This window comes from Streptomyces sp. NRRL B-24484 (assembly GCF_000717715.1).
Classification (GTDB): Bacteria; Actinomycetota; Actinomycetes; order Streptomycetales; family Streptomycetaceae; genus Kitasatospora.
Genome location: NZ_JOAI01000033.1, coordinates 55,170 through 97,637, shown reverse-complemented (window position 1 = coordinate 97,637; position 42,468 = coordinate 55,170). Strand labels below are relative to the sequence as shown.

Genomic DNA, 42,468 nt, shown 5'->3' with positions numbered 1-42,468 from the left:
CGTCCGAGTAGTCCTTCATCGCCATCGGCGCTGTTCTCGCTTCCTCCGGATCAAGCAGATCCAGTATCAGCGTGTCCACCTCTCAGGGCGAAGGCCCTCTCTCGGTTCGCAGTACGTTCAGCAGGCCCAGACGTGGTCGACAGCGTGTGGTCCACGATTGCTTACGAGCGTCAGCCGTGACTACGGATTCCCGATCGCTCACTGATGTTCTCCGGCCAGCCAGGCACATTCTGCTCGATTTCAACGGTCCACTCTGATCGATCTTCGCTGGATTTCCCGCCCCGGAAGTGGCCCGACGCCTATTCAATGACCTACTTGCCGAAGGCGAGCTGCTGCCCAGCAGACTCGAAACCGAGACCGATCCGCTAGCCCTATTTGCTCAAATCGCCAGCGCCCGGCCTGAAATCACTGCAAAAGTTGACGCCACATTGGCCAACCTTGAAAAGCAAGCTGCACTCATGGGCAAGCCGAACCCCCACGGAGATATGCTCATTCATGCCTGCATCCGAACAGGGCGCCAGGTCTCGATTGTTAGCAATAATTCCGGCATCGCAATCGAGGCATACCTATCAGCCCGGGGCCTCACCCGGCAGGTAGATGGCGTATTCGGCCGCGTGCCGGGTGAGCCCTCTTCCATGAAGCCTAGTCCGCGCCTCCTACTTGACGCCATGGAGGCCGCACCCAGCATTCCCGCTGACTCCATTTTTATTGGTGACTCTGCGCGCGATGTCGAGGCTGGCCGTGCCGCAGGGGTCGAAACTATCAGTTACGCCAACAAGCCGGGCAAGGAAAATAGATTGGCCGATGCCGGCGCAGTCATCGTAGCGCATTCCATGAAGCAGATAACTACAGCACTTGAATAAGAGGTGACAGGTTTATAATTTCTATCCTTCGCTACTGGGAGGCGTGACATACCCTCCCACTTTTTCTACGAATTCGGGCGCGTCGTACCATGCAACCGGAGGGTCGGCATGATTTTCCGGAAGCACAAACCTATGCGCCTCTAGATTCTGATGTTCATATCCTTGGTAGACGTTTTGGAACGCGTCGCGAATCTGCTGAATATTAGCACTCGCCCTATCGCGAGGCATTTTGTGATGGAAGGATGAGTTTGGCTGCAAGAGGACAAATATCCAGTCATTAATGCCGTGAGTATAGCGACTGTGCGTGTATCCATAGCAGGGCGAGAATACGTTAATAAAGAAATCTTCATTGTCAAACGAGAAATGCCAGCCTTCACTAGTGGCCTCGTCGCGAGAGAAGGGGCGAGGGCCGGCCGGATCGTTTGCCATCAAGAATACCACTAGCGTCTTGATCAACCTGGACAGTGAAGGTATGTCGCCCAGAAATACACCTACTGGAAAGGCGAAAAGGAATCCATCCAAGTGCTCCCTTTGCGCAACCCGGACAAAAGATGTAAGGAATGGGAGAGACGAGCTTAGGTTTTCCTGGAGAGACTCAGTCGGCACGTAGGTCGGCGCACCCCAGATGCGCGACTGGGATGCAAAAATGCATTGAGACCTGTCCTTAATTCTCAGGAAAGCGTCGAGGCAGGGAGCCGTACCCGGGTCGAAGTAGCGATCGAACCTCTGAGAATCAGTTGCATTATCTAGCTTCTTAAAAAAAGCCTGCTCGAATGGCATATCAATCTTGGTGAATGACTGTATTATTGCGGCGTGGAGCACCGGGATCGCATCGGCCAGGGAGCGGAATTTACCTGGATTTGTCGGAAGTCTGTCAAGTTCATAGAAAGTGATAATTCGAGCCACTTCCGACGTGAGTCGCTTAACTTCCTTGATGGCTCCGGCAAGATCAATATCGGGTCCATTTTTGCGCTGCTCGAACTCTGCTTCAATGCTTGCATTCATCCCCGAGGCCCTGTATGCGCCATTTAGCGCAACGCTGTATTGATCTGCAATGCAGATGCTTGTGACGAAGATCTCGATTAAATGCTCGGCGAGATCATCGCCGTCTGGCGAATCACCCGATATGTCGTCAAGTTCCACCGCATGCTCATAGAGATAGAAAGCGGCAGATGTCGGCTTCCAGTATCCCTGAGATATAGCCTGAACCATTCGCCGGACGGTGACTTGAGCGTGGCCAATATTCATTTCACACGCCCTATCTTATGGGGCCTTGCGGGTTCAATTTTCGTTCCGCTGCCGCAGGTCTGCAACCGCGCAGGGAGCTAGCCGGGGGAGGGGCACCACATGTTCTGGTGACATGGGGTTATGGGTGACCAGTCTTCTAGCGTGGCAGTCCTGAAAGATAGCCACAACTCCTGCCACGTGCCGAATCGGTTTGTACTGTGCGTGACGATAGGAGGCTGGTTCAATAATTGGCAAAGACTCCACGAGGAGATTAGCCTTCCCGTGTCTGCTCGGGTGATCGATCCACTCTCCGCTGGGGAACGCCAGCTCGATCTCCGTGGCGCGTTCGTCCCGCCTACCTGCAGCCTCATCTGCTGGAGATAGCCCAGGAGATCATTCTGACTGCCGCTCGCCGATTCACCTAGATGGGTAGCCGCGACGGTCGGCAGGCTGCGTGGAAGAATAGATCCCGGAGTTCGAGCGATGAGGAGTCCGACTGTGCCCGTTGACTCCGGTGCTGACAAGCAGGCTCGTGCGATCGAGTCGCAGATGACGAACGCTGAGCGACTGTCCTTAGTAGTCAGCGTGATCGGCGTGACGACGGAGATGCCCACGCATGACAAGCGCATCCCGCCGGACATGGCGATGAGCGTGGGCTATGTGCCCGGCGTTCCGCGCTTGGGGGTGCCAGCGTTGCGGATGTCGGACGCAAGCCTAGGCATCACCAATCCCGGCTACCGCCCGGGGGACACAGCCACCGCGTTGCCTGCGGCTTTGGCTACCGGTGCGAGCTTCAATCCTGTCCTGGCACGCGAGGCCGGCAGGATGCTGGGACGCGAGGCCCGAGAACGCGGCTTCAACGTGCTCCTGGGCGGCGGCATGAACCTGGTGCGCGACCCGCGCAACGGCCGCAACTTCGAGTACCTGTCCGAGGATCCCTGGCACAGCGCCGTCCTCGCCGCCGAGGCCGTGGCGGGTACACAGGCCGAAGGCGTGATCTCGACGGTCAAGCACTTCTCGCTCAACTGCAACGAGACCAACCGGCACTGGCTGGACGCAGTCATCGACCCGGACGCTCACCGCGAGTCGGACCTGCTCGCCTTCCAGATCGCGATCGAGCGCGCGCAGCCGGGGGCGGTCATGTCCGGCTACAACAAGATCAACGGTGTCTACGCCGGCGACAACCAACTCCTGCTCAACGACATCCTCAAGGACGCCTGGGGGTATGCGGGCTGGGTGATGTCCGACTGGGGCGGCACCACCGGCTGGGAATGCGCGCTGCACGGCCTGGACCAGGAGTCCGGAGCCCAGATCGACACCATGATGTGGGGGCAGGAGTGGTTCACCCATACCCTCCAGACCGCCTACCAGGAGGGCCGACTTCCCAGGGAACGGCTGTCGGACATGGTCCGCCGCATTCTGCGCTCGATCTACGCGGTCGGCGCCGACACCTGGGGGCCGACGCCCGCAGTCGACATGGACCTCCACCATCACATCGCCCTGGAGACCGCCCGCCAGGGCATCGTCCTGCTCAAGAACAACGGCATCCTGCCGATTCCCGCCGAATCCGCCGCGCGCATCGCCGTGATCGGCGGCTACGCCCACCTCGGTGTGCTCACCGGCACCGGCTCCAGCGCCGTCGTCCCACCCGGCGGCTACGCAGCCAGCATCAACCTCGGCGGCCCCGGCATCATGGGCAGCGCCCGCAGCCTGTTCCTGCTGCCGTCCTCCCCGCTGGACGAACTGCGCAAGCTGCTGCCCGACGCGACCATCGAATATGACCCCGGCACGAACCCCGCCGACGCCGCCGCCCTGGCCCGCCGTAGTGACATCGTCGTCGTCTTCGGCATCCGCGTCGAGAGCGAAGGCTTCGACCTACCCGACCTCGCCCTACCGTGGGGGCAGGACTCAGTCATCGAGGCGATTGCCGCGGCCAACCCCGAGACTGTCGTCGTACTGGAGAATGGCTCACCCATTGCGATGCCGTGGCTGGATGAGGTCGCGGGCGTCGTCGAAGCGTGGTACCCGGGCCAAGCCGGCGGCCTAGCCATAGCAGAAATGCTCACTGGCGTGATCAACCCCTCGGGTCGCCTTCCGATCACTTTCCCCGCCGACCTGAGAGACACCCCCCGCCCTGACCTTTCTGGCCTGGGAGCTCCTTGGGGCACGCCCACCACCATCAGCTACCGCGAGGGATCCGATGTCGGCTACCGCTGGTACGCCAAGACCGGCGCCAAGCCGCTGTTCCCCTTTGGATATGGCCTGACATACACCAGCTTCGCCTACACCGATGCCGAGGTCAGCGGCGGCGACACCGTCACCATGAACGTCACCGTCACCAACACTGGTGCCAGGGAGGGCGCGGACGTTCCCCAGCTCTACCTCACCGGCGTCGCCGAGAAGGCTCTGTTTCGGCTGATGGGCTTCGCACGGGTCCAGCTCGCCCCCGGGCAGTCGCAGCGCGTAGAGCTGACGGCGGACCCCCGTCTGCTCGCTCACTTCGACGGTGGCGCCGGCCAGTGGCGCATCGCTGACGGCGCTTACCGTGTCGCCCTCGGTCGAAGCACGACCGACCTGGAAGCCCACGCCCAAGTTCAGGTCAGAGGAAGGTTATTCGGCGACTGACCGATCCCATCGGCACAGCCGGCCATGTGATCGTGTTAGGAGAGCTGCGTGCAATGAACCGGTGTCAACGAACCTAACCCCCATGGACCAGCTGTGGGCCAGACCCATTGGGACTGGCTGCAGCTTTGACACCTGGATGGCCAACAACGACACGGCTCGCGACCAGCAGGAGGAGGGGAAGGTGTACCTCTAGCCGTGTCTCAGCAGGTACGACAGCGCCACCACGGCGCCCTGCGCCTTACGCATATCCGTCGATTCGGCCTCAAGAACCCATTGGATCAAGATGCCCTTAGCCTGCTCCGGGTCGAACACCAGAACCGTACGGTTCTGGTCGGCGGGAATCGTGGACGGTAGGTGCCGCAGGCCATACCTGTGGAGGAGGTTGGAGATCTTCTCGGCGACCTGCCGGCTGGTACGCCCAGCACCGACCAGGTCCCGCAGCTCCCCCACGGTGTAGGAGGCAGATCCCCCCTCTGCGGCCACCTCGCGAACAACCTGCTCCACGTCTCACCCCTTCGCTCCGCAGCAGGCTACCGGCAGCACCGACGCCACCTCTCGTGTGGTTGACAACCACCAAGGGACCGGCCTCCAATGCGGATCGGCCGTCTCACTGGGCGTTTCGTCCCTGACTTTGGACGTCAGGTGCCGCGCCAGGTCGGGGTGGTCTCGCCGGTGAGGCGGCGGGTCATGAGGTTGATCATGGCGACGTGGACCATGGCTTCGGAGCGGGCCGGGAGTGCTTCGTAGTCGCGGGCGAGGCGGCGGTGGTTCATGAGCCAGCCGAAGGTGCGCTCGACGACCCAGTGGCGGGGTTGGACGACGAATCCCCTGGTCGTGGGGTCGCGGCGGACGATCTCGAGGTCGATGCCCAGGGTGGCGGCGTGTTCGACGACGGCGTTCTTGTAGCCCATGTCGGCCCAGGCCTTGCCGATGGTGGAGTGCTCGGCCGCGACCGCGGTCAGCAGCTGTCGGCCGGCGGCGTTGTCCTGGACGCTCGCGGCGGTGACCAGCACCACGAGCAGCAGGCCGATCGTGTCGACCACGATGTTGCGTTTCCTGCCGACGATCCGCTTCCCGACATCGGCGCCCTGGCCTGCGAGGGGGACGTTCGTGGAGGTCTTGATGCTCTGCGAGTCGATGATGCAGGCCGTCGGCTCGGGATCGCGGCCCTCGGCGGTGCGGACAAGGCGTCGGAGTAGGCCGTTGAGCTGCTCGAATACTCCCTCCTTCTGCCATCGGGCGAAGTAGGCGTAGACGGTTTCCCAGGGCGGGTAGTCGTGCGGGAGGTAGCGCCAGGGGATGCCGGTGCGGTCGACGTAGAGGATGGCGTCCAGCAGGTCGCGCAGGTCGTGCTCGGGTGGTCGGCCGAACGCGAGGGCGCGTTCGGTCCGGGCCCGGCGCCAGGCGGTGAGGGTGGGCTCGACCAGGGCCCAGCGGGCATCGGACAGGTCGCTCGGATACGGTCGACGTTCCGTCATGACGACGGCATACTGCGGGATCGTCGCTCTGCCCAGGGCTCGCGGTAATCGAGAGACAACACACTCAGGCCCGGCATCCAGGGATGAGACAGGAGGAAGCGCACAGTTCCGGCGGACATTCGTGCAACGGCGCCCCTCCCGCCACACAGAGCCCCAAGCGTCACCGAACGCCAGCAGCCCAGGAGCCCCGGAAACCGGGATCAATTGACCCGCCTACGGGTGAAACACCCAGTCAGTTTCCGTCTCGTTCGTCGCTGTCCACCCACGGTCGAGTCGGCGGGGAGAACGCTCCGAACACCGCAGGTCAGGGCGCGAATGGACAGGTGCAGACACCGCACCGGAGAATTGGAAAGCGTGTTGGGGGCAACCCCTCACGAGTTCGAATCTCGTATCCTCCGCCTTCTCGAAGGCCCGGACCGCACCATGCGGTCCGGGCCTTCGTCGTCCCGTGACCACAGCTTCACGGAGTCGAGAACGGGTACCGGAACACGGGGTGGCCCGGATGAACTCCGGGGCCGCTCCCGTGGCGGGCGGCCCCGGGGAAGAGCGCCGCGGAGTACGGTGGAAGCCAACCAAGGACATTCCGCACACCGGCATCAGCGCCGACGTCGCCCTGGGTCAAGAATTGGTCCTTCGCGGACCGGACGGGCGGCCCCTCGTGATGCCGATCCCCCTCCCTGTGTCCCCCGAGCCGTGGTCGGTGCCCGATGCCCCGCTGCTGCCGCGCCTGGCACTGGAACCGACCATGTCGCGGGAGGGTGTCTTCGACGGGGCCTGGTGGCCCCGCTCGGACAACGTCCTCGCCGAGCTGCCGGACCTGATCACCGCGCTCGGCGCCCACCTCGGACGCATCGTCCGGGTCGGCCTCGACATCTCCGCCTGGAACGGCGTGCCCGGGTCTGTCACGGTGAACGGCCTGGCGATCAGGATCAACTGGTTCACCGGCAGCGACGCGACGATCAGCGTCACGCGGGGCTTCCAGGACCACTTCCTGCTCCTGGTGGTGCCGCCCGGCTCCCTTCCGGCCATGGCCACCTCGGCGATGGCCAGAGCCTCAGCGACCGGAAACCACACCCCGGCAGTCGAACTCCTGATCGGATGAGAGCGGCCCGGCACCTCGAAAGCCGCGGTGGGGTGCCGGTGTCTCAGCGCCACTCGATCAGGAACAGGGTGGCGTCATCACTCGTGAACCCGCCCCGCTTCTCCTTCAGAACATGGGAGAGTGCCCGCACCACGGCCCGCACCCCGTCCTGCGAACGCTCGACGCGGTTGACCCACTCGATGAGCTGTTCCTCCCCGAACTGCTCCCCGCCGGCCTCACGCTCCTCGACCAGGCCGTCGGTGAAGCACAGGACCCGGTCACCGTGCCGCAGCAGCCGCTCGCTGATCACCGGTTCCTCGCCGCCGAACCCCACCGGCAGGGTGGTCGCGCTCTCCAGCCGCTCGACGACGACGTGATCGCGGATCAGCAACGGCATGGGATGGCCGGCGTTGACCCACTGCAGGTGGCCGGTGGCGGTGTCCAGCCGCATCATCTGCGCGGTGACGAAGTGGTCCGGCCCGAACTGCTCGGCGATGGCCCGGTCCATGAACGCGTAGATCTCGGCCAGCCCGATGTCGGCGCGTCTGGCGTGCCGGTACGCACCGATGGCAACAGTCGCCATCGTGGCGGCGTCCAGCCCGTGACCCATGGCATCGATCGTGGCCACGTGCAGGAGGTCGTCGTTGAGCGCGTAGTCGAAGCTGTCCCCGGCCACCTGGTACGCAGGTTCGAGGATGCCCGCCACCGCGACCCGGGGAACGGTCATCGCCAGCGGCGGCAGCAAGGACCACTGGATCTCCGCCGCCACACTCATCGGTTCCAGACGCCGGGCCTGGAAGATCCGGTCGGTGTAGCCGCTCTTGGTGATCAGCAGATCCGCGACCAGGGCAGCGAAACGCCGCAGCAGCCGCCGGTCGTCCTCATCGACGGTGTCCAGCGTGAGGGCCAGCACCCCGACCTCGTCACCGCCGTCCAGCAACGGCAGGCACATCCGCACCCCGTCGGCCCGCGGCTCCTCGACCGGGACACCGCGCAGGAAAGCCGCCCCTTCAGGAGAGCCGTCGATCGGCACCGGCTCCCCGACGGCCAGCCCCGGCAGCGGCACCAGCACCAGCTGGCCGTAGTCCTGCAGCAGGATCGCCGGACCACGGCCACCGAACCCGTTCACCGCATCGGCGACCAGCGGTGCGATCGACCGGGGCGGAAGCTCGCGGGCCTGATCGAGCAGCGCGCCCAGCGCACGCGCGCCGAACCCCGCCGACCGCTCCGGCCTTGCCATGGCGGGCCTCCGCTCACCGTCCCTGCCCACCGCCGTCGCGTGCAACCGCACGGGCTGGATCACCCCTGGCACTCCGGTCCGATTCACCGGTCCGGTCCTTCCATTACGCCCGACCGCGGCGCTTTACGCCTCCGGTCACGTACCTCCCTGCAAGTCGACATCACCAAGAAGTCGGCCCTGCAGAGCGTCGGCGCATCCCAGCCGCCGCGGAGCACGGTCGGGCCCGGTCTCGGTCCTGGTCTCATTCACCCCGGTTCAACCACGTCCGACACCCTGGCCGCGAACCGCACTGCCCCAGGTCAGAACCTGTACGGACCTCGTCGGACAACGTCCGGGAGAATTGGAAAGCGTGTTGGGGGCAGCCCCTCACGAGTTCGAATCTCGTATCCTCCGCCTCTGCCCGCCAGGGCGGACGAAAGGCCCCGACCGGTTCCCGGTCGGGGCCTTCGTCGTTGTGGGCGCTCAGCCGGTGGATCGGCTGCGGGTGCGGGTGGCGGCGGGTGGGACGAGGTAGCCGGCGAGTGCGGCGGCGGTGATCAGGCCGGCGGTCGCGGCGGTGAGGGACGCCCAGGGGACGACGAGGGCGGTGCCCTTCGGCCAGAGCTGGGCGCCGGCCAGGACGAGGCCGGTGAGGAGTCCGCAGCCGAGCGAGAGCGAGGTGATCGCGGTGGCCTGCGTCGCGGAGACCAGCCGCTGGGTGCGGCCACCGAAGCCGATGACGTGGAGCAGTCGCAGCCGGGGCCGCAGTTCCTGGGTGGAGGCGGAGACCGCGAGCAGGGTCGCGACCAGGACGGCCGCACCCGCGATCGCCGTCATGACGTTCCACCGGGCCGGGACGGACCGGGTGTGCGGCGGTTCGATCCGGAGGGCGGTGGCGGGGATCCCGAGGGGTTCGAGGGCCGTGCCGAGCCGGCGCTCGATGCCCGGGGGCAGCGCCTCCTCCGGGGTGACCAGGTAGGTCGTCGTGACGGGGAACAGGCCGAGGCCCCGGGCGGCCGCGCCGGTGAGGACACCCGCGGCACGGTTGCGCGTGGTCCGGTCCACGGCCGCGCCCGGGCGGGCCGCGACGGTGAGCGGCGGCCGGCCCGCCGCACCCGGCGTCGGTTCGAAGGCCAGCACGGCGCTCCCGTCCCGGACGAAGCCGGGGTCGAACACCACGACCTTCCCCGCCGTCAGGGCGGCCGCCTCGTCGGCCGTCCGGTCCCGCAGGGCGAGCGCACGGAAGTCGGCCTCCGTCTCCACGATCTGCAGGGTGCCGTGGGGATTCGCGGCCTGCGCCGACCGCGCGAGGAGGGCGACCTTCGGCAGGGCGAGTCGTGACGGCGCGTCGGCGGCGGGTCGGTCCGCGGCGTACACGCCCCGGACCTGGACGACGGAGGCCCGGGCGCCGACGGTCCGGCGCACCGCGGCCTCGACGGCGTCGGACGGCGGGGCGTCCCGCAGCACCACCTCGATCTGCCCGGGGTGCCGCGAACCGGCGTACTCGCGGGCGTCCCTGGCCGTGTTGCTGCCGACGAAGACGGCGGTGGAGGCGGCGAAGGCGACGGTGACCACGCCGAAGACGACCGCCGCGGCCGGGCGCCGCCGGTCCCTGGCGAGGTCGCGGAGGCCGAACCGCGGGCCCGGTCCGAGCGGTGCGGCGGCCCGGCCGAGCAGCACCAGGAGGTCGGGCACCACCAGCAGGGTCGCCGCGAGGAGGGCGAGGCCGCCGGCCACGCCGGGGGTGCTGGACCCGGCGACCGCCCCGCCGGTGATCGCGACTGCCGCCAGCGCGCCGCAGACCGCCGCAGACCGCCGGCGGCGCCGGCCCGCGGTGTCGACGGGGACACGGCTGAGCCGGCGGCGGACGGTGTGCCCGGCCGCGAGCCGCGCGGGCAGCCAGACGCCGAGCGCACCGCACAGCACGGTCGCCACCAGCAGGAGCAGCGGGCGCAGTGACGTGAGGTCGACCGGTGCCAGGTCGCGGTGGACGGCCGCGCGGACCGTCGGTCGGAGGGCCGCGCCGAGGGCCGTTCCGAGGAGGACGCCGAGGGATCCCCCGACGGCGGCCGCCAGCAGGCCCGCGGCCCGGGCCAGCCGGACGAGCCGCGCACCGTCGAAGCCGACGGCGGACAGCAGGCCGAACTGCCGCTGGAGGCGGCGCATCCGGATGCCGAAGGCCGCGGCGGAGCCGGCCAGCACGAGGAGGAGCCCGGGGAGGGCGACGAGTCCGGGCTGGGCCGCGAGCAGGGTCCGGGCGGCCGAGGCGACCTGCGGCCTGGTCCGGACGGCGAGGTGCAGCTGCGCCGCCCGCGGGCCGATCAGGCGTGCCGCGTCGGGGCCGGTCACCAGCCAGCCGCGGGTGACGCCGGATTCCGCGGGGTGGGCCGGGTCGGACCAGGTCTCGAACAGGCCGGGCCCGCCCGCGACGAACTCGGCGTCGTGGGCGGTCGGGTCCTCGACCAGGCCGACCACGACGGCCGGGGTGGCCGAGCCGCGGAAGCGCAGGGTGTCGCCGATGCCCAGGTGGTGCCCGGCGGCGAGACGGCCGGAGAGGGCGGCCTCGGCCGGGCCGGCCGGCAGCCGCCCGGCCGTGGCCCGCAGCCAGCCGCGCGTGGCCGCCGCCGTCCAGTCGCTCTCCCGGTAGGCGGCGTACCCGGTGAGACCGCCGAGGACGACCGGGACCTCGGGTGCCCGGTAGTAGGGGACGGCGGCGGTGCCGGTGGGCAGCGGCCCGACGAGGGCGGCCAGGTCGGCGGGGGCCGGGCCCGGCTCCGTCCGGTCGACCTGGAGGTCGGCCCGGGCCATGGCCGCGGTCGCGAGCTGCTGCGGCGAGAGGTTGAGCGTGTCCACCACGGACGCGGCGGCGGTGGCGAGCAGGACGGGGACGGCGAAGAGCAGGAGGAGCATCGCGCGCCGGCGGCCCGTGCCGATGACGACCGACCGGGCGAGCCGGAGGTCGACCGGGAGGTGACGGTGGTTCACCGGGCGTCCTCGCGGCCCGTGGGCGCGGCCCGTTCCTCGATCCGGTCGAGCGCACCGTCCCGCAGGTGCACGACGCGGTCCGCGAAGTCGGCGTTGGCCGGGTTGTGCGTGCTGAGCAGGACGGTGGTGCCGTTGTCGCAGAGCTCCCGCAGGAGTTTCATGATCTCGACGCCGGTCTCCGAGTCCAGCGACCCGGTGGGCTCGTCCGCCAGCACGAGGCGCCGGTCGCCGACGACGGCGCGGGCGATCGCCACCCGCTGCTGCTGGCCGCCGGAGACCTGGTCGGGGAACCGTCCGCCGGTGCCGTCGAGGCCGACCCGGGCCAGGGCCGCCCGGGCGGCGGAGCGGGCGGCCTGCCGGCCGGCCCCCGCGCCCTCCAGCGGGAGCGCGACGTTCTCCTCCAGCGTCAGCTCGGCCAGCAGGTTGAGCTCCTGGAAGACGAAGCCGACGGCGGTCAGCCGCATCCGGGCCAACTGCCGTTCGGAGCACCGTGTCAGGTCCTGGCCGAGGACGCGGACGGTGCCGCTGTCGGCGCGGTCGAGACCGCCGGCGATGCTCAGCAGCGTCGTCTTGCCGGAGCCGCTGGCACCCATGACGGCGACCAGTTCGCCCCGCGCCGCCCGCAGGTCGACGCCGGCGAGGGCGCGGACCTCGGCGCCGCCCGAGCGGAAGGTCCGGCCGACGGCCTCGAACTGCACTACGGACACGCTGTGTTCCCCTCGGGGTTCAGTCGGCCGCGGTCCGGATCCCGCGGCGGTGCAGGATCCGGACCGCCAGGTGCGGGCAGGTCAGCAGGCGAGGTCGTCGGTGTAGACGCGGACGGAACTGGCCTCGTCGTTGTTGTACCAACCGACGTATCCGTTACTGGAGTTGGGGTTCATGCACTCGCTGCCGCCGGTGGCGTTCGCACCCCAGAACCACTTGGCGTCCCTGGTCCAGGAGTTGTTGATCCACGAGGAGGTGCGGTCGTTGAAGCCGGTGAGGTTGTACGTCCCCGCGTTGGCGCCGTGGATCCAGCTGCCGCCGTTGAAGTACGAGTCGTCGTAGAGGCAGACGTTGCCGACGTCGCAGCTGGTCGACACGGCTGCCGCCGGGCCGGCGAAGCCGACGAGGCCGACACCGGCCGCCATGACCGCCGCGGCGGTCAGGCCGGCCACCCGCTGTCCTGCGCCCATTTCCACTCCCCCTTGCACACGAACCGATGAACCGGCGGGCGCCGGTACCGGGCGGACACTAACCAGGGTGCGGGCGCCGTGGCGGCGGAAACCGGAGGACGCCCCTCAACACCTGACGCGTTCACGCCGAATTTGGCGGGGTGCACGGTGGTGGGCCGCCGACGCGGCGCACGACTCCGGACGGACTGCGGTGCACCCGTTCCGCCGGAGCCGGGACGGCCGAGTCGCCCGGCAGGTCGTCGGCGGTGGACGTGGATCGGCCATGGGGGCCGCACCGCGCGACGGGCGGACGTTCGCGCCCGTCGTCACGGCCGTCGGCCGGGATCCCCGGGGCCGCCACCGGGCGGTTCCGGGCCGCCCGGACGCCGGACCGGCACCGGTCCCGCATCGGGAATCTCCGGCCCCGGGTCTCCGGCGGCCGGCCCGGCGCCGCATTCCCGCCGGTGGGAGCCGTGGGCCGGTCCGATCGGCCGCGGCCGCTCCCGAACGGGCTGGGCCGGCTGTGATTGGCCGGAAAGCAGTGGTTCAGGCGACGGCCGGGGCAGGGGTGGCGGCCGGGGCGAAGCCGCGCGTCACCAGGCAGGTGGCGAGGGAGAGCTCCCAGGCGAAGACCGGGACGGCGGCGAGGGCGCCCCAGGTGGAGACCTGGGTGTAGGCGCCGAAGAGCACGGCGACGGCGGAGGCGAAGATCAGCGGGCCGCCGATCAGGCCGAGCACGGCGACGAAGCGCGGCACCAGGCGGGAGCGGTACATGAGGTACGCCGCCAGCAGGGTGTTGGCGCCGCAGACGAAGTTGGGGCCCAGCAGGAACGTCCAGTCGTGGACGGCCACCAGGGCCCGGGCGGTGGTGGCGAGTGCGGCCGGGTCGGCGCCGTCCGCACCGTGCCGGCGCAGGGTCACCACGGCGAGCAGGCCGACGATGCCGACCGCGATGACGGCGGCCTCCAGGACGCGCAGGCCCACGTAGCCGGCGGCGACGGCCTCGTTGTGGCGCCGGGTCACCGGGTACAGCGTGACGGCGGTGCCGACGATGCCGAGGGCCAGCAGCACTTCGAGCAGGGCGCCGAGCAGCACCCGGCCGTCCGGGCCCGCGCCGAGGACGTAGCCGGGGTCGTTCAGGACGGGCCCGTAGAGGGCGAGTGCGCCGATCGAGGTGATGTGGGTGGCGAAGTAGCAGAGGCCTGCCGCCCTCGCGAGCGTTCTCGACGGTTCCACCGGGGCTCCTTGGTCGACGAACGGCCGGGTCCGCGGCAGCGCGGCACCGACGGAGGTGTACGGCGTACACCTCTGCTGGGAACGGTAGGGTGTACGCCGTACACCGGTCAAGGGGTGTCCGGCCCCGGACGCCCGGAGGAGAGGCGGTCGGAGATGAGCCGGCAGACGGACGGCGGTCGGCGGACCCCGCTCAACAGGGACCGGGTGCTGCGCACCGCCGTCGCGCTGGCGGACCGGGCCGGCATCGAGGCGCTGAGCATGCGCAGCCTCGCCCAGGAGCTCGGGGTCGTCCCGATGGCGCTCTACAAGCACGTGGCCAACAAGGAGCAGCTGCTCGACGGCATGGTCGACGTCGTCGTCGGCGAGGTCGGGGCCCCGGCCGAGGACGCCGACTGGAAGTCCGCCGTCCGCGGGCGGGTCCTCGCCACCCGGCAGGCGCTGCTGCGCCACCCGTGGGCCGCGCGGGTGGTGGAGTCACGGCCCGGGCCGACGCCCGGCACGCTCGGCCACCTCGACTCGGTCATCGGGATGTTCCTGGCCGGCGGCCTCTCGGCCGACCTCACCCACCACGCGATGCACGCCCTGGGCGGCCGGGTGTGGGGCTTCACCCAGGAGCTGTTCCCCGCTCCCCCGCCCTCGGCCGACCCGGAGGTGCAGGCGGCGGTGCTGCGCGAGGCGGCCGCCCGCTACCCGCACGTCGTGGCGATCGCCACGGCGGGCGCCGCGCACGACGGGGGGTCGGTGGTCGGCGCCGGCTGCGACGACCTCTTCGAGTTCGAGTTCGCCCTCGACCTGCTGCTGGACGGCATCGAGCGGCTGCACCGGCGGGGTTGGACCTCCGTCCGGCCCGGCTGACGATCCCCGGGCCGGACGCCGGGGGTCATCAGGCCGGGGTGCCGACGTCCAGGGTCCACAGCAGGCCGCCGGCCGGGTCGGGGGCGGTGCCGACGCCGGCGTCGAGGTAGCGGCAGTCGAGCATGTTCTGCTGGTGGTAGTCGTCGTCCATCCAGTCGTCGAAGACGTCGGCGGGGGCCTTGCGCCGCTGGTCGATGTTCTCGCCCCAGGCCCGCCACTGGTAGCCGGCCGCGTCGATCCGGCTCTGCGGGCCGCGGCCGGAGGGGTCGTCGTGGTCGAAGTAGCGGCGGGCCGACATGTCCTCGGAGTGCCGCTGGGCGGCGCTGTGCAGCTTGGCGTCGACGCGCAGCGCACGGCAGCCGCGCTTGGCCCGCTCGGCGTTGATCAGGTCGACGAGCTGCCGTTCCGGGCTGCGCGGCGTGGGGCTCGGGCTCGCCGAGGGCGACGGGGAGGGGCTGGGCGGGGCCGTGGTCGGCGACGGCGAGGGCGCCGGCACGTCGAGGACGACGGTCTGCGGCCCCGCGGCGGAGACCGAGGGGACGGGCGGCGGCGGGGCGGCCTCGCCGGGGAGACCGCGGACGACACCGAGGACGGCGGCGGTGACGGCGACCGCCCCGGCGGCCTGGAGGGCGCGGCGGGCCCGGCGCCGGGCGGCCCGGCGCAGGCTCCGCGTCCCGCGCGGCCCGACCAGGTCGAGCACCCGGCCGCCCACCCCGGACGGCGCCGGCGGCACGGCCGCGGAGCCGGCGTGGGACAGCGCGGAGGAGACCGCCGCTCCCGGCCCGGGCAGGGCGGCGAACTTGGCCGCGAAGAACTCCGGGCCGAGCGTGAAGCCGTGCATCGGCACCACCAGGACGAGGCCGGCGAGCAGTCCCTCGGCGGGGACGAGGCCGCGGCCCGCACCCTCGCAGATTCGGCAGGCCCGCAGGTGGCGGGCTATTCGCTTGCGCCAGAGCGCGCTTGGGCGGCCGTCCCAGGCGGCGGTGAGCTCGCCGAGGGAGGGGCAGGGCGGCTCGGCGGAGAGCGCCCGGACGACGGTGCGGCCGACCTCCAGCTGCTCCTTCATCCGCTGCACCCGGACGGCGGTGTGCTGCGGGGAGAGTTCCAGCGCCTCGGCGAGCTCGGTGCGGGTGATCCGGCCTGCGGCCTCCAGCCACCAGAGCGAGAGCAGGTCACGGTCCCGGTCGTCCAGCCAGCGGGTCGCCTCGGTGACCTCGCGGCGCTGGCCGGACAGACCCAGGCGCAGCACGGTGAGGTCGACGAAGTCGCCGGCCGGGTCGGCGACCTGGGCCATGCCCTCGATGTCGGGGACGGGCCCGGTCTGCCGGGCGTTGCGGCTGCGGCGCACCTCGTTCATGGCGACGGCGACCAGCCAGGAGCGGAAGGCGCCGGTGTCGCGCAGGCCGGACAGGCCGCCGACCATGCGGATCATGGTCTCCTGGACGACGTCGTCCACGTCGGGATGGCCGTTCATGGCCCGGCCGACGATGTTGTAGACGAGCGGCAGGCAGTCGGCGACCAGCCGGTCGCGGGCCGCCCCGTCGCCGGCCTGCGCCGCCTCGACCACCTCGGTGTCCATTGCGCCGTCGTTGCCCATGTGCCCTGTCCTCGCTCGTCCTCAAGCCACGGCCCCCACTGGACGGAGACCCGGGCGGCCGGACCGGATAACGGGAATCCGGGTGTGTGATCCGCCGCGGTTCTTTTCCGTTATGACGCCCCCGTGGCGTGGTCTCCCAGGGCGTCGGCACGAACACCGGCGCGAATCGGCCCAGGGAGCAGCCCAGTATGAACGACCACCCGACGACCCCGTTCCACCTCCCTCCCCACCCCGTGGACGGGGACGGCTCGGGCGGTCGCGGTCCGGCCGCGGCGGCCGGCGGCCGGGCGGCGCGCCGCCGTTCCCGGCGGCGGGCGGGCGGCAGCCGGCGGGTGGCGGCGGCGGCCGGGGCGGCCGCGCTGGTGCTGGCCTGCTCGGCGGCGTACACGCTGGCCTCCTCGGGCGGCCCGGACGGGACGGGCGCCACGGCAGCGGCCTCGGTGCAGTTGGCGCCGACGCCCGCGTCCTCCGCGTCCGGGCCGGCCCCGGTGTCCGCCTCGCCCTCGACGGGATCGGCCTCGCCGTCGACGTCGCCCTCCGTCTCGGCCCCGGCCTCGCCGAGCGCGTCCGCGTCGGCCTCGAAGAGCGCCAAGGCGTCGAAGGCCCCGGCGGCGCCCGCGAAGCAGCCGGCCGGTTCGGCGCCGACCGGGAAGGCCGCGCAGTTCGCCGAGGAGGTAACGGCGCTGACCAACGCGGAGCGGGCGAAGGCGGGCTGCGGCCCGGTCGCCCTGGACGCCAAGGTGTCGGCGGCGGCGATGGCGCACTCGGACGACATGGTGGCGCGGCACTACTTCGAGCACGCGGACCCGGAGGGCCGGCACGCCGACAGCCGGCTGCGCGCCGCGGGCTACACGCCGGGGTGGTGGGGCGAGAACATCGCGTACGGCCAGCCGGACCCGGCGGCGGTGATGGACGCCTGGATGCACAGCGAGGGCCACCGCGCGAACATCCTCAACTGCCACTTCACCGTGATCGGGGTCGGCGTGAACTTCGGGGCGGGCGGGCCCTGGTGGACGCAGGTGTTCGCCTCCCCGGCGTGAGCGGCGGGCACGGGCGCGGACCGGGTACGGGCAGGCACCCGGGCGTGGACCGGCCCCGCCGGGGCCCGGGCGGGGCCGGCCGGCGGGGCCGGGTGGAGCGGGAGGCCGCGGCGTCAGACCACGTCCGTCATGGCGGGCATCTCGCCCGCGGTGCGGGCCGTGTCGATCACGGCGAAGGCCGCGTTCTGCGGGTCGACGAGGGAGGCGAAGCGGCCGAACGGGCTGTCCATCGGCCCGAAGACGAGCTTGCCGCCGAGCTCGGTGGCCCTGGCCGCGGCGGCGTCGCAGTCGTCGACGCCGAAGTAGACGCTGATGAACGGCGGCAGCTCGGCGGGGAAGTCGGAGCCCATCTCCATCCGGCCGAGCACCGGGTTCTCACCGATGGTGAAGACCCGGTAGTCGATCTCGTTCCCGCCGTCCATCTGCTGGGCGTGGTACGGGAACACCTCCATCAGGAAGGAGTCGGCGCGGGCGGTGTCGCGGGTGCAGAGCTCGGCCCAGGCGTAGGCGCCGGGCTCGCCGACCTTCTCGAAGCCCTGGTGGGCGGCGCCCTGCCAGACGCCGAAGACCGCCCCGCCCGGTTCGCGGGCGAGGGCCATGGTGCCGAGGTCGCCGACCTGCACGGGTTCCGTCATGAGCTCGCCGCCGGCGGCGCGGATCCGCCCGGCGGTGGCGGCGGCGTCCGGCGAGGCGAAGTAGAGGCACCAGGCGGTGGGCATCTCCTCGCCCGGCATCGGCGGGACGAGCCCGGCGACCGCCCTGCCGTCCTTGTGGGCCTGGGTGTAGCCGCCGAACTCGGCGGAGGGCTCGTCGAAGGTCCAGCCGAGGACGGCGCCGTAGAAGCTCTTGGCACCCTCCACGTCGTGGAACATCGCGTCGACCCAGCAGGGGGTGCCCTCGGGTTGCACGGCCATTCTGTCTCCTCGTGTCGTGAGCGGGCGGGCGGGCGGGGCCGGGTCAGCCCATGGTCCGGGCCCCGTCCAGGGATTCGCGGATGATGTCGGCGTGCCCGGCGTGCTGGGAGGTCTCGGCGATGACGTGCAGCAGCACCCGCCGGACGGACCAGGTGGCGCCCGGTTCGAACCAGGGCGCCTCGGGCAGCGCGTGCGCCGCGTCCAGGTCCAGGTCGGCGACCAGCCGGTCGGTCTCGGCCGCCGTCCGCTCGTAGGCGTCCAGCAACCCGGCCAGGGTCTCGCCCTCGCCCATCCGGAACTGGCCCTCCCAGTCGACGGGTTCGCTGCGCATGGCGGCCGCGCCGCCGACCGCGAAGCGCATCCAGCGCGCCTCGACGCCGGTGACGTGCTTGATCAGGCCGCCGAGGCAGAGCTCGCTGGCGGTGGTGCGCCGTGCGGCCTGGTCGTCGGTGAGGTTGCGGACGGTGAAGCGGAGGAAGCCGCGGTGCTTGTCGAGGGTCTCCAGCAGGTCGGCGCGCTCCCGGGAGAGCTCCCGGTCGGCTGCGCCTGCGGACGGGTCGGTCATGTCGGTCCTCCGTGTCAGGCGGGCACGGTCCAGCGCTGGGCGCCGGTGCCGTTGCAGTCCCACAGTTGCAGCCGGGTGCCGCTCGTGGTGTTGCTGCCGGGCAGGTCCAGGCAGCGGCCGGAGGGCGGGTTGAGCAGTGAGCCGTCGGCGCGCGGCCACCACTGCTGGGCGCCGGTGCCGTTGCAGTCCCAGAGCTGGACGGCTGCCCCGTTGAAGACCGAACTGCCGTCCACATCGAGGCACTTGCCGAGGGCGCGGAGGGTGCCGTCGGCGGCGGTGGTCCACTGCTGGGCGGCGGCGCCGGTGCACTCGGACAGCTGGACGGGGGTGCCGTCCTCGGTCGAACTGCCCCGCACGTCCACGCACTTGGCGCCGAGACCGGTGACCGCGCCGGTGGCCGGGCGGGCCGGGCCGACGTCGAAGGACGGCGGCGCGTCCGCGCGGGCGCTGCCCCAGGCCGGGTCGGGCGTGTCGGCGAGGGTGTAGGCCAGCGTGCCGCCGCGGCGGACGAGGTCCTCGCTCAGCCAGGGCCGGTTGCTCGCGGTGCCGTCCACGGCGAGCGCGTGCACGTAGCGGACGTCGGCGGAGGCGCCCGGAGCGCCCACGTCGATCACCGCGCCGTTGCCGCGGCGGATCGTGATCCCCGGGAACAGCGGGCTGGCCAGCACGAGTTCGGACCGGCCGGGGGCCTGCGGGTACATCCCGAGCGCCGCCCAGACCACCCAGGAGGACATCTGCCCGAGGTCGTCGTTGCCCGGCTCGCCGTCCGGCGCGTCGGCGAACAGCGTGGTCAGCGCCCGGCGCACCACGTCCTGGGTGCGGTAGGGGCGGCCGGCGTAGGCGTAGGCCCAGGGGGCGTTCGCGGAGGGCTCGTTGCCGAGGTAGGCGTGCTCGGAGTCGGGTCCGGCGTTGAGCTCGCCGAAGAAGTCGTCCAGGCGGGCGGCCGCGGCCGCGTCGCCGCCCATCGCGTCGAACAGCCCGCGGTGGTTGTAGGGGACCATCCAGGCGTACTGCGCGGCGCTGCCCTCGACGAACTGGTCCTGCTGGGCGGGCCGGAAGTCCGGCCAGGAGTGGTCGGTGTCCCGGGGCTGGATCCAGCCGCTGCCGCTGTTGATCAGGTTGCGCCAGTTCGCGGAGCGGTGCATCAGGGCGTCGCGGGCGGCGGTGTCGCCGATCCGGTCGGCGAGTTGGGCGAGCGCGAAGTCCGCGCTGGTGTACTCCAGCGTGGTGGCGGCGGAGCCCCAGACCCCGCCGGCGTCGGCCGGGACGAAGCCGATGGTGTCGTACGGGCCGTGGCCGGGCCGCTGGCGGTTGTCGCGGCTGCCGGCGGTGGCGGTCCGCAGCAGGCCGGCCGCGTCGAAGTCGGTGCCGCCGAAGGCCTGGATCGAACTGGCGATGATCGGCAGCGGGTCGCCGACCATCACGCCGGTACCGCCGTTGGCGAGGGTCCAGCGGTCGAAGTAGCCGGCGCTCGCGCCCTGGTCGGCGACGGACTGGGCGACGTCGGCGGCCCGGGCCGGGTCGAGCAGCGCGAGCAGTTGGACCTGCGAGCGGTAGACGTCCCAGCCGGAGAAGTCGGCGTACTGGGTGTGGCCGGGCCGCGCGGTGCGGACCTTCCCGTCGAAGCCGGGGTAGCGGCCGTCGGTGTCGCTGATCGCGCTGGGGTGCAGCAGTGCGTGGTACAGCGCGGTGTAGAGGATGCGCCGCTGGGTGGTGGTGCCGCCGTCGACGGCGATCCGGCCGAGCAGGTCGTTCCAGGTGGCGCGGGCGGCGGTGCGGACCTCGTCGAAGGCGGCGGCGCGCTGCTCGGCGAGCAGGTTGGCGCGGGCGCCGTCGGCGCTGACGAAGGAGAGGCCGACCCGGGCGGTGACGGTGCGGTCCTGGCCGGTGTCGAAGGAGACCAGGGCCTGCGCGCCGGAGGCGGCCCGCTCCCGGTCGGGGTGCGGGTCGCCGCCCTGGCCGGAGCGGCGTTCGCGGTCCTCCTCGGTGCGGGCGGGCTGCGGGGCGATGCCCTCGCTCGCGCCGGTGGCACTGCGCCGGGAGGTGTCCACCCCGCCCTGCTCGGCGCCGCCGGTGCGGACGATCCCGGCGCTGCTGAACGGCCGGTCGAACTGGGCGTGGAAGTAGACCCGGTAGCGGTTGCCGGTGCCGCAGAAGCCGCCGCTCTCCGTCCAGCCGGTGAGGGTGTCGGTGCCGATGGTGATCGAGCCGGTGGCGCTGTTGAAGGCCTTGCCGGCGTCGACGGTGAGCGAGGCGGTGTGGCCCGCCGGGTAGGTGAAGCGGGCGATGCCGGAGCGCTGGGTGGCCGCGAGTTCGGTCCTCAGCCCGTTGGCGAAGGTGACGGCGTAGGAGCCGGGGGCGGTGGTCTCGTCGGCGTGCGAGAAGTCGGAGTGGGCGACCGGCCGGCCGTCCAGGACGGGCATGAACGGCGTGGTGCCGTAGTCGCCGCAGCCCGCGCCGGAGATGTGGGTGAGGCTGAACCCGCTGATCCGGTGGTCGTCGTAGGAGTAGCCGCCGTGCTGGTAGGTGGCGGTGTCGGGGCTCCACTGCACCATGCCGAGCGGGGCGGACGCGCCGGGGAAGGTGTTGCCGGCGCCGCCGCCGTTGCCGAAGTCCGGAGCGCCCTGTCTGGTGCCGACGTGGGCGTTCACGTACTGGGCCGGGTCGGCGACGGTCACCAGGCCCGGTGGCGCGGCGCCGGCGGGGGCGGCCGCGGCGCCGGCCAGCAGCACCGCCGAGGCGCCCAGGGCGAGCGCGGACGAGAGGAATCTGGAACGGTGCACGGAGCCTCCTGCGACCCGCCGTCAGCCTGCGATGCGCGTGGCGCGCGGTCCGGCGGCCGCGGTCGGCGGCGCGGCGGGACCGCACGGACGAGCAGGTCGGCCCCGACCGGTACGGGGAGTACCGGCCGGGGCCGACCATCTGCTCGTCGGTTCATCGTGCGGTCCGCGCGGGAGCTCCTGCGGCGGCGACAGGCCGCCTGTCGCCCGCCCGGCGCAATCGCGGAAGTGTTCGATGGACCGTCAGGAGGACGTGTCAACCGCCGCCTTGCGGCGGTGCACCACCTGTGCGGCGACCAGCGCCACCGCGGCGGCGACCAGCGACAGCACCATCTGCATCCGACCGTCGTGGGTGGTGAACATGTACGCCACCACGAAGGCGATCATTCCGATCGTGGCCCAGGTGAGGTACGGGAAGAGCCACATCCGGACGGTGAGCTTCTCCGGGGATTCCCGCTCGATGATCCTCCGCATACGGAGCTGGGAGACGCTGATCACGAGCCAGACGAAGAGCGCGACGGCACCGGAGGAATTCAGCAGGAACTTGAAGACGGTGTCCGGGAACTCGTAGTTGAAGAACACCGCGACGAATCCGAAGACCACCGAGGCGAGGATCGCGGTGAGCGGCACGCCTCGGCCGGTGACCTTGGCGAAGGCCTTCGGCGCGTCACCGCGCTGCCCGAGCGAGAACGCCATCCGGGACGCCGTGTAGAGGCCGGAGTTCAGGCAGGACAGCACCGCGGTGAGCACGATGAGGTCCATCAGCGGGGCGGCCCCGGGGATGCCGACGTGCTTGAGCACCGCCACGTACGGGCTGTCCAGGACCTCCGCGGAGTCCCAGGGCAGCAGGGTGACGACGATGGCGATGGAGCCCAGGTAGAAGACGCCGATGCGCCAGATCACGCTGTTGGTGGCCCTGGTCACGGCGCGGGCCGGGTCGGGCGACTCGCCGGCGGCCAGGGTGACGATCTCGCTGCCCATGAAGGCGAAGACGACGGTCAGCATGCCGCTGAAGACGGCGCCGATGCCGTTCGGCAGGAAGCCGCCGTGGTCGAGCAGGTTGGACGTGCCGACCGCGGTGGTGTCCGGCAGCACGCCGAAGACCGCGAGGCCGCCGACCACCAGGAAGGCCGCGATGGCGACCACCTTGATGCCGGCGAACCAGAACTCGAACTCGCCGTAGGACGAGACCGAGAACAGGTTGGTGGCGGTCAGCACGGCCATCACCAGCAGGGCGAAGCCCCACTGCGGCACGCCCGGGACCCAGTTGTGCAGGATCTTCGCGCCGGCGGTGGCCTCCACGGCCAGCACGACGACCCAGAAGAACCAGTACAGCCAGCCGATGGTGAAGCCGGCCCAGCGGCCGAGCGCGCGGTCCGCGTACGCGGAGAAGGACCCGCTCTGCGGGTCGGCCGCGGCCATCTCGCCGAGCATCCGCATCACCATGACGACCAGCGCGCCGGCCAGGGTGTACGAGAGCAGGATGCCGGGTCCGGTGGCGGCGATGCCGGCGCCGGAGCCGACGAACAGGCCGGCTCCGATGACACCGCCGATGGCGATCATCGACAGGTGGCGGTTCTTCAGTCCGGCCTTCAGGTGGCCGTCCCCGGCGGCACCCGGTGGGGTGGCGGGGGCGGCCCCGGCGGGCCGGCTCGAGCGCGTCGTGGTGTCCGGGCTCATCGTCGTTGCTGCCTCTCCGGTGCGGCGGGGGTCGGCCGCACACCCGCAGGAAGGTAGCCCGGAAATCCTGATTCCGTAACCCCGGGCCTGAATTCGGCACGATTCTCTGAGCATTATTTGAGGTTCGCGGAATGAATTATGACACCGGCTGACATCTCTACTCGGTGGTCATCGGAAATCCCGATCCGCCGTCAGCCGCGACGCCGCCCCGGTGCGCCGCCCCCTCCTGCGCGGTGGCGTGTTGCGGACGGCGGCCGCGGCGGGGCTGCGACGATGAGGGGCCCGACCGTCCCTCCGCACATCCCTGGGGCCGCCCCGATGAGCACCACCGTCCACCTCGCGCAGCAGCCGGAGGCCGACGAGCTGCTCGGCCGCAGCCCGCTCGCCGCGCTCACCGGCATGCTGCTGGACCAGCAGATCCCGATGGAGTGGGCGTTCACCGGCCCGTGGACGATCGCGCAGCGGCTCGGCGCCGACGACCTGGACGCGCACCGGATCGCCGCCGCCGACCCGGAGGAGTTCGCCGCCCTGCTGTCCGAGAAGCCCGCCGTGCACCGCTACCCGGGCTCGATGGCCAACCGGGTGCAGCAGCTCTGCCAGTACCTGGTCGAGCACTACGACGGCGACGCCGAGGCGGTCTGGCGGGACGCACCGAACGGCCGCGAGCTGCTGAAGCGGCTGAACGAGCTGCCCGGCTTCGGCAAGCAGAAGGCGCAGATCTTCCTCGCCCTGCTCGGCAAGCAGTACGGGGTCGCCCCCGAGGGCTGGCGCGAGGCGGCCGGCGCATACGGCGAGGAGGGGTCCTTCCGCTCGGTCGCGGACATCACCGGGCCGGAGTCGCTGGTGAAGGTGCGCGCGTTCAAGCAGGAGGCGAAGAAGGCCGCCAAGGCGGCGCAGTCCGCGAAGCAGGCGCAGGGCTGACCCGGCGGTACGGGTAGCGGTTGCGGATCTCCCGGTTGAAGAACCGGCCGAGGCTGTCCGCCGCGAGCAGCCCGGCGACCGCCTCCGCGGGGACGCCGCGGTACTGGTAAACCGTCCCGGCCGCGAACTCGATCTCCAGCACCCGCCGGTCGGCGTCGTGGCCGACCGAGCGCAGGCAGCTGGAGTCCACCGCGGCGCGGTCCATGCCTCCACGGTGCGCCCGTAAGGCGCCGGGCACAAACGCACGGCCGGACCGCTCCCTCCGCGGGGGCGGCCCGGCCGGACGGCGGCTCAGCTGCTCGCGTACTCCACGGTCAGCAGCGCGCGGGCCACGGTGTGGAAGGTGATGTTGAAGCCGACCGCGGCGGCCGTGGTGTCCGGGGTGAGCCCGAGCGAGGGCACGTCCAGCGCGTGCACGGCGAAGACGTAGCGGTGCGCCGGGCCGGGCGGCGGGGCGGCGCCGTCGTACTTGTGGCCGGGGAAGTCGTTGCGGGCGTGGAAGGCGTCGCCGGGCAGCGCGGCGTCGGAGGCGCCGGCGCCGCGGGCCAGCTCGGTGGTGCCGACGGGCAGGTCGAGGGCCAGCCAGTGCCACCAGCCGCTGCCGGTGGGCGCGTCCGGGTCGTAGCAGGTGACCGCGAAGCCGCGGGTCTCGGCGGGGAAGCCGGACCAGGCGAGCTGCGGCGACTCGTTGCCGAGCGCGTGCACGTGCGCGTCCGGCATCACGGCGCCCTCGGTGAGGTCACGGCTGGTCAGCTCGAAGGCCGGGACCTTCGGCAGGAATTCGTAGGGCAGCGGCGGACGGTTCGTCATGGGCCGGGCACCTTCTCCTTCGTCGCACTGCGGGTGGCGGTACGACGGAAGTCTAGGCAGCCGACTGCGCCGCCACCGCCGCGCCGAGCGGGGTGTCGGCGCGGCCCAGGTCGAGCGGCAGGTCGAAGTGGTTGCGTCCGGCGGCGACCGCCGTCTCCACCGCGGCCCCGGCCAGGCGGGCGGCGGCCGCGAACTCCTCCTGCTGGCGTCCGAACTCGGCGGTCTCGTGCTCGCCGCGGACGAGCAGCAGCGGCGGCAGGGCCGGGCGGTCGGCGAGCAGGTGCAGCGGGCTGTTGCGGCGGGCCGCCGCGGCGTCCAGGCCGAGCGCGTCGTTGACGTAGGTGAGGGCGATCGGCTCCAGGTCGTAGATGCCGCTGAGCAGCACCGCGCCGGAGACCCGGCGGCCGCTCGGGGCGGCCGGTCCGAGCAGGGCCATGGCGGCCAGGTGCGCACCGGCCGAGCTGCCGCTGAGCTGGACGCGGCCCGGGTCGACGCCGAGCTCCTCGGCGTGGTCGAGCAGCCAGTGCACCGCCCGGCGGACCTGGTCGACGATCGCGTCCAGCGGCCAGTGCGGGGCCAGCCCGTAGCCGACGGCGGCGTAGGCGGTACCGCGCGCGGTGAAGCCGGGTGCGGCGAACACGGAGTCGGCCTTGTCCAGCTCCTGCCAGTACCCGCCGTGCACGAAGACGTGCAGCGGGGCCCCGCCGTCCGGGACGGGGCAACGGGGCGGGAAGAAGTCGAGCAGCTCGGGCTCCGCCGGGCCGTACCGCAGGTCGCGGCGGACCTCCAGCGCCCCGTACGCGTCCCGGCTGAGCGCCGTGTAGGCGGCCAGCTCGACCGCGATGTCCTCGACGCAGCTGCTCGGCGAGTACTCGCGCGCGAGCTCGTCGTGGTCGTAGTCCCGGTACACCGGCGCCATTGCCGTCCTCGCCCGCTCTCGCTCGCCGGGTCCGCCACGACCCATCAGGTATAGACCAATGCCGGGTGCCGGGCTAGCGTGGAGGACGCACCCGCCGCACCCGCACAGCCTGCCCCGGAGCCGCCCCGTGGAGTCGTCCGTCCTCGCCTTCGCCACCGACCTGCTGGACGAGGGCGCCGACACCTTCTTCGGCCACCTTACCGACCGGGCCGGCGTGGGCGGCCTGACCCTCGCCTCGGTCTACCACGAGGCCCGCGACGTCTTCCCGCACAACCCCCGCCGGGTGGTCCGCTACCTCGAACCGGGCGCCGCGTACTTCCGTCCCGACCCGGCGCGCTGGGCCGGCCGGCGCCTCGTCCCGGCGCCGTCCACCGCGATCGGCGACCGCGACCCGTTCGCCGAGGCCGCCGCCGAGGCGGGCCGGCGCGGCCTCAGGCTGCACGCCTGGACGGTCTTCTGCCACAACGACCGGCTCGGCTTCCAGCACCCGGACTGCTCCCCCGCCAACGCCTTCGGCGACCGCCACCTCACCGAGCTCTGCCCGGCCAACCCCGAGGTCCGCGAGTACGCCCGCACCCTGGTCGAGGACCTCGGCCGGTACGGCGTGGACGCGGTCCGCGCCGAGTCCCTGCACTTCCACGGCCTGCGCCACGGCTACCACCACGAGCGCTACTTCGAGGACCTCGGGCCCGTCGCGGAGGCCCTGCTCGGCATCTGCTTCTGCCCGCACTGCCTGGCCGCGGCCTCCGCCGCCGGCGTCCCCGCCGAGGAGGTCCGCGCCGCCGTCCGGGACGAGCTGCGCGCCCGGCTCGCCGACGAGAAGCGGGCCGCCGCACCGGCCGCCCTGGACGAGTTCGCCGGCGGCGCCCTCGCCGCCTACCTGGACGCGGCCACCGGCACCGTCACCACGCTCGCCGCCGAACTCGCCGCGACGGCCGCCGCCGGCGGCATGCGGCTGACCTTCATGGACGGCGCCGGGCCCGGCAGGGGCTGGCTCTCCGGCATCGACCTCCCGTCACTGGCGGGCGCCACCCACCAGATCGAGACCCTCGGCTACGCCCGCACCCCGGAGGCCGTCCGCGAGAAGGTCGCCGCCTTCGCCCTGCACGGCGTCCGCCCGGAGGCGATGGCGGTGATCCTCCGCCCGATGGCCGAGGACTGCGACGGCCCGGCGAACCTGGCCGCCAAGATCGCCGTCCTGCGCGAGCTGGGCGTGCCCGAGGTCGAGTTCTACCACTACGGCCTGATGCGCCTCTCCTCGCTGGACCGCATCGGCGCCGCACTCCTCCCGTGAGGGACGGTCAGGGGCGCACGGCGGCACCCGTCACCGCCGGAGGAACGCCCTACCGGCGGCGCCGCGAGGTGCCGAAGATGCTCCGGGTGATCTCGCGGCCGAGCTGGGTGCCGGCCGAGCGGGCGAAGGACTTCAGCGCCGGGCTGCGCAGCAGCGACCCGATCAGCCCGCCCTCCTCCTGGTCCGCCGCCTCCGGCCGGTGCCGCTCCGCCGGTGCGGGCCGCTCGCGGGCCTCCGGCCGGGCCGGCTCCTCCGTGCGGACGGCCGGCCGGGCGGCGAGCTTCTCGTACGCGGACTCCCGGTCGATCGCATCGCGGTAGCGCGGCGCCAGCGACGAGCCGTCCACCGCGGCCCGCAGGGCGGCCGGCTCCAGCGGCCCCATCAGCGACTGCGGCGCCCGCAGCCGGGTCGGCGCGACCGGTGTCGGCGCGCCCCGCTCGGACAGCACCGTGACCACCGCCTCGCCGGTGCCCAGCCCGGTGAGCACCTCGGCGAGGTCGTACGGGGACCGCGGGAAGGTCGAGACGGTGGCCTTGAGCGCCTTGGCGTCGTCCGGGGTGAAGGCCCGCAGCGCGTGCTGCACCCGGTTGCCGAGCTGGGCCAGCACGTCGGCGGGGACGTCCTTCGGCGTCTGGGTGACGAAGAAGATGCCGACGCCCTTCGAGCGGATCAGCCGGACGGTCCGGGTGATGGCCTCCAGGAAGGCCTTGGAGGCGTCCTCGAAGAGCAGGTGCGCCTCGTCGAAGAAGAAGACCAGCTTGGGCCGGTCGAGGTCGCCGACCTCCGGCAGCTCCTGGTACAGGTCGGCGAGCAGCCACATCAGGAAGGTGGAGAAGAGCCGCGGCCGGTCCTGCACCGCGGGGAGCTCCAGCACGGAGACCGTCCCCCGCCCGTCCGCCGTGGTGCGCAGCAGGTCGGCGGTGTCGAACTCGGGCTCGCCGAAGAACGCCCCGGCGCCCTCGTTGTCGAGCACGGTCAGCGAACGGAGGATCACCCCGGCGGTGGCGGCGGACAGCCCGCCGATGCCCTTGAGCTCCTCCTTGCCCTCCGGGGAGGTGAGGAAGCCGATGACGGCCGAGAGGTCCTTGAGGTCGTAGAGCTCCAGGCCCGCGCGGTCGGCGTAGTGGAAGACCAGGCCGAGCGAGGCCTCCTGGGTCTCGTTGAGCTCCAGCACCTTGGCGAGCAGCAGCGGGCCGAAGCTGGTGAGGGTGGCCCGGACGGGGATGCCGGTGCCCTGCCCGCCGAGGGCGTAGAACTCCGCCGGGCAGCCCTGCGGCGTCCACGGCTGGCCGACCTCGGCGGCGCGCGCGGCGATCCGCTCGCCCGGCGTGCCGGGGGCGGCGATGCCGGAGACGTCGCCCTTGACGTCGGCGAGGAAGACCGGGACGCCCTGGGCGGAGAGCTGTTCGGCGATCAGCTGGAGGGTCTTGGTCTTGCCGGTGCCGGTGGCGCCGGCGACGAGTCCGTGCCGGTTGAGCACGCCGAGCGGGACGCGCACCTGCGCCCCGGGGTACGCGGTGGCGCCGTCGACCGCGGCGCCGAGGTCGAGTGCGGGTCCGGTGAAGGCGTAGCCGTCGGCGATCGCCCGAACGGACGCGGGCAGCGCCGCGGCGTCGGGGGTGGCGGGGTCGGTCATCTCGGCGGGCTCCCGGGCAGAGCGGGCAAAGCGGATGTTCTCCATCAAACCGCCGTACTCGGAGCCGGACCGGTAACGCCGCGCTTGCTGCGCCCCCCGTCCGCATGACGGTAGGCTTTCCGTGTGATCTTCAAGCGCATCGGCAACGGGCGGCCGTACCCGGATCACGGCCGGACCAGCACCCGCCAGTGGGCGGACGTCGCGCCGCGTCCGGTGCGGCTGGACCAGCTGGTCACCACCAAGGGTCAGCTCGACCTGGAGACGCTCCTCGCGGAGGACTCCACGTTCTACGGCGACCTCTTCGCGCATGTCGTGAAGTGGCACGGCGACCTCTACCTGGAGGACGGCCTGCACCGCGCGGTGCGGGCCGCGCTGCAGCAGCGCCAGGTGCTGCACGCGCGCGTCCTGGAGATGGACTGACCGGCCGCCGGCCGGGCACGAACCACCTCTCGGACACCCCCGCGAACGCCCCGGAGGGGCGCCGGTACATCCTTTCGGGTGCCGGGGTACTCCAGATGATGATCATTTAGTACCTTCACAGCAGCTGTAGCACTAATCTGCTGACCAACGGCCGATTTCCCGGCGCACGCCCCTTTGGCCGCACCCGAGACCGAGCCTGTCCTGGCACGAGGGGGACACCGACGTGAGCATGCTGACCCCCCAGGGACTGAAGGGGAAGCAGTACCGGATCACCGGTAACTCCTACCCCCGCCTGGGCCGCCCTCCCCGCAGGAGCCGCAAGGTGCTGGCCGCCATCGGCGTCCTGCTCGCCCTGTCGCTGGTCGCCGTCGGCGGCGTCCAGCTCTACGACGTCTTCCGCGGCCGGCACGCCTCCGCGCAGGCGTGCCCGGTCCCCGGTGCTTCCGGCAAGCCGCTGGCCGCCCCGGCCTCGGACGGCGCCGCCGCCGGGGCCTCTCCGGCCCCGGGCGCCACCAGCACCGCCGTCCCGCAGCCGCAGGCGGTGACGGTCAACGTCTTCAACGCCACCGACAAGTCCGGCCTCGCCGCGCGGACCGCGGAGGAGCTGAAGAAGCGCGGCTTCACCGTCGGCCAGGTGGGCAACGCGCCGGCCGCGCTGGACAAGAAGGTGCCCGGCACCGTGCAGGTGATCAGCGGTCCGGCCGGCCTCGGCGCGGCCACGCTGCTCGGCTCGCAGGTGGCGAGCGCCACCAGGACCGCCGACGCCCGGACGGACGGCACGGTCGACTTCGTCATCGGGGACAGCTTCGCCGCCCTGCTCGACCCGACCCAGGCGGCCGCGGCCCTGGCCGAGGCCACCAAGCCGTCCCCGACCCCCTCGCCGCAGCCCGGCTCCTGCTGACCGCTCCGGCGGCCGGACCGCCACGCGAAGGGCCCCGCTCCTCCGGGAGGAGCGGGGCCCTTCGCGCTGTCCGGCTCGTACCGTCCGGCAGCGGTGGGATCAGCCGGCGGTGCCGTAGAGGCGGTCGCCCGCGTCGCCGAGGCCGGGGACGATGTAACCGTGCTCGTTGAGGCGCTCGTCCAGCGCGGCGGTGACGATCTCGACGGGCTGGCCGGCCAGCTCCTTCTCGACCACCGCGACGCCCTCCGGCGCGGCCAGCAGCACCACGCAGGTGACGTCCGTGGCACCGCGTTCGAGCAGCATCCGGACGGCGGCGATCAGGGTGCCGCCGGTGGCCAGCATCGGGTCGAGGACGAAGACCTGGCGGCCGGAGAGGTCGTCGGGCATCCGCGTCGCGTAGGTGGACGCCTCCAGCGTCTCCTCGTTGCGGACCATGCCCAGGAAGCCGACCTCGGCGGTCGGCAGCAGCCGGGTCATGCCGTCCAGCATGCCGAGGCCGGCCCGCAGGATCGGGACGACCAGCGGCCGCGGGTGGCTCAGCCGGGTGCCGGTGGTGACGGCGACCGGGGTGGTGACCTCCACCGGCTCGGTCCGGACGTTCCGGGTGGCCTCGTAGGCGAGCAGGGTGACCAGCTCGTCCGTCAGCCGGCGGAAGGTCGGCGAGTCGGTGCGCTCGTCGCGCAGGGTGGAGAGCTTGTGGGCGACCAGGGGGTGGTCGACGACGTGGAGACGCATGTCTCGACCATAACGGGCACGGGCACGTGCGTACGACTCGCCGGGACCGGCCGGAAACGAGGTGTGGACGGGCCGGAACCGGGGAAGCCGAACCGAGACCTTCGCCGTGGTATCAAGCGGACACTTCTGGGAAAGTCGGACCGTATGAAGAGCAACCCGGACCCCGGGGCCGGCTCGACAGACGAGTCGGGGCCCGACGCCCCCGAGACCGAGGCGCAGCGCCGCAAGCGCCGCGCCCTGTTCCTCCGCGAGCTCGCCGAGGCGCGCGAGCTGCGGGCCCGGGTGCAGCCGAGGCGCACCAAGGAGCGGCGGATGCGCGAGGCCTTGCGGATGCGAACCTTCCGCATCTGACGGCGGAGTCCGCGACTCGTCGGCCGTCGACCAGCCATTCCGACACGACCTGCAAAGACGCGCTGCAGAACACCCCCCGCAGCGCCGGGCTTTCTGTCACGATGCCGGAGGGACGGTCCGAACAGCGGACCGCCTCTGGCGCGGGGGCGGCCAGACCGCGTTCGCCCGAGATCGCCTACAGCCGAGACCAATCTTGGGAGTGTCCCTGGTGGCGTACTTCGCTGCAGTGCTTGCTCGCACCGATGGCGGGTGGGATGTGAGCGAGACGGAGCTCGACGACGTCGAAACCCTGGCCGACCTGGCCGACCTGGCCCGCGAGGCTGCCCAGGACGACGACAGCGTCCTGGTCTTCATCGAACAGGAGGACGCCTGGTTCGCCGTCGTCCGCGTGGACGGCGAGGACGACCCGCGCATCTTCGTCTCCGACGGCGCCGCCGCGGCGCGCAGCTCGTACGGCTCCGTACTGACCGACGAGCTGATCGAGGCCGAGGACTTCGACGACATCGACGCCCTGGTCGCGGACGTCGAGGACGACGAGGAGGCCGCGCTGGAGGCCGCGGACGACACGGACGAGGACGAGGACGCCGCCGGTCCGGCCGGTGCCCAGGCGGGGCCGCTCGGCGACTCCGACCTGCTCGCCGACTTCGGGCTGTCCGCCAAGGAGCTGCTGGGACTGGCCGGTGAGGGTGCGGTGCCCGGCGACGCGCTCGCCGAGATCGCCGACGCGCTCGGCGCGGGCGAGGTCCTGGAGGCCGTTCGGTAGCGCCCGAGCCGGTGCCCGACACTGGTGCCATGCCGTCCGCACCTGCCCCGCAGATCCGGCCCCTGCCGGCCCCCGTCCGCCCCGACCCGGTGCGCGACCGGTGGAAGGACCTGATGCGCCTCGCCATGGTCGAGGCGGAACTGGCGACCTCCACCGGGGACGTACCGGTCGGGGCGCTCGTGCTCGGGCCCGACGGCACGGTGATCGGCCGGGGCCACAACGTGCGCGAGGCGGACGGGGACCCCACCGGGCACGCCGAGGTCGTGGCGCTCCGGCAGGCGGCCGCGGCCGTCGGCGAGTGGCGCCTCAGCGGCTGCACCCTGGTCGTCACCCTGGAGCCGTGCACCATGTGCGCCGGGGCGCTGGTGCTGTCCCGGATCGACCGGGTCGTCTACGGCGCCCTCGACCCGAAGGCCGGCGCGGCGGGCTCGCTCTTCGACGTGATGCGCGACCGGCGGCTCAACCACCGCCCCGAAATCATCCCCGGCGTCCTGGCCGAGGAGTGCTCCGCCCAACTGCTGGCCTTCTTCGAGACCCAGCGCTGAATACGGATTTCGTGACCGCCCGACCTGTCCGGTAGAGTCTCCCTCGGTAGCGTGTCCGAGCGGCCAAAGGAGCACGCCTCGAAAGCGTGTGTGGGGGCAACTCCACCGTGGGTTCGAATCCCACCGCTACCGCTTCACGAAGGGCCCCGACCGAACCGGTCGGGGCCCTTCGACGCGTCTGCGGCCCGCAGGGGCCCGCAGGGGTCCGTGGCGGTCCGTCCGGGCCGACGTGCGGGCGTCGGGAGGCCGTTGGCGGGGTGTCAGGGGACGCCGAAGGCCACCGCGCCGGGGGCGTGGTGGCGTTCGGGGAGATCAGGAGGGGACGCGGCCTCGGGGGATGGGGCCGCGCCCCCGTCGGGGCTCCCACCACCGGCGCCGCATCAGGGGGAAGCTGCGGCGCGCGGTCCCACAGCGGGGAGTCCCGGTTCCCTGCACCGGGGATTCCTGCCAGATCCCGCGGCACTCCTCCATCGTGCGCCACCGTCCGCGGGCGGGCACCCGTACAAAGCCCCCACTCGCGGGGACCTTCGTCCCGGGGAGTGAACGCCGCTCTCACCCGATGGGCCGTCCGGTGGATAAGCTGCGCAGCAGCAGGAGGGCGCCCGGGGAGAGCGACGGCGGCCCGCGGCAGGGAGGCAGGCCCGTTCGATGGCTCAGGCGAAGAAGATCGGCACGTATCTCCTGCTCATCTTCGTGATCTACACGATCATCACGTCCCCCACCAGGGCGGCGGAGCTGGTGCAGTCCGGCTTCGTGGGCATCTCGGACGCCGCGAAGGCGGTCGGGACGTTCATGACGGGCCTGGTGAACTGAGGGCGGCCGGTCAGCGGCTACCGTGGCGGGGTTCGTCCACCCTTCCAGCGAGGAGCGGCATCGTGATCCGGCACCTGGTCCTGTTCAAGCTCAACGACGGCGTCCTGCGGGACGACGAGCGGGCGACCGCCGGCGCGAAGGCGTTCGAGGAGCTCGGCCCGCAGATCCCCGAGCTGCGCGAGTGGGAGTGCGGCTGGAACACCACCGAGCGCGACATCGCCTACGACTACGCGATCAACAGCCTGGTCGAGGACCGGGACGCACTGCAGGCCTACCTGACCCACCCGGCCCACCAGGCCGCCGCGGGTCAGTGGCGGGAGTTCGCCACCTGGGTGATCGCCGACATCGAGGTCTGACCCCCCGAAAGTCGCATCGCACACGCACCACCATGCGGCCCTCCGCCCCCGGACCGGGGCGGAGGGCCGCAGCACACTTCGGCCGACGGCGCACTGTCAGCCAACACGCCTAGAGGCGGTGCTTGCCGCCGATGTGGACGACTTGTGATGCTATGACCGGTTTTGCCGGATCTGGCGAGGTGGTGAGCACGACCGGGCCGCCCAGGCGGCGGCCGGACCGCAGATGTCGACTCTGGGAGGGGTGACGTGTCCGTGCGGACACAGGACAGCACGCGGGGCACGGACGGGGAGCGGTCCGCCCCGCCGCAGCCCGCGGAGAACCTCGTCGCGGAGCTGAAGGCCGCCGGGCTGAGGGACCGCCAGAACGGCACCCGCACGCCCGTGGACGTCCGCACGCTCACCAGGGTCCTCTTCGAGCGGCTCGCCGAGCTGCCCCCGGAGGCCCCGGAGCGCGAGCGCGTCCGGGCCGCCCTGATCGAGATCAACATCCCGCTGGTCCGCTACGCGGCCACGCGCTTCCGCAGCCGCAGCGAGCCGATGGAGGACATCGTCCAGGTCGGCACGATCGGCCTGATCAACGCCATCGACCGGTTCGACCCGAGCCGCGGCGTGCAGTTCCCGACGTACGCGCTGCCGACCATCCTCGGCGAGATCAAGCGCTACTTCCGGGACAACGTCCGCACCATGCACGTGCCGCGCCGGCTGCAGGAGCTGTGGGTGCAGGTCAGCGGGGCGATGGAGGAGCTGACCGTCACCCACGGACGGGCGCCCAAGGTGCCGGAGATCGCCGCCTGCCTGCGCATCCCCGAGGAGGACGTCCGGGCCTGCCTGGACGCCGGCCGGGCGTACAACGCCGCCTCGCTGGAGGCCGCGCAGGAGCACGAGGGCGGACTCGCCCTGCTGGACCGGCTCGGCTACGAGGACTCCGCGCTCGCCGACGTGGAGCACCGCGACATGGTCCGCCACCTGCTGGTGCAGCTGCCCGAGCGGGAGCGCCGGATCATCATGCTGCGCTTCTTCGCCAACCTGACGCAGTCGCAGATCTCCACCGAGCTGGGGATGTCCCAGATGCACGTCTCCCGGCTGCTGTCGCGCATCCTCAGCCGGCTGCGGACCGGCAACTCCTGGGAGGAGTGACCCCGCCGGGGATCGCGCCGCGTTACCGCCGTGTGACATCTCGCGACGGCCGGGTTTGCCGGGGCCGGTGGGCCGGTATGGGGGGTGGAGGGGAGGGTCCTGCACGGGAACCACGCTGTGCTGGTGCCCGTTGAACAGTCAGTCACGAGGGGGTGGGGCGCGTGTCCGGAGAGCCGGTCGGTGCGGTCGTCGAGGAGATCCCTGGAGAGCGGGCGTCCGGGGTGCGGACGGTGCTGCGGGCGTTCCCGCAGCAGCAGGGCGGGGAGCAGGAGCCGGTGGGGGCGCCGCCGCCCGGGGACGCCCCGGTGGCCGTTCCGGAGCCCGTGGTCGGTGAGCGTCCGCTGGACACCCGGACGCTCTCGCGGTCGCTCTTCCGCCGGCTGGCGGCGCTGGAGCCGGGCGGCGCGGAGCACACCTACGTCCGCGACACCCTGATCGAGCTGAACCTGCCGCTGGTGCGCTACGCCTCGGCCCGGTTCCGCAGCCGCAACGAGCCGATGGAGGACATCGTCCAGGTCGGCACGATCGGCCTGATCAAGGCGATCGACCGGTTCGACCCGGACCGGGGGGTGGAGTTCCCGACCTTCGCGATGCCGACCGTGGTCGGCGAGATCAAGCGCTTCTTCCGGGACACCAGCTGGTCGGTGCGGGTGCCGCGGCGCCTGCAGGAGCTGCGGCTCGCCCTCACCAAGGCGGGCGACGAGCTCTCGCAGAAGCTCGACCGCTCCCCCACCGTCGCCGAGCTCGCGGTCTGCCTCGGCGTCAGTGAGGAGGACGTCGTCGAGGGCCTCGCCGTCGGCAACGCGTACACCGCCAGCTCGCTCGACTCCGCGCCCGGCGAGGACGACGGCGAGGGCCCGCTGGCCGACCGGCTCGGCTACGACGACCTGGCGCTGGAGGGCGTCGAGTACCGCGAGTCGCTGAAGCCGCTGCTGGCCAAGCTGCCGCCGCGCGAGCGGCGGATCATCATGCTGCGCTTCTTCGGCAACCTGACGCAGTCGCAGATCGGCGACGAGATCGGCATCTCCCAGATGCACGTCTCCCGGCTGCTCACCAAGACCCTGGCCCAGCTCCGGGCCGGGCTGACCTCGGAGGGCTGACGCGGGCCGGGCGCAACGGCGGGAGCGGCCGGGGCCGGGCGGGTCAGGCGAGCAGGTTGGCGCGCAGCCCGTCCAGCACGGTGTCGTCCAGGCCCAGGCCGTCCCGCCAGAAGTCCTCGAAGGACGGCCAGCCGGCGGCCACCTCCTCGTACGCCGCGTCGAGGTAGGTGCGGTCCGCGCGGAAGATCGGCAGCAGCAGGGCGGGCTCCTTCATCAGGCCGCGGGTGCCGAAGCTGTCCACCACGTGCTCGACGATGGCCGCCGAGCGCTCGTTGGTGAGCAGGTAGTCCTCGTAGACGGTGTCGCGGTCGACGCCGAGGGCGGTCAGCACCAGGGCGGCCGTCCAGCCCGTGCGGTCCTTGCCGGCCGAGCAGTGGAAGAGCAGCGGCGTGCCCCCGGGCTCGGCGAGCAGCCGGACCACGGTCGCGAAGCGCTCGCGGGCGACGGCGTCCGTGACGAACCAGCGGTAGAGGCCGATCATCATGCCCTCGGCCCGGCCGTCGCCGAGCAGGGCGCGCTGCTTGTCGGCGTCCCGGTCGGCGAGCGCGTTGCGCAGCGCGACGTAGATGTCGAACTCGCGGGCGAAGACCGGCAGGTGGTGCAGGGTGATGCCGTCGTCGGTGGTGCGCTCGACGGTCACCGGGGTGGCGGAGAGCTCCGCGGCGGCGATCTCGGCGGTGGGCAGCCCGCGGACGATGTCCGGGCCGGCCTCGCGGACCTCGTCGAGGCTGCGCAGGTCGACGATCTGGCGCAGCCCGTGGTCGGCGAGCAGGGCGAGGTCGTCCTCGCCGAGCCGGTTGAGCGCGTCCGCGCGCAGGGCGGCACCCGGCTTGACGACCCGGCCGTCGGCGGTGCGGTAGCCGCCCAGGTCGCGGGCGTTCACCGCACCCCTGAGGCCCAGACTGCGCGCGGTCTCGGTGGGCTGGGTCACGGGAGGCCTCCTGGGTGCGCGGGGGACGGCGGGCGCGGGCCCGATCAGTCTAGGGACCGCGCCGCACCCCCGGGCCCGCGCTCCGGGCCGCCCGCTCGGAGCCCTTACTTGACGGCGAGCCAGACCACGCCGCCGACGACGAGGAGGGCGATCACCACCACGGCGGCGATCACACCGCCCCGGCCGGAGCTGCTGCTGCCGTAGGTGTTGACGGAGCCGGGCGCCTGCGGGGCCGGGGTCTCGTCGACGAACGCCCGGAACATCTGGGTGCTGCCGGCGGGGTCGTAGTCGTTGTCAGCCATGGCGAGGACTCTAGCCAACGCGGCTGCCCGCGGAACACCCCGGACCCCTCGCCGGGGTGATCTCCACACGCTTCCCCCACCTGCACGTGCAACGCCCGTGCGACGGGACCGTGAACTCCGGGCCGGCCCCGGAACAGCCGGCCCGCGGATCGGGTTGACCCACGGCATGACCGACTACCGCAACGACGCCCGCCGGGTGACCCTCGGCGCCTCCGACCTGGCCGTCTCGCCGCTCTGCCTCGGCGGCAACGTCTTCGGCTGGACGGCGGACGAGGCCCAGTCCTTCGCCGTCCTCGACGCCTACGCGGAGGCCGGCGGCAACTTCGTCGACACCGCGGACATGTACGCGTCCTGGGTGCCCGGCAACACCGGCGGCGAGTCCGAGACGGTGATCGGCAACTGGCTGCGCAGCCGCGGCAACCGCGAAGCGATCGTGGTCGCCACCAAGGTCGGCATGCACCCGGACGCGCCGGGCCTGCGGGCGGCGAACGTCAAGCGGGGCGCGGAGGAGTCGCTCGTCCGGCTGGGCGTCGAGCGGATCGACCTCTTCTACACCCACCGGGACGACCCGGCGACGCCGGTGGAGGAGATCCTCACGGCCCTGGACGAGCTGGTGCGGGAGGGCAAGGTCCGCGCGATCGCCGCCTCCAACATCGGCGCGGAGCGGCTCGCCGAGTCGCTGGCCTTCTCCGACCGCGAGGGCCTGGCCCGGTACGTCGCGGTGCAGCCGCACTACAACCTGGTCTCCCGCGGCACCTACGAGGGCCGCCCGGCCGGGGTGGCGGCGGCGAACGGGCTGTCCGCCGTCCCGTACTACGCGCTGGCCTCGGGCTTCCTGACCGGCAAGTATCGGCCGGGCGGCGGTGAGGTGCCGAGCGCCCGCGCCCAGGGGGCGGCCAGGTACCTGGCGGAGCCGCGGGGGCCGCTGGTGCTGGAGGCGTTGGACAAGGTGGCCGGTGCCCGCGGGGTGGAGCCCGCCACGGTCGCCCTGGCCTGGCTGGCCGCGCGGCCGACGGTGGCCTCGCCGATCGCCTCGGCCCGCACCGTCGAACAGTTGCCGCCGCTGCTGGCCGCGATCGACCTGCGGCTGGCGGAGGAGGAGATCGCCCTGCTGGACGCGGCCTCCGCCTGAGGCCGGGGCCCGGGCGGGACGGGCGCGCCCCAGCGGCGGTGCCGCGCGAGGTCCACCTGCGCCGTCGGCCCGCCGCGTCCGTCCACAGGCTGTGGACGGACGCGGCGGGCGCTCCGGGCGAGGACGGTCACGCCGGGCGGCCCTCCTTGCGTCCGGCGGACTCCTTGCGGTGCGGCCGGACTGCCGGCGCGGGCACCGGGGCGCTGAACCCGGCCGGGGCGACGAAGGCCACCAGCAGTTGTTCCATCAGCGCGCTGCGGGCGGTCTCGTCGAGCTGGTGGGCGGTGGCGCGTTCGAGGCGGCGGACGGCGAGCGCGGCCGCCTCGACGGCGTCGTCGACGAGGACGGTGCGCAGGCCCGCGTCCAGGTCGGCGAGGCGGCGGCGGCGCATCGACTCGGCGACCTCGGGTGCGTAGTCGAGGGCGATCGGCTGGACCGAGTAGACCTCCAGGCCGGCCGGGTGGGCCTCGGCGGCGAGGGCACGGCTGAGCTCGTCGGCGAACCACTGGCCGTCCCGGAGCGCCGGGCCGGGGCCCGCGTTGGAGTCGCAGGGCAGCCGGCTGGCGGTGCGGCTGAGCACGGCGTGGATCTGCTCGCGCAGGTACGCCTCGTGCTCGGCCACCGACAGCACCGCACGGGCGGTGTCCCGGACCCGCCAGACCACCAGCAGCCGGACGACGATCGGGGTGCCGGTGCGGTCGGTGACCGTCACCGGGTCGCTCCGCCAGTGGCGCAGCCGTACGTCGACGCGGCGGCGGCGGACCAGCGGGTTGACCCACAGCAGGCCGGCCCGGCGGACGGTGCCGCGGTAGCGGCCCCAGCGGGTGAGCACCCGGGCCTCGCCGCCGGGGTTGGAGAGCAGCCCGGCCAGCACGACCACCAGCAGCAGGCCGACGGCAGCGACGGCGACGATCTCCGGGCCCGTCAGCCCGGAGGGCCCGCCGCGCCGTACCGCCCCGGTCCGGATGTCCGGCAGCGCCTCGAACTCGGGCAGCACCCCGGCCCGGACGAGGATCACCAGCAGGCCGGCGGCGCCCAGCAGCAGGACGAGCAGCGCCAGCCAGCCGGGCAGTGCGGAGGCGTGCCGCTCGCGCAGTGCCTGGTCGACGCGGGGCGGCCGGCGGGTCGCGGGGGTCTCGGTGTCCGGGTCGGGGCGGACGGGTGTCAGCTGCCGGGTGGGGGTGTCGTCCGGCGCCGCGGTCCGGGCGGCCCTGCCGGGGCCCGGGGCCGTCAGGCCGCCGCTTTCGGCGCGGACGGGCTGGGCCTTGCCGGTCGCGGCGGTGGATCCGGCCGCGCCGGCCGTTCCGGGGCCGCCCGCCGCGGGGTCGGGCAGCCCGGCGGGCCGGGGGGCGGGTCGTGGCGATGAGTCGCGGGTGACATCCATGCACGGTCCTCGGGTTCGGGTGCGGCAAGGCGGGGCGGCTGCCGGATCGGACGGGGGCGGCCTGCACCGGATTTCAGGCTAGGTCGACAAGTCATCAAATGCGACATTCGGGACGCATCGGGCGTGTCGCCGATCGACACCGATTCCGTTGCAGCCGAAACGAACTGACGATGCATCAGTACCTGCGGCGGCTGCCCGGTCCACGGGCGAACACCCGCCGCAGCAGCAGCCCGGCGGCCGCCAGGCACGCCACGCCGGCGAGGCCGGGGAGCAGGCTGCCGTGGGCCCCGAGGGCCCGGCCGTCGGCGAACGCCGACCGCCGGGCCGCGGGGTGGCCGGCCTGCGGAGGCACCGCACGCACCCGCCCGGACGGCTCCGGACCGTCCCCGGCGGAGGGCGCCCCGGGGTCGGCCGAAGGCGGATCACCGGCTGCCGGGCCGGCGGCGGACGGCGAAGGACCCGTCGGCTCCGCGGCGACGGGCGGCGAAGCGGCCGCGGAGCTCCCCGGCTGCGGCGACACCGCCGCCGCGGACGGCGAGGTCTCCGCCGCGACCTGCACCGCCACCGGCTCGCCCGCGGTGCTGTTCCCGGCCCGGTCGGTGGCGGTGGCGACCAGCACCCGTTCGCCGGCCGGCGCCGGGCGTTCGGCGGTGCAGGACCAGACGCCGTCGGCCCCTGCGACGCCGCTGCACAGGGCGGTCCGCTCGCCGCCGCCCGTCTTCGGGCCGGCGGCAACGGTGACGGTGGCCGCGGCCTCCGCCCGTCCGGCGAGCCGGGGGCGGGCGTCGACAGCAGCCCCGGCCTTCGGCGTCTCCAGGACGGGGCGGGCGGGCGCGGCCGTGTCCACGGTGAGCGCGGTCTCGGTGCCGCGGGCGGTGTTCCCGGCCGCGTCCGCCGCGGTGGCGGTCAGCCGGTGGACGCCGTCGTCGAAGCTCTCCACCGGCAGGCAGGACCAGGCGCCGTCCGGTCCGATGCCGGTGCTGCAGAGCTCGCCGGCGGCGCGCGGGGTCCCGCCCGCCTCGGTCACCGAGACGGTGCTGCCCGGTTCGCCGGTGCCGGTGACGAGCAGACCTGGATCGTTGGTGTACTCGGGCAGGGTGAGCGCGGGCGCCGCCGGCGGAGCGGTCTTGACGGTCAGTCGGACGGGCTCGCTGCGCAGTGCCGCGCCGCTGCGGGCGGTCGCCACCGCGGTCAGGGCGTGCTCGCCGTCGGCCAGTGCCTCGCCGGGGCGGCAGGTCCATGCGCCGTCCTGGGCGGCCGCGGCCGTACAGAGGGTGCGGTCGCCGTCGGCCACGACCACGCTCGCGCCGGCGGGTGCCGCCCCGGCGACCTGCGGCCGGACCTCGGCGGTCACGGTGCCGTCGACCGGCGCGGAGACCTCCGGACGGGCCGACCCTGCGGCGAGCCGGATGCGCTGGTCGAGGACCTGGCCGGAGTCGGCGAAGCCGCCCGGGGTGACGAGCTGTGAGGCGTCCCGGGCGAGCCGCAGCCGGGCCCAGGTCTCGCCGGCCACCACCTTGCCGGTGACCGCCCACTCCAGCCGGGCGGTGGTGGCGCCCTGCGGGACCTCGGTCTGCACCCGCTCCAGCGGGTCGAAGCGGCCGTTGCGGTCGAAGTCGACCCAGCCCGCGAGCACCGCCGGGCCGGAGCCGGGGGCGACGGGCACGTCGACCCGGTAGTAGTCGCCGGTCGCGGCCTCGGCCGGGAAGGCGAGGGTCGGGTCGGCGCCCGGGTACTCGCCGCGGCCGGGGCCGGTGCGCGGTGCAACGGGGCTGGCCCAGAGGCTGCGCGGGAGCGAGGGGACGAGTTCCACCAGGGGGCGGGTGGGCGCCGCCGGCTGCTCGGTGTCGCCCGACGCCACGGCTCCCGGCAGCCCCGCCCCCGGTGCGGCGTCCCCCGAGGTCGCACCGGCCGCCGCCGTGCCGCCCGGGCCGGCCACCAGCGGCCGGACGGCGGTCGCGGCGGCGGACCGCTCGCGGTGCCGGTCGTCGGTGGCGTCCCGGCCGAGGTAGAGGTCGGAGAGCAGGTGCGAGGCGTTGCCGTACCCCTGGGGGGCGGTGCCGAGCGACTCGTCGAGGGTGACCGTCCAGGAGGTGCGCAGGGCGGGCGGCGGGGTGGTCGAGCCGTCCCGGGCGGTGGTCCGCTGCTCCAGCCGGAGCGTGACGGTGCCGACGGTGCCGGTCAGTTCGAGGGTGCCGGTGCCGGTGCCGTCGCCCGCGGTGTCGGCCGGGGTGTCGGCGGGCGGGGCGAGTTCGCCGCCCGCCGCCGTCCAGCCCGTCCAGGGGGTGCGCCCGGTCAGGGTCGGGGTGCTCGGGGTGCCGCCGGTGGCGGTGAGCCGGACGGCGGTCGCGGTGGTGCCGGTGGCCGCGGCGGCGCGTGCGGCGAGCCCGCCGACGTGCAGCCGGGGGTTGCGCACCGGACGGGAGAAGGCGAGCCGCAGCGTGCCGAGGGTGCGCCAGGAGCCGTCCGCGGCGGCGCGGTCGGCGCCGATGTCGACGGTCTCGGCCGGATCGCCGGGGCGCATCCCGTCCGCGTACACCGTGCTGCTCCCGGCCGGGCCGGCGAGCGTGCCGGGGGCCGCGGTGGCGGTGATCCCGGGCAGCGGGGAGAAGTCCAGCCGGACGGTGAGGCCGGAGGGCAGCACGGCGGTGCGGTCCTGGTTCCAGGCGGCGGGGCTCTGCTGGGCCCCGGCCGGGCCGGTGAGCACGGCGGGCAGCAG

The 42,468-nt window shown here is 72.7% G+C and carries 39 protein-coding genes and 1 tRNA gene (1 of these 40 cut by a window edge); 18 read left to right on the top strand and 22 right to left on the bottom strand.

Going from position 1 to position 42,468, the window contains the following annotated elements:
* The first annotated feature begins 287 nt into the window (after positions 1-287).
* A complete protein-coding gene (locus tag IE98_RS46785) occupies positions 288-863 on the top strand; it encodes an HAD family hydrolase (protein WP_234443683.1) in 576 nt (191 codons plus the stop codon).
* Between the two features lie 21 nt (positions 864-884).
* Here the strand turns inward: IE98_RS46785 and IE98_RS46780 are convergent, their stop codons facing one another.
* Positions 885-2,111, bottom strand: coding sequence for a YqcI/YcgG family protein (locus IE98_RS46780; RefSeq protein WP_078661329.1), 1,227 nt, complete (start codon positions 2,109-2,111; stop codon positions 885-887).
* 477 nt (positions 2,112-2,588) lie between these two features.
* Here IE98_RS46780 and IE98_RS0126810 point away from each other — a divergent pair, with 477 nt between their 5' ends.
* Positions 2,589-4,715: a glycoside hydrolase family 3 protein gene (locus IE98_RS0126810; RefSeq protein ID WP_199922970.1), complete on the top strand. Its 2,127-nt coding sequence runs from the start codon at positions 2,589-2,591 to the stop codon at positions 4,713-4,715.
* Positions 4,716-4,904: 189 nt separating this feature from the next.
* Here the strand turns inward: IE98_RS0126810 and IE98_RS0126800 are convergent, their stop codons facing one another.
* Positions 4,905-5,219: a hypothetical protein gene (locus tag IE98_RS0126800; protein ID WP_030273220.1), complete on the bottom strand. Its 315-nt coding sequence runs from the start codon at positions 5,217-5,219 to the stop codon at positions 4,905-4,907.
* A gap of 134 nt (positions 5,220-5,353) precedes the next feature.
* Complete coding sequence (locus IE98_RS0126795) at positions 5,354-6,193, bottom strand: IS5 family transposase (RefSeq protein WP_030273218.1); 840 nt, start codon at positions 6,191-6,193, stop codon at positions 5,354-5,356.
* Positions 6,194-6,872: 679 nt separating this feature from the next.
* On the opposite strand from IE98_RS0126795, the gene IE98_RS0126790 reads away from it, so the two are divergent.
* Positions 6,873-7,295 carry a DUF5994 family protein gene (locus IE98_RS0126790; RefSeq protein ID WP_159401076.1) on the top strand — a complete coding sequence of 141 codons (423 nt, stop codon included), beginning with the start codon at positions 6,873-6,875 and terminating at the stop codon, positions 7,293-7,295.
* A 43-nt stretch (positions 7,296-7,338) separates the two neighbouring features.
* Here IE98_RS0126790 and IE98_RS0126785 read toward each other — a convergent pair whose 3' ends face one another.
* The 5 genes from IE98_RS0126785 to IE98_RS0126765 form a co-directional block, all read right to left on the bottom strand.
* Positions 7,339-8,514 (bottom strand): PP2C family protein-serine/threonine phosphatase, encoded by a 1,176-nt coding sequence (locus IE98_RS0126785; protein WP_030273214.1) that lies wholly within the window; start codon positions 8,512-8,514, stop codon positions 7,339-7,341.
* Between the two features lie 462 nt (positions 8,515-8,976).
* On the bottom strand, positions 8,977-11,478 hold the full coding sequence (locus tag IE98_RS0126780; RefSeq protein WP_030273213.1) for an FtsX-like permease family protein: 2,502 nt from the start codon (positions 11,476-11,478) through the stop codon (positions 8,977-8,979).
* The gene (locus IE98_RS0126775) at positions 11,475-12,185 is read right to left on the bottom strand and encodes an ABC transporter ATP-binding protein (RefSeq protein ID WP_043175185.1); all 711 of its coding nucleotides are present in this window, start codon (positions 12,183-12,185) and stop codon (positions 11,475-11,477) included. The genes IE98_RS0126780 and IE98_RS0126775 overlap by 4 nt, the downstream gene beginning before the upstream one ends.
* Before the next feature lie 81 nt (positions 12,186-12,266).
* Positions 12,267-12,653: a peptidase inhibitor family I36 protein gene (locus IE98_RS0126770; protein WP_078661328.1), complete on the bottom strand. Its 387-nt coding sequence runs from the start codon at positions 12,651-12,653 to the stop codon at positions 12,267-12,269.
* 525 nt (positions 12,654-13,178) lie between these two features.
* The gene (locus IE98_RS0126765; RefSeq protein ID WP_043175183.1) at positions 13,179-13,868 is read right to left on the bottom strand and encodes a DUF4386 domain-containing protein; all 690 of its coding nucleotides are present in this window, start codon (positions 13,866-13,868) and stop codon (positions 13,179-13,181) included.
* Positions 13,869-14,021: 153 nt separating this feature from the next.
* Here IE98_RS0126765 and IE98_RS0126760 point away from each other — a divergent pair, with 153 nt between their 5' ends.
* On the top strand, positions 14,022-14,723 hold the full coding sequence (locus IE98_RS0126760; RefSeq protein ID WP_030273206.1) for a TetR/AcrR family transcriptional regulator C-terminal domain-containing protein: 702 nt from the start codon (positions 14,022-14,024) through the stop codon (positions 14,721-14,723).
* A gap of 28 nt (positions 14,724-14,751) precedes the next feature.
* Here the strand turns inward: IE98_RS0126760 and IE98_RS0126755 are convergent, their stop codons facing one another.
* The gene (locus IE98_RS0126755) at positions 14,752-16,320 is read right to left on the bottom strand and encodes a sigma-70 family RNA polymerase sigma factor (RefSeq protein WP_030273204.1); all 1,569 of its coding nucleotides are present in this window, start codon (positions 16,318-16,320) and stop codon (positions 14,752-14,754) included.
* Positions 16,321-16,508: 188 nt separating this feature from the next.
* Between IE98_RS0126755 and IE98_RS0126750 the strand changes: the two genes are divergently transcribed.
* On the top strand, positions 16,509-17,360 hold the full coding sequence (locus IE98_RS0126750; protein WP_052391006.1) for a CAP domain-containing protein: 852 nt from the start codon (positions 16,509-16,511) through the stop codon (positions 17,358-17,360).
* A gap of 113 nt (positions 17,361-17,473) precedes the next feature.
* On the opposite strand, the gene IE98_RS0126745 is transcribed toward IE98_RS0126750, so the two are convergent.
* The 4 genes from IE98_RS0126745 to IE98_RS0126730 form a co-directional block, all read right to left on the bottom strand.
* The gene (locus tag IE98_RS0126745) at positions 17,474-18,274 is read right to left on the bottom strand and encodes a VOC family protein (RefSeq protein WP_030273200.1); all 801 of its coding nucleotides are present in this window, start codon (positions 18,272-18,274) and stop codon (positions 17,474-17,476) included.
* A 43-nt stretch (positions 18,275-18,317) separates the two neighbouring features.
* Positions 18,318-18,839, bottom strand: a complete 522-nt coding sequence (locus IE98_RS0126740) for a DinB family protein (protein WP_030273198.1) — start codon at positions 18,837-18,839, stop codon at positions 18,318-18,320.
* Between the two features lie 14 nt (positions 18,840-18,853).
* Positions 18,854-21,622, bottom strand: a complete 2,769-nt coding sequence (locus tag IE98_RS49420; protein ID WP_078661327.1) for a lectin — start codon at positions 21,620-21,622, stop codon at positions 18,854-18,856.
* Positions 21,623-21,862: 240 nt separating this feature from the next.
* The gene (locus IE98_RS0126730; protein ID WP_030273195.1) at positions 21,863-23,299 is read right to left on the bottom strand and encodes an amino acid permease; all 1,437 of its coding nucleotides are present in this window, start codon (positions 23,297-23,299) and stop codon (positions 21,863-21,865) included.
* 318 nt (positions 23,300-23,617) lie between these two features.
* On the opposite strand from IE98_RS0126730, the gene IE98_RS0126725 reads away from it, so the two are divergent.
* Positions 23,618-24,220, top strand: a complete 603-nt coding sequence (locus IE98_RS0126725; protein WP_030273194.1) for an HhH-GPD-type base excision DNA repair protein — start codon at positions 23,618-23,620, stop codon at positions 24,218-24,220.
* Here the strand turns inward: IE98_RS0126725 and IE98_RS46775 are convergent.
* The 3 genes from IE98_RS46775 to IE98_RS0126715 form a co-directional block, all read right to left on the bottom strand.
* A complete protein-coding gene (locus tag IE98_RS46775; protein WP_078661326.1) occupies positions 24,159-24,425 on the bottom strand; it encodes a KTSC domain-containing protein in 267 nt (88 codons plus the stop codon). The two genes, IE98_RS0126725 and IE98_RS46775, sit on opposite strands and share 62 nt — an antisense overlap.
* A gap of 86 nt (positions 24,426-24,511) precedes the next feature.
* Positions 24,512-25,030 (bottom strand): YbhB/YbcL family Raf kinase inhibitor-like protein, encoded by a 519-nt coding sequence (locus tag IE98_RS0126720; protein WP_030273192.1) that lies wholly within the window; start codon positions 25,028-25,030, stop codon positions 24,512-24,514.
* Positions 25,031-25,082: 52 nt separating this feature from the next.
* Positions 25,083-25,949, bottom strand: a complete 867-nt coding sequence (locus IE98_RS0126715; protein WP_030273190.1) for an alpha/beta hydrolase — start codon at positions 25,947-25,949, stop codon at positions 25,083-25,085.
* 127 nt (positions 25,950-26,076) lie between these two features.
* Between IE98_RS0126715 and IE98_RS0126710 the strand changes: the two genes are divergently transcribed.
* A complete protein-coding gene (locus tag IE98_RS0126710; protein ID WP_030273189.1) occupies positions 26,077-27,243 on the top strand; it encodes a hypothetical protein in 1,167 nt (388 codons plus the stop codon).
* Positions 27,244-27,292: 49 nt separating this feature from the next.
* Here the strand turns inward: IE98_RS0126710 and IE98_RS0126705 are convergent, their stop codons facing one another.
* Positions 27,293-28,879: a helicase HerA-like domain-containing protein gene (locus tag IE98_RS0126705; protein WP_030273188.1), complete on the bottom strand. Its 1,587-nt coding sequence runs from the start codon at positions 28,877-28,879 to the stop codon at positions 27,293-27,295.
* A gap of 123 nt (positions 28,880-29,002) precedes the next feature.
* Here IE98_RS0126705 and IE98_RS0126700 point away from each other — a divergent pair, with 123 nt between their 5' ends.
* Positions 29,003-29,299 carry a type II toxin-antitoxin system VapB family antitoxin gene (locus tag IE98_RS0126700; protein ID WP_030273186.1) on the top strand — a complete coding sequence of 99 codons (297 nt, stop codon included), beginning with the start codon at positions 29,003-29,005 and terminating at the stop codon, positions 29,297-29,299.
* A gap of 229 nt (positions 29,300-29,528) precedes the next feature.
* Positions 29,529-30,200: a LytR C-terminal domain-containing protein gene (locus tag IE98_RS0126695; RefSeq protein ID WP_030273184.1), complete on the top strand. Its 672-nt coding sequence runs from the start codon at positions 29,529-29,531 to the stop codon at positions 30,198-30,200.
* Between the two features lie 99 nt (positions 30,201-30,299).
* Here IE98_RS0126695 and upp read toward each other — a convergent pair whose 3' ends face one another.
* On the bottom strand, positions 30,300-30,935 hold the full coding sequence (gene upp, locus IE98_RS0126690; protein ID WP_030273182.1) for a uracil phosphoribosyltransferase: 636 nt from the start codon (positions 30,933-30,935) through the stop codon (positions 30,300-30,302).
* Positions 30,936-31,079: 144 nt separating this feature from the next.
* Here upp and IE98_RS0126685 point away from each other — a divergent pair, with 144 nt between their 5' ends.
* The 8 genes from IE98_RS0126685 (at position 31,080) to IE98_RS0126650 (ending at position 36,000) form a co-directional block, all read left to right on the top strand.
* On the top strand, positions 31,080-31,286 hold the full coding sequence (locus IE98_RS0126685) for a hypothetical protein (protein ID WP_043175180.1): 207 nt from the start codon (positions 31,080-31,082) through the stop codon (positions 31,284-31,286).
* A 208-nt stretch (positions 31,287-31,494) separates the two neighbouring features.
* On the top strand, positions 31,495-32,049 hold the full coding sequence (locus IE98_RS0126680; protein ID WP_030273178.1) for a hypothetical protein: 555 nt from the start codon (positions 31,495-31,497) through the stop codon (positions 32,047-32,049).
* Positions 32,050-32,078: 29 nt separating this feature from the next.
* On the top strand, positions 32,079-32,594 hold the full coding sequence (gene tadA, locus IE98_RS0126675) for a tRNA adenosine(34) deaminase TadA (RefSeq protein WP_052391005.1): 516 nt from the start codon (positions 32,079-32,081) through the stop codon (positions 32,592-32,594).
* Between the two features lie 45 nt (positions 32,595-32,639).
* Positions 32,640-32,726 (top strand) — tRNA-Ser (locus IE98_RS0126670).
* Positions 32,727-33,242: 516 nt separating this feature from the next.
* On the top strand, positions 33,243-33,407 hold the full coding sequence (locus IE98_RS50165; RefSeq protein ID WP_199922969.1) for a hypothetical protein: 165 nt from the start codon (positions 33,243-33,245) through the stop codon (positions 33,405-33,407).
* Between the two features lie 62 nt (positions 33,408-33,469).
* Positions 33,470-33,763 (top strand): Dabb family protein, encoded by a 294-nt coding sequence (locus IE98_RS0126660; protein WP_030273175.1) that lies wholly within the window; start codon positions 33,470-33,472, stop codon positions 33,761-33,763.
* A 333-nt stretch (positions 33,764-34,096) separates the two neighbouring features.
* Entirely contained in the window at positions 34,097-34,900 is an 804-nt protein-coding gene (locus IE98_RS0126655; protein ID WP_052391014.1) for an RNA polymerase sigma factor SigF, read from the top strand.
* 305 nt (positions 34,901-35,205) lie between these two features.
* On the top strand, positions 35,206-36,000 hold the full coding sequence (locus IE98_RS0126650; RefSeq protein WP_234443684.1) for an RNA polymerase sigma factor SigF: 795 nt from the start codon (positions 35,206-35,208) through the stop codon (positions 35,998-36,000).
* Between the two features lie 43 nt (positions 36,001-36,043).
* Here the strand turns inward: IE98_RS0126650 and IE98_RS0126645 are convergent, their stop codons facing one another.
* Positions 36,044-36,931, bottom strand: coding sequence for a tyrosine-protein phosphatase (locus IE98_RS0126645; RefSeq protein WP_052391004.1), 888 nt, complete (start codon positions 36,929-36,931; stop codon positions 36,044-36,046).
* 104 nt (positions 36,932-37,035) lie between these two features.
* Entirely contained in the window at positions 37,036-37,233 is a 198-nt protein-coding gene (locus IE98_RS0126640; protein WP_030273165.1) for a hypothetical protein, read from the bottom strand.
* Positions 37,234-37,399: 166 nt separating this feature from the next.
* Here IE98_RS0126640 and IE98_RS0126635 point away from each other — a divergent pair, with 166 nt between their 5' ends.
* Positions 37,400-38,365, top strand: coding sequence for an aldo/keto reductase (locus tag IE98_RS0126635; protein ID WP_030273163.1), 966 nt, complete (start codon positions 37,400-37,402; stop codon positions 38,363-38,365).
* Between the two features lie 127 nt (positions 38,366-38,492).
* Here the strand turns inward: IE98_RS0126635 and IE98_RS0126630 are convergent, their stop codons facing one another.
* Both IE98_RS0126630 and IE98_RS0126625 read right to left on the bottom strand, forming a co-directional pair.
* A complete protein-coding gene (locus IE98_RS0126630; protein WP_052391003.1) occupies positions 38,493-39,749 on the bottom strand; it encodes an SPFH domain-containing protein in 1,257 nt (418 codons plus the stop codon).
* Between the two features lie 175 nt (positions 39,750-39,924).
* Positions 39,925-42,468 carry the 3' portion of an Ig-like domain-containing protein gene (locus IE98_RS0126625; protein ID WP_030273160.1) on the bottom strand. Its footprint extends 69 nt past the window's final position, so 2,544 of the gene's 2,613 nt are visible here — the last part of the coding sequence; its start codon lies off the right edge, out of view; the stop codon is at positions 39,925-39,927.

Bases quoted from the DNA above. Each gene is read 5' to 3' on its own strand.
- upp (WP_030273182.1), bottom strand. From the start codon at position 30,935: ATGCGTCTCCACGTCGTCGACCACCCCCTGGTCGCCCACAAGCTCTCC.
- IE98_RS0126695 (WP_030273184.1), top strand. From the start codon at position 29,529: ATGCTGACCCCCCAGGGACTGAAGGGGAAGCAGTACCGGATCACCGGT.
- IE98_RS0126740 (WP_030273198.1), bottom strand. From the start codon at position 18,839: ATGACCGACCCGTCCGCAGGCGCAGCCGACCGGGAGCTCTCCCGGGAG.
- IE98_RS0126795 (WP_030273218.1), bottom strand. From the start codon at position 6,193: ATGACGGAACGTCGACCGTATCCGAGCGACCTGTCCGATGCCCGCTGG.
- IE98_RS0126630 (WP_052391003.1), bottom strand. From the start codon at position 39,749: ATGGATGTCACCCGCGACTCATCGCCACGACCCGCCCCCCGGCCCGCC.
- IE98_RS0126635 (WP_030273163.1), top strand. From the start codon at position 37,400: ATGACCGACTACCGCAACGACGCCCGCCGGGTGACCCTCGGCGCCTCC.
- IE98_RS0126770 (WP_078661328.1), bottom strand. From the start codon at position 12,653: ATGGGCGCAGGACAGCGGGTGGCCGGCCTGACCGCCGCGGCGGTCATG.
- IE98_RS0126730 (WP_030273195.1), bottom strand. From the start codon at position 23,299: ATGAGCCCGGACACCACGACGCGCTCGAGCCGGCCCGCCGGGGCCGCC.
- IE98_RS0126705 (WP_030273188.1), bottom strand. From the start codon at position 28,879: ATGACCGACCCCGCCACCCCCGACGCCGCGGCGCTGCCCGCGTCCGTT.
- IE98_RS0126785 (WP_030273214.1), bottom strand. From the start codon at position 8,514: ATGGCAAGGCCGGAGCGGTCGGCGGGGTTCGGCGCGCGTGCGCTGGGC.
- IE98_RS0126760 (WP_030273206.1), top strand. From the start codon at position 14,022: ATGAGCCGGCAGACGGACGGCGGTCGGCGGACCCCGCTCAACAGGGAC.
- IE98_RS0126685 (WP_043175180.1), top strand. From the start codon at position 31,080: ATGAAGAGCAACCCGGACCCCGGGGCCGGCTCGACAGACGAGTCGGGG.
- tadA (WP_052391005.1), top strand. From the start codon at position 32,079: ATGCCGTCCGCACCTGCCCCGCAGATCCGGCCCCTGCCGGCCCCCGTC.
- IE98_RS46775 (WP_078661326.1), bottom strand. From the start codon at position 24,425: ATGGACCGCGCCGCGGTGGACTCCAGCTGCCTGCGCTCGGTCGGCCAC.
- IE98_RS0126725 (WP_030273194.1), top strand. From the start codon at position 23,618: ATGAGCACCACCGTCCACCTCGCGCAGCAGCCGGAGGCCGACGAGCTG.
- IE98_RS0126755 (WP_030273204.1), bottom strand. From the start codon at position 16,320: ATGGGCAACGACGGCGCAATGGACACCGAGGTGGTCGAGGCGGCGCAG.
- IE98_RS0126745 (WP_030273200.1), bottom strand. From the start codon at position 18,274: ATGGCCGTGCAACCCGAGGGCACCCCCTGCTGGGTCGACGCGATGTTC.
- IE98_RS0126640 (WP_030273165.1), bottom strand. From the start codon at position 37,233: ATGGCTGACAACGACTACGACCCCGCCGGCAGCACCCAGATGTTCCGG.
- IE98_RS0126720 (WP_030273192.1), bottom strand. From the start codon at position 25,030: ATGACGAACCGTCCGCCGCTGCCCTACGAATTCCTGCCGAAGGTCCCG.
- IE98_RS0126715 (WP_030273190.1), bottom strand. From the start codon at position 25,949: ATGGCGCCGGTGTACCGGGACTACGACCACGACGAGCTCGCGCGCGAG.
- IE98_RS46780 (WP_078661329.1), bottom strand. From the start codon at position 2,111: ATGAATATTGGCCACGCTCAAGTCACCGTCCGGCGAATGGTTCAGGCT.
- IE98_RS50165 (WP_199922969.1), top strand. From the start codon at position 33,243: ATGGCTCAGGCGAAGAAGATCGGCACGTATCTCCTGCTCATCTTCGTG.
- IE98_RS0126750 (WP_052391006.1), top strand. From the start codon at position 16,509: ATGAACGACCACCCGACGACCCCGTTCCACCTCCCTCCCCACCCCGTG.